Below are 56,090 nucleotides of genomic sequence, written 5' to 3'. Positions count from 1 at the left end.
GCTGAACATGATCCGCAGCATCGTGTGGGCGTCGGTGGCCGTGCCCACGGTGGAGCGGGCGTTGGCGCCCATCCGCTCCTGGTCGACGATGATGGCCGCGCTCAGGTTGTGCAGCGCGTCCACGTCGGGGCGGGCCAGGCTCGGCATGAACGACTGGATGAACGACGTGTACGTCTCGTCGATCAGCCGGCGCGACTCCGCGGCGATCGTGTCGAAGACGAGTGACGACTTGCCGGAGCCGGACACCCCGGTGAAGACGGTGAGGCGGCGCTTGGGGAGGTCGAGGGAGACGCCCTTGAGGTTGTTCTCCCGCGCGCCGCGGACCTGGATGAGGTCGTGGCTGTCGGCGGCGGTGTGATCGCGGTGAACGGCGCTGGCCTGGCTGGAAACCACGGAACCCTTCCATCTTCGGATTTGTTGCCATAGGGGAAAGCCGGGACAGCGTACAGCGCCGCCCCGACATTTCTGGGTTCCGTACAGCGTACCGTACGTCATACGGTACGGTTATGACTCCTTCAGCTGCGCTCCGATCAGGGCGAGGTTGTGGATGGCGGCCAGTCCGTACTGGGCGGCGCCGTTGGTGCTGACGAAGGCCGCCTCGTGCACCGGGGACAGCACGTGCGGCCCGTCCACCAGGTTCAGGCGCCAGTCCTTCTCCCGCTGCATCGGGTTGCTGTTGAGCTGGTCACCCTCGTCCAGGGAGAACTTGCGCCACGCCCAGGCGGCCAGGCCGGCGTCGCCCGTGCGGGCGGCCGCGTACGCGGTGAGCCTGCTGTGCGCCTGGATCAGCGAGATCCCGCTCAGCCGCTCCCCCACCTCCGCCTCCTGCTGCTCGGGCGGCGCCAGGTAGAGGCGGCAGTACTGCAGCCACGCCTGCTCGAACCCGGGCACGTCCAGGTCCAGCCCGATCAGCTCGGCGCACATCTCCGGCAGCCCGAACAGCGACGACAGGTGCGAGACGGAGATCTTGTCCCGGGAGGTGTCGAACCGCCCGGTCGCCAGGTCCAGCCGGGCCTCGCCGGTCAGGAAGCCGTTCGGCAGCGCGCCGATGTCGGCCATCGTGCCCAGCAACCGGTCTCTGGCCCGCTCGTCGCCGTAGCGCTCCCACCGGGTCAGCCACGCGGCCGCGAGCGATCCCCAGTCGGTGCCGAGGCCGACCGACAGCGCCGACGGGTCCGGCGTGTAGACGTCCTCGCGCACCTTGCGCTGGGGGTCGATGACGGTGAACGTCTCCTCGGGGACGCTCAGCTCGTCCATCAGGTCGCCCGTGCGCTCGTCGGCGGTCAGGTAGTAGTAGAAGCGGCGGTAGGCGGCGTTGGAGATGCGCAGCTGCTTGCAGCTGCACCCCCAGTGCTGCACGTTGTGCCTGCTGCCCAGGCCCTTCCAGCGGCCCGCGTGATAGACGTCGACCTCGCCGGTGTGGCGGGTCATCGACTCGGCGAAGCGGAAGACGTCCGGCCGGCCCGTGCGCAGGTACTGCAGCCACAGCCACAGGTCGGGCGAGAGCTCGGAGTTGTCCCAGGCGTAGCCGCCCACGTCGTAGCGCCAGGTGTGGCGGTCCGGGTCGTAGGTGTGCATGACGTCGCCGTAGTCCCAGAACCCGTACCACCTGCGCTGCTCGCGCTCGCGCACGTACAGGTCGAACAGGAAGTCCAGCCGGTCCTCGATCTCGGCGTGGGCCGGCGTCGAGCGGTCGGGCAGCTCCCAGACGCCGAAGACGCCCGCCTCGCGCATCCGCTCCGGGGACGCGGCCAGCAGCCCCGGCTGGTTCATCGCGGTCGCGTGCCGGGACAGGTCCTGCGCGGACGGCGTGGCCTCGTAGGCGCGCAGGGTCAGCTCGTGCGTGCGCGCCACGCCGTGGGCGTCGCCGAAGCCGGGCTCGTAGTCCTCGTAGGTGACCTCCAGGCCCTCGAGCTGCTCGGCGAAGGTGTCCTGGCCCATGCCGTCGTGGTAGAAGCGCAGGTCCATGGCGGGCGCGGACGGCGACCACAGCCAGGCGGTCACGGTGGCCAGGTCGGTGGCCGCGTTCCTGACGTCGAGGCGGGTGGGGTGCAGGCGCCAGAAGTCGCGCAGCCCGAAGCCGAGGCCGCCGCCGGCGCCGCCGACGTAGCCGTAGCCGGCCGAGCGGGTGCCGGAGGGGATCGTCACCCAGGAGTGGCCCTCGGCGGTGCGCTTGCGCAGCGTGAAGCCGTCGGCGGAGCCCTGGTCGAGGGTGTAGTCGTTCCAGGTGGGGATGAGGTGCAACCGGCCCGCGACCTCGGGGGCGATCTCGCCGACCGGCCGGCCCTCGACCTGCGCCCGCCGTACGGACTCGCCGGGGTCGCGGCGCAGGCCGGTCAGCCCGCGCACGGCCTCGGTGAGGAAGCCGCCGCTGCCGGCCAGGCGCACGTGCCGGTCGTGCGGCTCGTCCCGCATGACCACGTCGGCGCTCAGCCCGAGCCCGGCCAGGAAGTCGCGCTCGGGGTCGCCGTCCCAGACGAACGTGTGCATGATCCGCACCTGCTCGGCGCCCGCGTGGAAGTACAGGCGCACGGTGAACGGCAGCCAGTCGCCGTGCCGGCCCTCCAGCCGGACGACCGCGCGCACGGGCCCGTCCTGCTCGACCGTGACCGTCTCGACCTGCCCCGTGGCCCGCGAACGGGCCACCGCGCCGCCGTCGTCCGGCGTGGGCCCGCTCTGGCGGAGGCTGACCAGGCGCACGTCCCTGGCGATCTCGCGGCTCCCGCGCGAGATCGAGCGGGCCAGCGTGCCGCCGGACTCCTCGATCGTCCAGGTGACCACGCCGGTGCTCACGGTCAGCACGCCGTCCCGGCGGGCCACGGTGACGGGGGTGGCGGCCGCGGCGGGCTCGCGTCCGGCCTCGATCCGGTACGACAGCTCCGCGGGCCGCGCGCCGATCGCGTGGGCCGACCACTTGACCGAGCCGTCGGGCCAGGTGGCGGTCACCCAGCTCTGCACGGGCACCTCGCGGCCCTCCGGGTCGGCCAGCGCGAACGGCGCATCCCGCTCGACCGCGCCGCGCGGCCATGGAACCCCCCAGGTCACCCCCTGCTCCCCCGGTCGGTCCAGCCAGCGAAGTGCCGTCATCGGATCTCCTTCAGTCGTTCGGCGACGATCGCGGCCACCTCGTCGGCGCCGCGGAAGCTGAAGTGGGTGTCGTCGGCCACCCCGTCGGGGTAGAGCGGGTGCTCCCCCGGCTTGAAGTGCGTGAACAGGCTCCTGGAGCCGTCGGGGCCGAGCCGTTCGTACAGCTCGGTGGTGGCGGCGGTCAGGTCGATCAGCGGCACGCCCTCGGCGGCGGCCAGCGCCCGCACCAGGTCGGGGTGGTCGCCGTGCGTGGGCACCAGCCGGTCCCCGTCGAACCGGCGCCGCTGCACCGGCGTGCACAGCACCGCCGACGCCCCCGCCCCGCGCGCCTCCTCGACGAAGGCGCGCAGGTTGTCCTGGTATGGGATCGCGGGATCCTTCTGGTCGTTGTGCCCGAACTGGATCACGACCACGTCTCCGGGCACGACCTCGCGCAGCAGCGCCGCCCACAGCCCTTCGGCGCGGTGGCTAGCAGTGGTGGCGCCGCCCTTGGCGAAGTTGCGCACGGGCTCGCCCGCGTACGCGCCGAGCTGAGCCCCCCACCCGGACATGGGCGCCTCCCAGGCCGGGCACGCGGCGACCGTCGAGTCACCGGCCAGGAGGATGGCGCGACTCACTCCTTGACGCCCCCGATCAGAACACCCTTCGCGAAGTGCTTCTGCAGGAACGGGTAGAAGAGCAGGATCGGCAGCGTCGCGATCACCACGACCGCGAACTTCAGGCCCTGCTCCGGCGGCACGAACGTCCTGTCCATGTTCGCCAGCGCGTCGGCCTGGTCAGCGCTGGTCAGCTGGCGCACCAGGATCTGCAGCGTCCATTTGCTGGGGTCGCTGATGTACAGCAGCGGCGACATGTAGTCGTTCCAGATGCTCACCGCGTAGAACAGCGCGAAGGTCGCGATGATCGGCTTCGACAGCGGCAGAACGATCTTGAAGAAGACGCCCATCTCGTTGCAGCCGTCGATGCGCGCCGCCTCCTCCAGCGCCTGCGGCAGCTCCTGGAAGAAGCTCTTCACGATGATCAGATAGAACGGGTTGATCGCCAGCGGCAGGATCAGCGCCCAGTAGCTGTCCAGCAGCCCCATGTCGCGCACCACCAGGTAGGTGGGGATCATGCCGCCGGAGAAGACCAGCGTGAAGATCACCAGGTTGAGCACCAGCGTCCGGCCCGGCAGGTACCGCTTGGCCAGCGGATACGCCATGGTGAACGTCAGCACCAGCTGCACCACCGTGCCGACCGCCGTCACGACGATGGTCGTGAGCAGGGCGCGGACGAAGGTGGGGGTGGAGAAGATGAACGTGTACGTGTCCGTGATGAACTTCTCCGGCCACAGGAAGAACGGCCGCGCGGCGATCTCCGACTCGCTCGCGAAGGACCCCGCCAGCACGTACAGCAGCGGCAGCACCGTGACCAGCGCCAGGCCGACGAGCACGGCGACGTTGATCACGTCGAACACTCGGCTGGCCACGGTGCTGTACTCGGTGTTCAGCTTCTTGTGCTTCATGCTGTTCATATCCAGGGCCCCCTAGAGCAGTCCACGCTGGCCGAGGCGCTTGGCCAGCCAGTTGGAGCCGAAGATCAGGATGCAGCCGACGACGCCCTTGAACAGGCCGACGGCGGTGGAGTAGCTGATGGCGCCCTGGGTGATACCGGTGTAGTAGACGTAGGTGTCGAACACGTCCGCCACAGAGCGGTTCAGCGAGGTGGTCATGAGCCAGATCTGCTCGAAGCCCGTGTCGAGCAGGTTGCCCGAGGTGAGGATGGCCATGACGACGATCGTCGGGCGGATCGCGGGCAGCGTGACGTGCCAGAGCTGGCGGAAGCGGCTGGCGCCGTCCATGCGTGCCGCCTCGTACAACTGCGGGTCCACACCGGCCAGCGCGGCCAGGTAGATGATCGTGCCCCAGCCGGTCAGCTTCCACATCTGCTGCAGGATGATCAGCGGCCGGAACCACTCCTCCTGCGCCACATAGTCGATCTTCGCGGTGTCGCCGAGTATGTCGCGGATCCATCCGGAGAGCACCCCGTAATCCGCGGAGAACAGCAGATACGTCAGCGACGCGACGATCGTCCAGGACAGGAAGTGCGGGATGTACATCACCGACTGGACCCAACGCTTGAGCACGTTGATCCGCAGCTCGTTCAGCAGCAGCGCAACGATGATCGGCGCGGGGAAGATGAAGACCACGGTCAGGAGCGCCAGGAACAGCGTGTTGAACATCAGCCGGCCGAAGTCCGGCCCGGTGAACAGATCCTGGAAGTGCTGGAAGCCCACCCAGGGGCTGCCGGAGTAGCCGAGGAACGGCAGGAAGTCCTGGAAGGCGATGGTGATGCCGTACATCGGCAGGTACTTGAAGACTGCGAAGTAGACGACGCCCGGAAGGAGCATCAGGTAGAGCCAGCGATAGCGCGCCAGGGCGGCGCCCAATCCCGGCCTCCGGCGTCGGCCGGGCTTGCTCGCCGCCCTCGCGGGAGGCGGCGCCAGGTCGGTGGCCACAGCGGCCTCCTTTCATGTGAGGGGCCCGGGCACGGCGGCCCGGGTCCCTCAGGCGGATCAGTTGGTGCCGAGCTTGGAGACCAGGTCGTTGATCTCGGTGGCGACCTGCGTGCCGCCGGCGTCGTACCAGCGCTTGATCTCGCCCTTCAGCTGCTCTTCGGTCATCTCACCGGAGAGGTACTTGATCCGGGCGTCGGGGATGATGTCGTCGAGCTGTGCGCCCTTGGCGACCTTGGTGGGTGAGACCACGGCCAGCGCCGGGTTGAACACGGCCGTCTTGAGGTCCTCGTTCATCAGGTCGAAGCCCAGCTTGATGATGTCCTTGTACGGCTGGCCGGACGGCGTGCGCGCGTAGGCGAGGCCGCCGTACGTCGTGTCGCCCTTGAAGCCGAGCTGGGTGAAGGCCTGGTCGACGTTGTCCTGGACGACCCTGACCGCGGGGTCGGTCTCGTTGATCAGCGCGGCGGTGTCACCGTCGGCCTTGAAGTTGCGCCCCTCGATGCCGTTCTGGACCAGGACCTGGCCCTCCTTCGACCCCAGCTTGTCCAGGATCTTCAGCACGTTGTCGAGGTCCTGGTCGGTCCGCACGCTCTGCTTGGAGATCGCGATGGCGTCGTTGTAGCCGGTGAACGGCAGGGAGAACTTCTTGCCGTCGGCGCGCTTGAGGTTGCCGACCATGGCGACCTTGTCGCCGTAGTCCTTGTCGCCGTCGTCCCTGAACTTGTCGAGCAGCGCCCTGGAGCGGACGTTCACGTCGATGATGATGCCGCCCTTGCCCTGGAAGAACGGATCGTCCCACTTGGCCGTGTCGTAGCTGGCGAAGTCCGGGTTGACCAGGCCCTCGTCGATCATCTTCTTCAGGAACTTGTTGGCCTCGAGGAACTCGGGGGTGTCGAAGCCGGGGACCAGCTTGCCGTCGCGCTCGCCCCACTCGTTCGGGGCGCCGAACCAGGTCTCGAGCGTGTCATAGGGGCTGGAGCTGGCGTACTTGCCCGGCCACTTCGGGATGATCAGGCCGTAGGTGTCCTTCTTGCCGTTGCCGTCGGGGTCCTTCTCGGCGAACGCCTTGGCGATGGTGTAGAGGTCGTCGACGGTCTCGGGCAGCTTCAGGTCGAGCTTCTCCAGCCAGTCCTTGCGGATCATGACCGCCGAACGCAGCATGGGCCGCATCCGGGGGATGGAGTAGGACTTGCCGTTGATGGAGGCGTTGAGCACGCGGCGCTCGTCCGTCGGCTTCAGGTTCGGGTACTTGTCCAGCTTGTCAGTCAAGTCCCAGAACGCCCCGGCCTGTGCGGCCTTGACGAACGCCGGACCGTGCGGGTCCACGACGATGAGCTGCGGCACGTTGCCCGAAGCCAGCGTGACGTTGACCTTGTCGGCATACTCGGCGTTGGGAACCCAGTTGATCTTGAGCTTCTTGCCGAGGAACTTCTCGACCGCCTGCTGCATCTCGCCCTTCGGGTCGGGCGCGGCGCCGAACAGCTTGGTCATGATGGTCAGCGTGTTCGGATCGCTGGCGGGCGCGTCACTGCCTGAGCAGGCCGAGGCGGTGAGTGCAGCCGTGAGCGTTAACACACCGGCCAGAAGCCGGCGACGACGGGATGCGCTCATGAGTTCCCTTTCGAATGCAGATGCGCCTCGTTCTCCGCGAAGAAGCGCTGGCAGAGCCACGTGTTGAGATAGATCCACGCGCCGAAGCTGATCACCGGCGCGAGGATGGGCGCCGCCGAGGTCGCGTAGGCGATGGCTGATAGCGCTAGCAGCAACAGCACGGACGAGGCCGGGCGCAGGAGCGCTAGCTGCGCCGCCTTGGGCCAGTAGGCCCGTAGCGGCAGATCGTAGTGCGCGTACAGCGGTCCCACGTACGCCCCCACACCGGCGAGTGCGATGAGCGCCACGAAGGTCGCGATCCGCAACGCTCCCATGCTGGGCCCGAGAGCGGAGAGGTAAAGATAGTTGCCGACCAGGACGGTGGCCAGCGCCGCCACGGGCAGGACCAGCAGCGAGGCCCGAACGAACTCCCGTCGGTAGACGGTCCAGAATTCGACCCAGCCATGAAACGATTCATTACGAGTCCGCCGCCGAGCCAGCGTGTACGCGGCGACAGTGGCGGGCCCGAGCCCGCCGATCACGCCTCCAGCGAGCGTGAAGACGATCCACATCAGGTTGAGCTGGACCGCCCAGATGAGCTCTGAGCAGGCAGCTTGAAGCCTGATAGACATGGCGGGATGGTTCATCCGGCACCACCTCTCGTGGCATGTGCACGGATTCGGGGGTGGGGTTGTTGCACCGCGATTCCTGCCCCGTTACAAGCCAGTGAACGGCGGTTGGTGCGAAATTAGTGTTGAATCGACTCAAAGTCAATGACGAGATACCCGGAGATTTGCGTACTCTCCGATCAGCGGGGCCATCTGCCGGAACCCGACCTTGCCTCCGGCCAGGGCGGGACCGCCGATCGAGCCGTCGTCCGCCCAGCGGAACGAGACCAAATCGTTGACCGAGAACGTGACCGTCCCGGCCCTGACCTCGAGGCGCATCGCGTACGGGCCCTCGGCGTCCAGCACCGCGGGCAGCGGGTCGGGACCCTGCGCGACCAGGTGGAACCCGTGGCTCTTGCGCAGGTTGCAGGTGTGCAGGGCGCGTTCGGAGGCCCACATCCGGCGGAAATAGGAGACGTGGTAGGCGTCGATGTCGCCGTGGTGGTACTGGTCGTACGGGCCGGTGCGGGTGGCCAGGCCCGGGTCGAACAGGTCCTCGCCGTTCCTGCCGCGGGCATGGAAGAACATGATGGCCAGGCCGGGTTCGCGGACGGGCCAGAAGTCCCATTCGATCCGCACGTCGGCGGGGAACTCCTCGGGACACCAGAGCACCAGGTTGGCCGCCTGGCCGTCCGAGGGCGGCCTGAGGCTCTCCAGGCGCAGGCGTCCCTGGGGGAAGGAGGTGGCGCCGTCCCCCTCCAGGCGGAATCCTGCCAGGTCATCGGGGGTGGCCAGGGGGTTGCGGTAGAGCTCGGTCAAGGGGGCTCCTTCATGGGGTCGCTCGGCTCGCCGGGAACGTGCGCACGCCGAACGGAGCCGGCGGGCGCACGGCCGCCGGCGATGAAACGGTTCATGGACGCGCCGGGGTCAGGAGCGCCGATCGAACGCGCTCGACTCCCGGATCACCAGGTCGGGCTGGAAGATGACCTGCCGGTGCCGGTGCTGCTCCGGGTCGGCGACCTCTTCGAGCAGCAGGTCGATCGCCGTACGTCCGAGCAGCTCACGGGGCTGCCGGATCGAGGACAGCGGCACCGCGGCGGCCGCGGCGAAGTCGATGTCGTCGTACCCGATGATGGCCAGATCCTCGGGCACGCGCAGTCCGTGCGTGGCCATCGCCTGTAAGAAGCCCAGCGCCATCATGTCGTTCGCGCAGAACGCCGCCGTCGGCCGCTCGTCGGCGGGCAGCGCCGCGACGCGCTCCCCGACGGCCCGGCCCTCCGCGACGGTCAGCGTGGGGGCGGTGGAGGTCAGCAGCTCGACCGCGCCGTCGGCCGCGGCGACGGCGCTGCTGATGCCCGCGTGCCGGTCGGCCACCTGTCTTATGGACGTCGGCCCGCCGACGAACATGATCCGCCGGTGCCCCCGCTCGATCAGGTGGGCGCCGGCGATCTGGCCGCCGAGCCGGTCGTCGACCGCCACCGAGCACTGCAGGCCGGTCGCGGGGCTGTCGACCAGCACCACGGGCGTGCCGCGGGCGGCCAGCTCCTCCAGCCAGGGGCTCTCCATCTCCACCGGGGTGATCAGTATGCCCATGACGCGCTGCTGTTCGAGCTGGTCGAGGTGGCGGCGCTCGCGGCCGGGGTCGCCGGCGCTGTTGCAGAGCACCACCATCGAGTCGTGGTCGTCGGCCACCGACTCGGCGCCCTGGGCCACGTCCACGAAGAACGGGTTGGAGACGTCGAGCACGACGAGGCCGACCGTGCGGCTACGGCCCACCCGCAGGTGGCGGGCCACCTCATTGCGGACGAAGCCCAGTTTCTTGATCGCTTCGAAGACGCGTTCGCGTGTGGCGGGGGACACGATCTCCGGGCGGTTGAGCACATTGCTCACCGTGCCCACCGAGACGCGCGCCAGCTGCGCGACCTCCTTGATGTTCCTGGTCGCCATCGATCCTCACGAGGCCGTGCTGCTTGAAATGCATAATCCGCTACTTGGCGGTGGTCCGCTGAACGCGGCCCACCGAAGGTGCTGCGGCGGGCCGCTTTGAAGCGGTCCACCGTGGATGCGCCCTACCGCTACCTGCGGCGATCCGCTGGACGCGGTACGCCGTGAGCGCAGGGACAACGGATGGACCGCCGATGACGGTCCTCCGCGAACTCTCGCATCATAGCGGCATTCAAGATTCTTTTGAATCGTCTCAAACTCTCAAACCGGTCACGGGGCCGCGTGAAGGGATGAGGTCAGGACGGATCGACGATGTGGATGCGGGTGGCGCGGAAGGACGCCGGGGTGTCCCGGAGCACCGCCAGCCGAGGGTCGGGCACCACCAGGAACGGCTCGGTCTCCAGAGCCAGCAGGGGCGCGAGCCGCCGGTCGGCGCGCAGGGCGTCCATGGCCCGGCGGTCGCCGCCCAGCACCACCCCGTCCAGCTCCCCCAGGTACGGCGTCAGCACCCGTACCGCCGTCTCCACCGCGTCGTCGTACGCCTGCGCCGCCTGGTTGCGCCGCCGCCGGGCGAAGCGCTGCTGCGACCACCCGCCCGCCGCCGTACGCCCCTGCACCAGCCGCGACCCCACCTTGGAGGCCACCAGCGACGCCCCGGAGAAGACCCCCGCCGCGTAGCCCCCGAGCCGCACCAGGAACACCCCCACCTGCCGCGCGGCCTGGGCGTGCGTGACGAACCGGGTGACGTGCGGCGGCCCCGGCGGCGTCATGGGCGGGAACGGCACGTGCAGCTCGGCCAGGGCCCCGTCGTCGGCGAGCAGCCGCACGACCCGTTCGTCGCCGGTCGCCGTGAAGGGCCCGTGACGCCCCGCGAACCCGTCGATCCACGGATGCAGGCGCTCCGGCGGCACCGTGACCCACCGGCCGCCACCCCTCGCCGGACGCGCGCTCATGCCCCGAAGGCTAACCGAATCACATTCCCCACGGACAAGCCGCCGCTCCCCGGAGGGAAAACGAAATGTCGGTAAATTCTGCTGGTTGGGCCTTCAGCCACGCCCGTGACTGCACCACCATCTGTACGTGTCCTCCCTGCTCACCAGCCCCATGGTGGATCTCGACACCGGGGCAGTAATCGCCCACCCGGCCGTCGTCGACTCCGCGGGTACGCTCAAGGCGGCCCCCCTGCCGATGGTGCTGGAGCTGCCTGTCAGGGTCGTCATGGCGGGCGCGGGCGCCCTGGCGCCCCTGCACGAGGCGCTCCGAAGAGCCGGCAGGCATCCCCGCGAGGCGATCCTGCTGCTCACTGGACCGTGCCAGGAACAGGACCGGCCGGTGCTCAAGGTCGGGCTCGACGGCCTGCGCACGATCGGCTACCTGCTCGGCTTCGCCGACGTCGGCACGAGCGGCGCGGCCTTGGACCTGGTCGCCGACACGAGCCCGTACCTGCTGGCCCTCGACCCCGAGATGGTCACCCGCATCCCCGGGGACCATCGCGCGACCGCGGTGGCGCGGTCGGTGGTGACGCTGGCCCGCGGCATCGGCGCCCATGTGCTCGCTCCCGGCGTCGAACGCGAGCCGCAGGTCGCGGTGGCCCGCGGCCTCGGCGTGCGGCTGGCGCACGGCCCGCTGCTGGCCCCGGGCCCCGACGGCAAGGTACGGGTGCCGCTCCCGGTCACCGACGAGCCGGTCTCCGTCATGCTCGGGCCGCGCGTCCAGGAGCTGCTCATCCCGGCGGTGACGCTGCCCGCGGAGGCCAAGGCGGAGGATGCGGTCAAGGCGTTCGGGCACGAGCCGACGATCACCAGCGTGATCCTGGTGGACGAGTTCCAGCGGCCCAAGGGCAGCCTCGACCGCAGCCGGTTCCTGCTGTCGTTCGCGGCCCGGTACGGGCACGCGCTGCACGGTTCGAAGCCGGCGCAGCGGCTGGCCGACCCTCCCCGCACGGTGCCGCGGACCACCCCGGCGATCGCGGCCATGCAGGCGGCGGGCCGGGACTCGGCCCGCGTCTATGACGACCTGGTGGTCACCGACGAGATGAACCGCTGCCTCGGCATCGTCCGCGTCTCCGACCTCATCAGGCAGGTCGCCGCAATCAGGAGTTGACGAACGACTCGCGTGGGGGTCCTGGGCGCGGGCGCGCGACCGGGATAGGAAGTAGCCATGCGGATGGACAGGAGAACCCTGCTCGGCGCGGGGATGCTGGCGGGGCTGGCAAGCGCGTGCACGACCAGTACGCCTGCGGTGAAGCCGAAGTTCGACCCCGGCGACTGGGCGTCCGTGCGGGCCCAGTTCGCGCTGGACCCGGCCTACGGGCAGTTCGCGGCGTTCGTGCTGGCGCCGGCCCCGGCCCCGGTCCGCGAGACGATCGCCGAGCACCGCGACGCGCTGGACGCCGACCCCGAGTACACGCCGCCCGGCGCGCAGTCGCCCGACCAGACGGTACGCGAGGCCGCGGCCCGCTATCTGGGCGCCAGGGCGGAGGAGGTCGCGCTGACCGACAGCACCACCATGGGCCTGGCCCTGCTCTACTCCGGCCTCAGGCTGCGCCCTGGCCAGGACGTGCTGACCACCGAGCACGACTTCCTCGCCACCCACGAGGGGCTGCGGCTGCTGGCCGAGCGCACGGGCGCGAAGGTGCGCAAGGTCAGGCTGTACGACGACCCCGCCCGCGCCGACGCCGGCCGGATGGTGGCGGCGATCAAGGCCGGGCTCGGCCCGCGTACCAGGGTGGTCGCGGTCACCTGGGTGCATTCCAGCACCGGCGTGCGCCTGCCCGTCCGCGCCATCGCCGACATGCTCGCCGAGGCGAACAAGGGCCGCGACGAGCACGACCGGGCGCTGCTGTGCGTGGACGGCGTGCACGGGTTCGGCGCGATGGCCGACGGCCCCGGCGACCTGGGCTGCGACTTCCTGGCCAGCGGCACGCACAAGTGGCTGTTCGGGCCGCGCGGCACCGGCATCGTGTGGGGCAGGGCCTGGGACGCGGTCTCCCCGATCATCGCCAGCTTCAGCGGAGCGTCGTTCCAGGCGTGGCAGGGCGGCGCTTCCCCGGGGGCGAGCACGGCGGAGCTGGTCACGCCGGGCGGTTTCAAGGCGTTCGAGCACCGGTGGGCGATGCCGCAGGCGTTCGGGTTCATGACGGCGATCGGCAAGGACCGGGTGCGGCGGCGCACGCAGGAGCTGGCCACCAGGCTCAAGGACGGCCTGGCCGCGATCCCGCAGGTCACGCTGGCCACGCCGCGGGCGCCCGAGCTGTCGGCGGGCCTCGTGTGCTGCTCGATCGAGGGGATGGCGCCGCTGGAGGCCGTCGACCGGCTGCACGCGAGCAAGGTGATCGCGAGCGTGACGCCGTACGACCCGCCGCTGCTGCGCTTCGGCACCAGCATCGTGACCACCCCCGAGCAGGTGGACCAGGCGGTCAAGGCGGTGGCCGGGCTCCGCTGAGCCCGGGTGTCAGAGCCAGCCCTGGGCCTTGGCGCGCTGCACCGCCTCGATGCGGTTGCGGGCGTGCGTCTTCTGGATGGCCGAGGACAGGTAGTTGCGCACGGTCCCCTCCGACAGGTGCAGCTTGCCGGCGATGTCGCCGATCGTGGAGCCGTCCACCGCCGCCTCCAGCACGTCCCGCTCCCGCGCCGACAGCGGGTTCGGCCCGGCGCTGAGGGCCGCCGCGGCGAGCCCGGGGTCGATCACCCGCTCCCCCGCGTGCACCCGCCGGATGGCCGCGGCCAGCTCCCTGGCCGGGCTGTCCTTCACCAGGAACGCCGAGGCCCCGGCCTCCATGGCGGTACGCAGGTAGCCGGGCCGCCCGAACGTGGTCAGGATCATCACCCGGCAGCCGGGCACCTGCCGCGTGATGCTCGCGCAGGCCGCGAGCCCGTCCATGCCGGGCATCTCGATGTCCAGCAGCGCGATGTCGGGCCGGACCTCGGCGGCGACCGCGACCGCCTCCTCCCCGTCGGCGGCCTCGCCGGCCACCTCGATGTCGGGCTCCAGGCTCAGCAGGGATGCCAGCGCGCCGCGTACCATGCCCTGGTCCTCCGCCAGCATCACGCGGATCACGCGCAGGCCTCCTTCCCGACCGGCACCAGCACCCGCAGGTGATGGCCGCCGCCCCTGGCGGGGCCCGCCTCCACCGTGCCGCCCGCACCCGCCACCCGCTCGTTGAGCCCGCTCAGCCCGCTGCCCATCGCGTACGGCCCGTCGCCGCCCGTTCCGTTGTCCATGATCTCCAGGGTGGCGTGTCCGGCGTCGAACGTCACCCTGATCTCGCACCGGGTGGCCCGCGCGTGGCGCACGACGTTGGTGACGCCCTCGCGTACGGACCAGCCGAACAGCCCGTCGAGCAGCTCGGGCAGCGGCGTCCCCGAGACCCGCACCTCGGCCGCCACACCCGCCGCGCGTAACACGGTCCTGGCGTTGTCGAGCTCCTCGGGCAGGCTGCGCTGGCGGTAGCCGGTGACTGCCTCCCGCACCTCCGTCAGGGCCTTCCTGGCGACGGTCTCGATGTCGGTGATCTCCCTGTGCGCCTGCGGCGAGTCCTCGGACAGCCGTCCGGCCAGCTCGCTCTTGAGCACGATCAGCGACAGGCTGTGCCCGAGCAGGTCGTGCAGGTCGCGGGCGATGCGCAGCCGCTCCTCCGTGGCCGCCAGCCGGGCCACCTCGTCCTGGGCCAGGCGCAGCTTGACGGTCAGCGCCCTGGTGTTGCGCACGCTGATGAACAGCACGCCGAGCGTCAGCACCTGCAGGCCCAGGACGATGATCGTGTCGGCGTCGTCGTGGTTGATCAGGCCGGCCCCGACGACGACGGCCAGCTGGGCCACCACGGCCACGACGGCCCACAGCGGCGGCAGCGTGAACCCGTACAGCACGACGGTGTAGACCGGCAGGCTCAGCCAGGGGCCGCCGAAGGCGGTGGCGCCCACCACACCGAGCACGCTGGTCACCAGGAGCAGCGGATAGGTCAGGCGGCTGTGGTCGAACATGCCCTTGTTGATCAGCACCGTCGCGAGGAAGGACGCGACGAACGTGACGAGCAGCACCGCCGCCCACACCGCCCGGGCTCCCGTCAGGTTTCCCCCCACGATGTCGCTGACGGGGAAGACCAGGTAGACCAGGCCCACGGAGATGCCGATGAGCCGCCGCTTGCGCGACGGCTTGCCATCCGCGTCCCCGAAGGTGATCCTCTCGGCGAAGCTCATGCTCGTACGGTAGCCCGCCGGTAGAGGAAGGCCGCCGCGCCCCCCAGCGCGACCGCCCATCCGGCGACGACCAGCACGTCCGTCATGGGCAGTCCCTGGCCGGCGACGATGCTCTGGCCCAGCCTGGCGTAGTGGAACGACGGGGTGACGTCCGCGACCGTGCGCAGGGTGTCGCCGAGCACCTCGGGCGGGAACCACAGCCCGCCGGCGATCGCCAGCGCGAACATGCAGATCATCGCGGCCGGCTGGGCGGCGTCGGCCGAGAGCACGGACCCGATGGCCAGGCCCAGCGCGACGAACGGCAGCACGCCGAGCCAGAGCGCGAGCAGCAGCTCCACCCAGGTGCCGAGCGACAGCGACACGTGCTGCTGCACCACGGCGGCCAGGCTCACCAGCACCAGCGAGGGCAGCACGAGCACCATGGTGGCGCCGAGCTTGGTCACGATGATCGCCCAGCTCGGCAGCGGGGTGATCTGGAGCTGGCGCAGCCAGCCGGACTGCCGCTCGGTGGCCCACGGCACGGCCGAGCTCATCATGGACGAGGCCAGCGCCCCGTAGGCGGCCATCGACACCATCAGGATGACGCTGTACCTCACGCCGCCCGCGTCGGTCTGGTTGCCGTAGATGTTGGCGTTGATGAGGTAGAGCAGGACGGGGAAGGCGACCACGAAGATCAGGTAGCGCCGGTTGCGCAGCATCCGCACGGCCTCGGTCTTGGCGTAGTAGAGCATCAGGACTCCCTGGTCAGGGCGAGGAAGGCGGATTCGAGGTCGGCGCTGGAGAGCTTCAGCCCGCTCACGTCGAGGGTGGTGCCCCGGTAGAGCGCGGCGAGGGTGGCGTCGGTGTCGGAGGTGTGCAGGGTGACGACGCCGCCGGCGACCTCCACGGCGGTCACCCCGGGGAGCCGGTCGAGCCCGGCCGCGGGCTGCTCGCCGAGGGCGAAGCTGACGGTGTGGCCGCCGGCCCCGGCTTTGATCTCGGCGGCGGTGCCGTCGGCGGCCAGCCGGCCCTTGGCGATGACGATCACCCGGTCGGAGTGCTCGTCGGCCTCCTCCAGGTAGTGGGTGGCGAACAGCACGGTCCTGCCGTCGGAGGCGTAGTCGTGCATGCTGGCCCAGAAGCGCAGCCGCGATTCCACGTCCATGGCCGCGGTCGGCTCGTCGAGCAGCAGGATCTTGGGCGCCCCCGCGATGGCCAGGGCGAACCTGACGCGCTGCGACTGGCCGCCGGACAGCTTGTTCGCCCGCCGGCCCGCGAGCTCGGTCAGGTCGGCCAGCTTGAGGATCTCGTCCAGGGCGAGGGGGTTCGGGTAGAGGCGGCGTACCAGGTCGATGAGCTCTTTGACGGACAGCTCGGGGATGAGCGCGCCGTTCTGGAGCATGGCGCCCATCTGGCCGGCCCGGACGGCCTCGTCGGGGGTGCGCCCGTGCACGGCGACCGTGCCCGCGGTGGGCTTGAGCAGGCCGAGCAGGAGGTTGATGGAGGTGGACTTGCCGGCGCCGTTGGGGCCGAGCAGGGCCACGGTGTTGCCTGGCTCGATCGCGAGGGAGAGGTCGTCGACGGCGAGCACGTCCCCGTAGTGCTTGCTGACGTGGTCGAACACGATGGCGTTCATGAAAAGAACGCTATGGCCGCGGCTTCCGGCCGGTTAGTGCGTTACCTCCGGCGTTGGCCGTGACATTTGTCAGGCCAACGCCGGGGCCGGACGTCACACGCGGCAGGCGTAGATGTCGGTGATCAGGATCGCCCGCGCGCCGATGTCCCACAGCTGGTCCATCACCAGCTGGTGGCCCTGGCGGCGGACCATGACGCGCACGGCCACCCAGCCCTCGCGGTGCAGCGGGGAGACCGTGGGGCCCTCCATGCCGGGTGTGAGGGCGATGGCCTCCTCGATGCGCTCGGCCCGGATGTCGTAGTCCATCATCACGAAGTCGCGGGCGTGCACGACTCCCTGGATACGGCGGACGAGCTGCTGGACGGCGGGCGTGTCGGGCGAGCTCTGCTGCTTGATCAGCACCGCCTCCGAGCGCATGATCGGCTCGCCGAACACCTCCAGGCCGACGTTGCGCAGCGTGGTGCCCGTCTCGACGACATCGGCCACCGCGTCGGCCACGCCGAGCCGGATGGCGGTCTCGACGGCGCCGTCGAGCTTGATCACGCGGGCGTCGACGCCCTCGTCGGAGAGGTATTTGTCGAGCAGGCCCGCGTAGGAGGTGGCGATGCGGCGGCCGTTGAGGTCGGCGGCCGAGGTCATCGCGCCGGCCGCGGCGGCCAGGCGGAAGGTGGAGCCGCCGAAGCCGAGCGGCATGATCTCCTCGACCGGCGCGCCGGAGTCGACCAGCATGTCACGGCCGGTGATGCCGACGTCGAGCGTGCCTTCGCCGACGTAGACGGCGATGTCGCGGGGTCGCAGGAAGAACAGCTCGCAGCCGTTGGCCTCGTCGACGACGACGAGCTCCTTGCTGTCCCTGCGGGGCCGGTAACCGGCCTCCTTGAGCATGTTCTGGGCCGCCTCGCTGAGCGAGCCCTTGTTGGGTACTGCCAGACGCAGCATGTTCGGGTCCTCGATCTGTCTCGCTGTTGCTTCTCCAGGGCTTGGTGGCGGGCGCCGGGCGCCCTAGAGATGCTTGTAGACCTGGTCGAGGCCGATGCCCTTGGCGATCATGAGCACCTGCACGTGGTAGAGGAGCTGGGAGATCTCCTCGGCGGCCCTGTCGTCTGACTCGTGCTCGGCGGCCATCCAGCTCTCGGCGGCCTCCTCGACGACCTTCTTGCCGATGGCATGGACGCCGGCGTCGAGGGCGGCCACGGTGCCCGAGCCCTCGGGCCGGGTCCTGGCCTTCTCGGACAGCTCGGCGAACAGCTCTTCGAAGGTCTTCATGGTCTCTCTCGTCGGTCGGCTGACGTGCTCGTCAAGCCTAGTCTGCGTGAGAGGGTGACGCCGCCCCGCGTCCGCCACGCGAGACGGCCTCACCAATGGGCCACCGGGGCGTTCTCAGCCGAGTGCCTTCCTGGCCCTCGCGATCCGCTCCATGGCGTGCGCGGACTCGCCGCCCTCGTGCCCGTTGTACGGGTAGACCTTGATGTCCTTCTCCCCGGCGTAGTGGTTGTAGGCGGCGAACACCGTGGACGGCGGCGTGATCCCGTCCTGCAGCCCGACCGAGAAGAGGGCGGGCGTGGCGGCGCGGGCGGCGAAGTTGACGCCGTCGAAGTAGGCCAGGGTCTCGAAGACGGGCTCGACCTTCTCCTTGAACGCCCGGCAGTAGGCGGCGATCTCGGCGTACGGATGTTCGCCGGTGATCTCCGTGGCGTGCCGGATGTGGCACATGAACGGCACGTCCAGGAAGGCGCAGGCGAGGCCGGGCACCAGCGCCGAAGCGGCCAGCGCGATCGCCCCGCCCTGGCTGGCGCCGCCGACCGCGACCGTGCCCACCCGGGGGTGCGCCCTGGCGGCCTCGACCGCGCGCACCGCGTCGGTGTAGAGCCGCCGGTAGTAGTAGGCGTCCGGGTCGTGGATGCCGCTGGTCATGACGCCGGGCGTGGTGGGGCCGGAGCCGGGATAGGGGTCGGCGGTGTCGCCGCGCCGCCACCCGCCGGCCCCCTGGCCCCGGCTGTCCATGGCGAAGACGGCGTAGCCGAGGCTGGGCCAGAGCAGCCAGTCGATCGGCAGCCCGCGTCCGCCGCCGTAGCCCTGGTACTCGACCACGCACGGCACCGGCCCGGCGGCCTGGCGCGGGACGAGCAGCCAGCCCTTGATCGGATGGCCGCCGAAGCCGGCGAAAGTGACGTCGAACACCTCGGCGGTGGTCAGCGGGGAGGCCACGGGGGTGAACTCGGGGGCGAGGTCGTGGGTGCGGGCCTCGGCGAGCGTGCGCTCCCAGAAGGCGTCGAAGTCGGCGGGCTCGGCGCGTTCGGGGAGATACTCGCGTAGCCGGGCGAGTGGCATGTCTACGAACATCGGCACTCCTGGAGGACACATCGGGGTGCCCTCACCGTAACGGTGATCGCGCCGGCGCGATCATCCGGTCGCGGGAGGGCGAGCGTTCGGCGCCAGGAGAGCCGCGGTTATCGCTGATACGGTTCAGTGAAAGTTTCAGAGAGGAGCACGGGGTGAAGAGGCCAACGATCGCCGACATCGCCAGACGGGCCGGCGTGTCCAAGGGGGCTGTCTCCTACGCGCTGAACGGCCAGCCCGGTGTCTCCGCCGAGACCAGGGCGCGCATCCAGGCGATCGCCCAGGAGATCGGCTGGCGGCCCAACGTGGCCGCGCGCTCGCTCAGCGGCGCCAGGGCCGACGCCATCGGCCTGGTCCTGTGCCGACCGGCGCGCTTCCTCGGCGTGGAGCCGTTCTTCATGGAGCTGATCAGCGGCATCGAGGGCGAGCTGGCGGCCAGCTCGTGCGCGCTGATGCTGCAGGTGGTGGCCGACCACGAGGCCGAGATCGCGGTCTACCGGCGCTGGTGGGGCGAGGGCCGGGTGGACGGCGCGATCCTGGTCGACCTGCACGCCGACGACCCCAGGATCCCGGTGGTCGAGCGGCTGGGCATGCCGGCGGTGGTGACCGGCCACCCGTCGGGCACCGGCTCGCTGCCCTCGGTGTGGTCGGACGAGGTGGCCGTGCTGCGCGAGGTGGTCGAGTATCTCGCGGCGCTCGGCCACCGGCACATCGCCAGGGTGGCCGGGCTGCCGGAGCTGCTGCACACCAGGATCAGGGACGAGGCGTTCGCGGAGCTCTGCGCCGAGTCGGGCGTCGGCGAGCATCCGGTCGTCCACACCGACTACACGGGCGAGCAGGGCGCCCGCGCGACCAGGCGGCTGCTCAGCTCCCGGGCCAGGCCCACCGCGATCGTCTACGACAACGACATCATGGCGGTGGCGGGGCTGTCGGTCGCCCAGGAGATGCGCCTGGACGTCCCCGCCGAGCTGTCGATCGTGGGCTGGGACGACTCGCCGCTCTCTCAGGTGGTGCGGCCGTCGCTGACCGCGGTGACCAGGGACATCCCCGCCTGCGGCGCGCACGCCGCGCAGACCCTGCTCCGGCTGATCGGCAGCGGGGAGACGGGGAGCCTGGAGGGGCCGCCGGCGCGCCTGCTGCCCCGGGGCAGCACGGCCCCCGCGGGCCGTGACCGAACCGTTTCACGGGCGATGTAGCCACAGGTCAGCGGCTCCATAAGGGGAAACATTTCAGCAATCTCCAAGGCTGGCTATTGTAACTTACCCGTTTAAGTGGTGAGATCCCTACACCATTGAATTTGGGCGCCAGTCGTGGGGATGCCCTCGCACATCCGCACGCCCTTCGCAGGGGAGTCCCGGCGCCCATCCGACCGATAGATCGGACAGCCCCATGCGACGAACGATGGCAGCGTGCAGCGCGGTCCTGCTGACGGTCCTGAGCGCGGCCTGCGCCACGAGTGGCCAGACGCAGACCAAGCAGGCAGACCAGAACGCCCCCGCGACCCTGTCCTTCTGGTCCACGGGCGGAGACGACGAGACCGCGACCTTCCAGAAGGCGGCCGACCTCTACCACCAGAAGCATCCGAACGTGACGGTCAAGGTGCAGACCCTGTCGTGGAGCGACGCGTACGCCAAGTTGCTGGCCGCGGCCACCAGTCGCAACGGGCCCGACATCATCTCCGGCGGCATGACCTGGACCATCCAGTTCGGCACCAGGGGCGCCATGGTGGACCTGCGCAAGTACGGCGCCGACTCGCTCAAGGCGCAGGCGCTGCCCGCCCAGTGGGAGTCGGCCATCTCCCCTGACGGCTCGGTGTACGGCGTGCCGCTGGACATGTCGACGCTGGCCCTCTACTACCGCACCGATCTGCTGGAGAAGGCCAAGGTCGAGCCGCCCAAGACCTGGGAGGAGCTGACCGCGGCCATCGACAAGCTCAAGGCCGCCGGCGTGAAGAAGCCCTACAGCCAGGACTGGGGCAACCTGGACTGGATCGGCTACTTCAACTACCTCTACCAGGCGGGCGGCTCGTTCTACACCGCCGACTGCAAGCCCTCGCTCAACACCCCGGAAGCCGAGAAGGCGCTGACGTACTGGGCCGACCTGTACAAGAAGCACGGCGCGCCGACCGCCACCGTGGAGGGCTCCGACGCGCTGGACACCGGCACCGCGCTGGTGGTGGCGGGCAACTGGATCGCCAAGGGCATCGACATCAACAAGCCGAAGCTGAAGGGCAAGTGGGCGATGTCCACGATCCCCGCGGGGCCCGCCGGGCCGACCGCGTTCATCGGCGGCCGGGCGATCGGCGTGACCTCCTTCAGCAAGTACGTCGAGACGGGCGCGGACTTCGTCACGTTCATGTACAGCGACGAGGCCATCGCCGCGATCTCGGACGAGGCCAGGAAGCGGAACATCTCCTACATCTCACCGCGGGCCGACAAGATCGTGAACGGCTCGGTGTTCGCGCCCGAGCAGGCTCAGGTGTTCGAGGCGTCGATCAAGACGGGCAAGGCCGCGCCGGGCTGCCCGGGCTGGGACGAGAGCGCGCCGGACGTGACCAAGCAGCTCCAGTCGGTCATCCTGGGCAAGTCGGATGCCAAGACCGCGCTGGCGGAGGCCGCCAAGGTCATGGAGCGCAACGCCGGTTAGCCGCTCGCCGGGACCGGCCTGTCCCGGTCCCGGTCCGGCCCCCCGATGACCTAGGAGTCTGACATGGCCTCCCCCATCCCCCTGCGCAGCAGGCTGCGCCGCTACGGCACCTCGTACGCGATGCTGCTGCCCTTTCTCGCGCTGTTCGCGGGCTTTCTGATCTGGCCGCTGGCCAACTCTCTCTATCTGAGCTTCACGAAGTTCGACGGGATCAACCCCGCCGCGTTCACCGGCCTGGAGAACTTCCAGCAGCTGGCCTCGGACGCCAGGTTCCGCCACGCGCTGGGCAACACGGCCTTGTACGTGGTCGCGTCGGTCGTGCTCGGCACGCTGCTGTCGCTGGGCCTCGCGCTGGCCTTCAGCGGCACGAACTGGCTGCACCGGATCATGCGCACGGTGTTCTTCCTGCCGTCGGTGACCTCCTCCATCGCGCTCATGCTGATGTGGAAGTGGGTCCTCTACCCCAGCGACGTGGGCCTGGCCAACACCATCGTGGGCTGGTTCGGCGGCAAGGCCGTGGCCTGGCTGGCCACGCCGGGGCTGACGATCCCCATCCTGGTGGTGATGTCGGTGTGGGGCGGCATGGGCTACGGCATGGTGCTGTACGTGGCCGGCCTCGGCTCGATCCCCGAGGAGTACTACGAGGCTGCCAAGATCGACGGCGCCTCGACCTGGCACCGCTTCCGCCACATCACGCTGCCGCTGCTGCGTCCCGTCACCACGTACGTGGTGGTGACCGGCCTGATCGGCGCCTTCCAGGTGTTCGAGGCCGTCTACATCGTCTTCTCGTCGGGCGCCAACACCATCGGCGGCGTGCTCGACTCGGGCCTGATGATCGTCCCCTACCTCTACGACCAGGGATTCACCCACTTCAGGCTGGGCTACGCCTCGGCGATCGCCTGGGTGCTCTTCCTGATCATCTTCGTGCTGAGCCTCGTCAACCTGCGCGTGGGCCGCGCCATGAAGGAGCTGTGATGGCCGTCGCCCCGATGGACACGATCGCCCCCGCGCCGCAGCCGTCCCGGCACGCGGCCCCGGCGGGCGGCAACCGGCGCGCGAAGATCAACGGGCATCTGCTGCGCCTGCCGTTCTACCTGCTGGCGCTGACGATGATCGCGCCGTTCTACTGGCTGCTCATCACGGTGTTCAAGCCGCCGAGGGAGCTGGCCAGGACGCCGCCGTCGTTCGTGCCGCAGTCCCCCACGGTCGCCAACTTCTACGACACGGAGTGGAGCCCCAAGGGGATCAACCCCGGCCACCTGGCGGGCATCTTCCAGCGCTACCAGGTGGACATGGGGTTCTGGCGGTTCATGCTCAACAGCCTCGTCATCACCACCGCCATCACCGTCGGGTCGCTGCTGATCTGCTCGCTGGCCGCGTACGTGATCTCCAAGCACGACATCAAGGGCCGCCGGACGATCTTCCTGCTGATCATCGCCTCGATGATGGTGCCCTGGCAGACGACGCTGATCCCCAACTACGTGATCATGCGGAACCTGGGCTGGCTGGACAACTACGCCGCCTACATCGTGCCGGCGCTGGCCAAGGCGTTCGTGCTGTTCTTCCTGGTGCAGTTCCTGCAGTCGCTGCCGAACGAGCTGATCCAGGCGGCCAGGGTGGACGGCGCCGGGGAGTGGCGGATCTGGTGGAAGATCGTGCTGCCGCTGCTGCGGCCGGCGCTCGCCGCGATGTCGATCTTCATCGTGCTCGCGGAGTGGAACAACTTCCTCTGGCCGCTCATCATCGTCCAGAGCGACGAGATGGCGAACATACCCGTCGCACTGGCCAGGCTCAACTCCTACTATGTGGGCCCCGATCACCAAGGCGCGATCATGGCGGGCGGGCTGCTCGCGTCGGTCCCGACGATCGTCTTCTTCGTGATCTTCCAGAAGTACTTCACCCGCGGCATCGCCCTCAGCGGCCTCAAGGGCTGACCCGGTGCGCCTGGAGCAGTTCCAGGAGGTCCCGGTCCACCGGGAACCCGTCGAGTTGCTCGAAGCGCGCACCGGGCCGCCGGTGCCCGATCACCCCGAACGGCCCCTGGAACTCCCACAACGCGTATCCCCAGCCGAACGAGGCGAACACGCCGAGCACGTCGGACAGCCAGCGCAGCGCGACGTCGTTCGGCGTGTGGTCGTAGCAGCCGAACTCGCCCACGTGGACGGGCACACCCTGCCCCGCCACCTCGCGCCACGGGGCGTAGAAGTCGCGCAGCGCGGCCCGGTCCCAGCGTCGTCCCTGGTAGTCGCAGGGGTAGGTGGGCTCGGCCAGGCCCTGTGAGCCGGGCCACCACTCGGCCCGGTAGTGGCTGACGCTCATCGGCGCGTAGCCGCGGGTGCTGTGGACCACTCCGAGGTCGGCCAGCTCCGGCATGGCCAGGTGGCCGCCGCCCAGCCCGTCGAGCACGATCGGCCGGTCCGGGTCGGCCCGCCGGATCTCCGCCACCACGCGGCGGATCACCGTCTCGTGCGCCGCCCTGGTGAACCCCCGCTCCCCCACGGAGGGCGGCTCGTTGACGAGGTCGAACGAGAGCTCGTCGCCGGGTACGCCCCGGTAGCGGCGGGCGAAACCGGTCCAGATGGCGGCGAAGCCATCCTGCGCCTCGCGGTCGGCCCAGAGGTTGTGGTGCTCGCTCTCCCAGCCGGTGATCACGTAGCCGGGGGCGCGGTGGAGGTTGAGCGAGAGGTGCAGGCCGCGCTCGCGGCAGGCGTCGAGGTAGGTGTCCAGCACCTCGAGCACGCGCTCGTCGGGGTGGGCGTAGTCGAGCCCGTCGGTCCAGAAGCGGTAGTCGCACGGCATGCGGACGAAGTCGAAGCCCCACGCGGCGATCGCGTCCAGCACCCGCTCATCGACGGGCGCGGGCTTCACCCCGGGGTCCTTCCAGAACATCCACTGCAGGTTGAACCCGTATCGCCTCATGCTTCCACCACCACATCGTTGACGCAGCGCAGCACCGGCACGCGGACGAGGGCCTGCGCGTCCAGGCCCGCCGTGCTGATCAGGAACTCGGCCCGCTCGCCCGGCAGCAGCGTGACGAGCTGGTCGTCGGCCTCGGCGGCCGGGTCCAGCCGGTCGGGGAAGACGGCCAGGTCGCGCAGGAGCGTGCGCGCGGTGACCGTCAGCCGGAGCCCGCCGGGGACGGCCTCGGCCGCGGTGTCGTAGCGCGGCTCGGGCAGGCGCAGGTCCCGATCGGGCGCGAAGAACCACAGCGCCCGCGCCACCGCCGGCTCGCCACCGCCCGGCGCGGCGATCCCGGCGGCGATCGGCTCGCCCGCCCGGTCGTCCGGCTCGATCATCACGGCGGCGATCGGCTCGCCCGCCTGCTCGTCCGGCTCGGTGATCGCGGCGATGATCAGCTCGCTCGCCGGGTCGCCCGGCTCGGCGACGGGCGCGGCCAGCGGCAGGGTGACGACCGCCCGGGGCGGCACGTCCAGCGCGAGGTCCTGCGCCGCGAGCACGCTGCCGTCGAAGCCGTGCCGTACGGCCCGCGCCGACGCCCGCCACGGCCGCGCGCTGTCGTTGACGGCGACCAGCGCCATCCCGCCAGCGCGCGGCTGCACCGTCAGCAGCCGATCGGCGTACGCCCTGCGCAGCGCGTGGAACAGCGGCTTCCTCCGCCCGTCCCCGTCCACGGCCGACCACGACGTGACCGGCCAGCAGTCGTTGAGCTGCCACACCACGCTGCCCGCGCAGTGCGGCCACAGGGCCCTGAAGTGCTCCACCCCGAGCTGGATGGCACGCGCCTGGTTGACCTGGGTGAGGTAGTGCCAGTCGTCGAAGGTCCCCGGGACCGGGAAGTGCGGCTTGAGCCCGGCGGCCAGCTTGAGGTTGCCGTCGACGGCCTTCTGGTGGTGCAACAGGCCCCGGGAGTCGGGCAGCAGCGGCTCGTCGCTGATCGCCCGGCGGATCGTGGCGTACGCGGCGGGCCCCTGGAAGCCGAACTCGGCGGCCATGCGGGGCCGGTAGTCGCGGTAGACGGTGTAGTCGCGTTCGTTCCACACGTCCCAGATGTGCATGGTGCCGCGGGCCGGGTCGTTGGGCGGCAGGTCCATGGAGCCCGAGTAGGGGCTGCCCGGCCAGTACGGGCGGGTCGGGTCCAGCTCGGCCACGACGCGCGGCAGCGTCTCCAGGTAGAAGCCGCCTCCCCAGCTACGTCCCTGGAGCGGCTCCTGCCAGCCCCAGTCGGCGTAGCCCTCGATGTTCTCGTTGTTGCCGCACCACAGGACCAGGCTCGGGTGCGCGCTCAGCCTGGCCACCTGCTCGCGCGCCTCCGCCTCCACCTCGGCCCCGATCGGGTCCTCCTCGGGGTAGGCGGCGCAGGCGAACGGGAAGTCCTGCCAGACCATCAGCCCGAGCCGGTCGCACAGGTCGTAGAAGTCCTCGCTCTCGTACAGGCCGCCGCCCCACACGCGGACGAGGTTGACGTTCGTCTCGCAGGCCTGGGCGAGCCGGGCGGCGTAGCGGTCGCGGCCCACCCTGGTGGGGAAGCAGTCGTCGGGGATCCAGTTGACCCCTCTGACGAACACCTCGACCCCGTTGACGGCCAGGGTGAACGCGCCGTCCTCGGTACGCAGGCGCACCTCGCGCAGCCCGATCCGGCGGCGCCACACGTCCTCGCCGGCCGTCACCTCGAGCTCGTAGAGCGGCTGCTCGCCGTACCCTCGCGGCCACCACAGCTCCGGGTCGGGCACCTCCAGCGTGAGCACGGCCTCGTCGCCGTCCTCGGGGATCACGGCGCGGGCCGTCACCCCCTTGATCGCCGCGCTCACCTCGGCGGCGCCCGTCTTCTCCACCCGGACATGCACGTCCACCCTGGCCGTCCCGTCCTCGACGGTCACCAGCGGCCGGACCTCGGCGATCCTGGCCCCGCTCCACTCGTGCAGCCCGATCGGCCGCCAGATGCCCGCCGTGATCAGCGTCGGGCCCCAGTCCCAGCCGAAGTTGCAGGCCATCTTCCTGATGAAGTTGTAGGGCTGGGTGTAGGCGCCCGGCCGGTGGCCGAGCTCCTCCCGCAGCCGCTCGGCGTATTCGAGCGCCGACCCGAACGTGACCGTCAGCCGGTTGCTCCCGGTCCGCAGCGCGTGGCGCACGTCGAACCGGTACGAGCGGTGCATGTTCGCGGACTCGCCCACCCGCACGCCGTTGAGCTCGACGGCCGCCACGGTGTCGAGCCCCTGGCACACGAGGTCGACGTGCTCGTGCCCGGTGCCGTCCCACGAGAACTCCGTCTCGAAACGCCAGTCGGTGCGCCCGATCCAGGCCAGGTGGGTCTCGTTGTCGTCGAGGTAGGGATCGGGGATCAGCCCCGCGTCGAGCAGGTCGGTGTGCACGCAACCTGGGACGGTGGCCGGGGCCCGCACGTCGCCGCTCGCGGAGCGGACGGTCCAGGCTTCATGAAGGGGGCGGAACGGGCTCATCAACCCTCCGGGCTCGAGCAGCGGGAATGGCAATCGCATCACTAAACCCGTTTAGTTTCAATGTTTCCGACCATTAACTGAACGGGTTCACGTACGGGCGCGGTGCTGCCCCTGCTGACCATGCGCGGGTCGGCCTGCCGCGCGTCGGTCACCTCGCGGCCCTGCACCAGATCGAGCAGGGCGCGGGCGGCGTGGGCGCCGCAGGCGGCGATGTCCCTGCTGACCGCCGTCAGGTGCGGCCGGGCCAGCAGGCACAGGGCGGAGTCGTCCCAGGCCACGACGGACAGCTCGCCGGGCACCGAGATCCCGGCCTCGCGGGCGGCGGCGGTGCCCGCGACCGCCATCACGTCGTTGTCGTACACGATGGCGGTGGGCCGGTCCGGCCCGCGCAGGAGGTCGAGCGTGGCGCGCTCGCCGCTCTCGCCGCTGTAGTCGGCGTACACGGTGACGCTCTCGACGCCCAGCCGGGCGGCGGTGGCCCGCATGGCGGAGGTCCTGACGCCGGTGTGCATGAGCTCCTCGGGGCCGGCGACCCTGGCGATCCTGCGGTGCCCCAGCCCGGCCAGGTGCTCGATCACGGCGGCGAGCGCGCCGCCGTCGTCGATCCACACGGCGGGCAGCCGCCCGGTCCCGCCGGGGCCGCCGATGACCACGGCGGGCAGTCGCAGCTCCTCCAGCACGGCGATCCTGGCGTCCTCGACCCGCAGGTCCACGACGAACACCCCGGCGACCCGGTGCTGCGCCCACCATTTGCGGTAGATCGCGATCTCGGCCTCGTGGTCCTCGGTCATCTGCAGCAGCAGCCCCACGGACGCGGCCGACAGCGTGGCCTCGATGCCGGAGATCAGCTGCATGAAGAACGGCTCCAGCCCCAGCGTGCGCGCCGGGCGGTCCACGACCAGGCCCAGCACGTCCGGCCGCCCGTCGAACAGGGCCCGCGCCAGGCTGTTGGGCTGCCAGCCCAGCTCGGCGGCGATGGCCTGGATGCGGCGGCGCGTCTCGCTGGAGACGCCGGGACGGCCGTTCAGCGCGAACGACACGGCCCCTTTCGAGACGCCGGCCCTGCGCGCGATGTCGTCGATCGTGGGTCGCTTCATCGGCCGCCCCTTGGATTTACCGGTTCATATATGTCGCCAAGCGCGACTCTACGGCAAATGACACCGCCCGCCGTACCCCTTGCGGGGTCCGGCGGGCGGGTGGGAGATGAAGCTGCGGGTCAGCGCTCGAAGCGACGGCCCGAGTTGCGGCTGTAGCCGCCGCCGTTGCCGCGCTCGTCCGAACGGCCACCGCCCGAGCGGTAGCCGTCGCGCGGGCCGCGCTCGTCCGAACGGCCACCACCGGAGCGGTAACCGTCGCGCGGGCCGCGCTCGTCGGAGCGGGGGCCACGATCGCGGTCGGCCGAGAACGGGCGGCTGCGGTCGGAGGCGTAGCGTCCGCCGCGGTCGTCCGAACGGTAGCCGCCGCCACCGCGCTGGCCTCGGTCGTCCTGGCGGAACGGCCGATCGTCCGAGCGGTAGCCGCCGCGCGGCCCGCTGTCACGGCGCCGGTCGTCCCCGAAGGTGCGCGGCTCCTGCGAGCGCCCGAACGGCCGCTCACCCTCGGCGTGCGGCCGGGAACGACGGTCCTCACCGGAGCTGAAGGGCCGCTCGCCGTCCTGGTGACGGCGCGGGCGACGGTCCTCACCGGAGTTGAAGGAACGCTCGCCGTCCTGGTGACGGCGCGGACGGCGGTCCTCACCCGAACCGAACGAACGCTCGCCGTCCTCGTGACGCCGGGGGCGGCGGTCGCCGTCGAAGTCGCGGCGGGGGCGGCGGCCGTTGCGGCGCTCGCCCTGACCGCCGCCGCCCTCACGGCGGGGGCGCAGGGGCTTGCGCACGTCCGGCTCCCAGACCGGGATGGCCTCGCCGCTCGGCATGCGGGCGCCGGTCACCTCGGCCACCCGCGGGTGACCGGGCGTGGCCTTCAGGCGGAACGGGTGGATGCCGGCCCGCCGGGTGAGCGCGTCGGTGGAGCGGCGCTCGCTGGGCAGCACCAGCGTGACCACGGTGCCCTTCTCACCGGCGCGGGCGGTGCGGCCGCCCCGGTGCAGGTAGCTCTTGTGGTCCTGGGGCGGGTCCACGTGCAGCACCAGGCTGATGTTGTCGACGTGGATGCCGCGCGCCGCGACGTCGGTGCAGACGAGCACGTTGATGGCGCCCTCGCGGAACTCGGCGAGGATGCGGGTGCGCTGGTTCTGGCGCTTGCCGCCGTGCAGGCCGCCCGACTTGACGCCGACCCTGGCCAACTGCTTGCAGAGCCGGTCGACGCCGTGCTGGGTGCGGACGAAGATGATCGTACGGCCCTCACGGTTGGCGATCTCGGCGACGACGTCGAACTTCTCGTCGCGCGTGACCTGCATCACGTGGTGCTCCATGGTGTCGACCGGCGAGGTCGCGGGGGCCACGGAGTGGGTGATCGGGTTCTTGAGGAAGCGCTGCACCAGCTTGTCGACGTCGCCGTCGAGCGTGGCCGAGAACAGCAGCCGCTGCCCGTCGGCCGGGGTCTGCGCGAGCAGGTCGGTGACGACGGGGAAGAAGCCGAGGTCGCACATGTGGTCGGCCTCGTCCAGGACGCTGACCTCGACATCGGCGAGCGAGCACTCACCCTGCCGGATGAGGTCGCCGAGCCGGCCGGGCGTGGCGATGACGATGTCGACGCCGCGCCGCAGCGCCTCGATCTGCTTGCCCATGGACATGCCGCCCACGACGACCTTCATGCGCAGGCCCAGGCCGCGGCCGAGCGGCTCCAGCGCGTCGTGCACCTGGAGCGCGAGCTCACGGGTGGGCACGAGGATCATCGCGCGGGGGTGGCCGGGGGCCGGCCGCACGCCCGCGAGGCGGGCCATGGTGGGCAGACCGAACGCGAGCGTCTTGCCGGAGCCGGTCTGGCCACGGCCGAGCACGTCGTTGCCGGCGAGCACGTCGGGAATGGTCGCGCTCTGGATGGGGAACGGGCTGTCGATGCCCTGCTTGGCCAGCCCGGTGATGAGCGGCTTGGGCAGGCCGAGCAGCTCGAACTCCGACGGCCTCGGGTCGGCGTCTCTGCCAGAGGCCGAGGCCGTCTGGCCGGAAGGGGCCGGCGAGTCGGAGCCCGCCGCACCGGCGGTCTCGTCGAACGCGGGCATGACAGCGTCAAGCATGGTCACGAAAGTCGTGCCTTTCAGTCGAAGTGGCACGTCACTTCTGCGAAAGGACGAGCCGGGACGTGCGGCGCACGCCGCACAGGGGTTCTGGTCACCCGCCGTACGGGCGGGTCAAATCATTTAAGGGGGGAACACACCGGGCACCGGCCGCAGGCGATGCAGACGCGCGATGAGACGTCAGGTGCGTTTGGTACCAACGCCGGGATGCTATCTGAAATTCCCCGGACGGGCCCGGACCTTCCGCAACCCTCTATGGCACGCTGAAACGGCTGACGAGTCAACATCAGCCGTTTCAACAGAAAAGATCAGACATTGAATCCTAGCATACGGAGCTGATCGCGCCCTTCGTCGGTGATCTTGTCCGGGCCCCACGGCGGCAGCCAGACCCAGTTGATCTTGACGTCGGACACCATGCCGTCGAGCGCCGAGTGGGCCTGGTCCTCGATGACGTCGGTCAGCGGGCAGGCCGCGCTGGTCAGCGTCATGTCGATGGTGGCCACGGGCCGCAGGCCGTCGGCGGGGTCGAGGTTGAGCCCGTAGATGAGGCCCAGGTCGACCACGTTGATGCCGAGCTCGGGGTCCACGACGTCCTTGAGCGCCTCCATGACCTCTTCGACGGTGGTCTCGCCGTCGAAGTCGGTCGGAGTCTCCACCGGCTTACTCATCGGGCACTCCTCACTACCGCATCCTTGTAGGCCATCCACGAAAGCAACGCGCATTTGACGCGCGCCGGGAACTTGGCCACGCCCGCGAACGCGACCGCGTCGCCGAGCACCTCTTCGTCCGCCTCGACCTGTCCCCTGCCCTGCATGAGCCTGGTGAACTCGTCGACCACGGAGAGCGTCTCCTCGACCGTCGAGCCGGTGGCGAGCTCGTGCAGCACCGAGGCGGCGGCCTGGCTGATCGAACAGCCCTGTCCGTCGTAGGAGACGTCCAGGACCTTGCCCCCGTCGCCCACCTTCACCCTGAGCGTGATCTCGTCGCCGCACGTGGGGTTCACGTGGTGAACCTCGGCGTCGTACGGCTCACGCAGCCCCCGCCCCTGCGGGTGTTTGTAGTGCTCCAGGATCAGCTCCTGGTACATCGACTCGCCGATCATGGCTATGCGAACACCTTCTGAACGTGATGGAGGCCGCGGACCAGAGCGTCGATCTCGCCCGTGGTGTTGTACAGGTAGAACGACGCCCGCGTGGTCGCCGGTATTCCAAAGCGTAGGTGCAGGGGACGCGCGCAGTGGTGACCGACGCGTACGGCGACGCCGAACTGGTCGTCGAGGATCTGGCCGACGTCGTGCGGGTGGATGCCCGCCAGCGTGAACGACACCGTGCCGCCCCGCTGCTCCAGCGAGTCGGGCCCGATGAGGCGCAGGGTGGGCACCTCGCGCAGGGCGTCGAGCGCGTAGGCCGTCAGCGTGCGCTCGTGCGCCTCGATGGCCTCCATGCCGACCTCGGTGAGGTAGTCGACGGCCGCGCCCAGCCCGATGGCCTCGACGATCGGCGGCGTGCCGGCCTCGAACTTGTGCGGCACCGGCGCGTACGTCGAGTGGTCCATCCAGACCGCCTCGATCATCTCGCCGCCGCCCAGGAACGGGGGCATGGCGTCGAGCAACTCGGCCTTGCCCCACAGGACGCCGATGCCCGACGGGCCGACCATCTTGTGGCCGGTGAAGGCCACGAAGTCGGCGCCCAGCTCGGTGACATCGACCGGGTGGTGCGGCACGGACTGCGACGCGTCCAGCATGATCAGCGCGCCGACCTCGTGCGCCCGCCTGGCCACCTCGGCGACCGGGTTGACGGTGCCGAGCACGTTGGACTGGTGGGCGATCGAGACGATCTTCGTCCGCTCGGTGATCACGGACGGGTCGTAGTCGAGCCGTCCCTCGTCGGTGACGCCGAACCACTTCAGCCTCGCGCCGGTGCGCTGCGCGAGCAGCTGCCACGGCACGATGTTGGAGTGGTGCTCCATCTCGGAGATGACGATCTCGTCGCCGGCCCCGAGCGTGAAGCGCGGATCGGTGTTGATGGGGTTGCCGAAGGCGTACGCGACGAGGTTGAGCGCCTCGGAGGCGTTCTTGGTGAAGATCACCTCGTCGCGCGACGGCGCCCCGACGAACGCGGCGACTCTGTCGCGGGCGCCCTCGTAGGCGTCGGTCGATTCGGCGCCGAGCACGTGCATGGCCCGTCCGACGTTGCTGTAGTGCAGCGCGAAGTGGTCACGCATGGTCTCGATGACCTGGTTGGGCTTCTGTGAGGAGTTGCCCGAGTCGAGATAGACGAGCGGGCGCCCGTCGGGCAGCTCGCGGGAGAAGACCGGGAAATCCTTCCTGATCTTCTCCACGTCAAAGCTGAGCTGTGTCATGCAGATGCCTTCGTGTACTGCTCGTAGCCCTCGGCCTCGAGCTTCTCGGCCAGCTCGGGGCCGCCCTCCTCGACGATCCGGCCGCCCGCGAAGACGTGGACGAAGTCCGGCTTCACGTAGCGCAGGATGCGGGTGTAGTGCGTGATCAGCAGCACGCCGGTCTCGCCGGAGGCGCGGAAGCGGTTGATGCCCTCCGACACCACGCGCAGCGCGTCGACGTCGAGGCCGGAGTCGGTCTCGTCGAGCACCGCGATCTTCGGCTTGAGCAGCTCGAGCTGGAGGATCTCGTGGCGCTTCTTCTCACCGCCGGAGAAGCCCTCGTTGAGGTTGCGCTGGGCGAAGGCGGCGTCGATGGACAGCGCGTCCATGCCGTTCTTGAGGTCCTTGGCGAACTCGCGCAGCTTCGGCGCCTCGCCGCGGACCGCGGTGACGGCCGAGCGCAGGAAGTTCGAGACCGACACGCCGGGGACCTCGACCGGGTACTGCATGGCCAGGAACAGGCCCGCGCGGGCCCGCTCGTCGACCGACAGCTCCAGCAGGTCCACGTCGTCGAGCAGCACCTGGCCGCCGGTGATCGTGTATTTCGGGTGGCCGGCGATCGCGTAGGCGAGCGTCGACTTGCCCGAGCCGTTGGGGCCCATGATGGCGTGGGTCTCGCCGGAGTTGACGGTCAGGTTGACGCCGCGCAGGATTTCCTTGTCCTCGACGGCGACGTGGAGGTCGCGGATCTCAAGGGTGGACATTGTTGTTATGACTCCTTCGAGAGCGAGACGAGCACGTCGTCGCCGTCGATCTTGACTGTGTAGACGTTCACGGGCTGGGTGGCGGGCGGGCCGGTGGGCTTGCCGGAGCGCACGTCGAAGCACGAGCCGTGCAGCCAGCACTCCAGGGTGCCGTCGTAGACCTCGCCCTCGCTGAGCTTCACCTCGGCGTGGGAGCAGACGTCACGCAGGGCGAACACCTCGCCGCCCCTGCGCACGAGCGCCACCGGCGTCTCGTCGACCTCCACCCCGATGACTCCCCCGTCGGGGATGTCGTCGAGCTTGCAGACCTTCTCGAACGAACTCATCTCGCGAGCTCCGCCTCCAGCGCGCTCAGCACGCGCTCGCGGATCTCCTCGACCTCGATCTTCTCGACGAGCTGGCCGAGGAAGCCCCTGATGACCAGGCGGCGGGCCTCGTCGTAGGGGATGCCGCGGGCCTGGAGGTAGAAGATGTGCTCGTCGTCGAGCCGGCCGGAGGCGGAGGCGTGCCCCGCCCCGGCGACCTCGCCGGTGAGGATCTCCAGGTTGGGCACCGAGTCGGCGCGGGCGCCGTCGGTCAGGATGAGGTTGCGGTTGAGCTCGTAGGTGTCGGTGCCCTCGGCCTCGACCCTGATGATCACGTCGCCGATCCAGACGGCGTGCGCGTCCTCGCCCTGCAGGGCGCCGCGGTAGTCGACGTTGCTCTTGCAGTTGGGCTGCGAGTGGTCGACCAGCAGGCGGTGCTCCAGGTGCTGCCCGGCGTCCACGAAGTAGACGCCCGACATGTCGGCGTCGCCGCCGGGAGCGGTGTAGGACACGTTGGGCGACAGGCGTACGAGGTCGCCGCCGAGCGTCACCACGAAGCTGCGGAACGTCGCGTCCTTGGCCAGCTGAGCGTGGTGGTGGGAGACGTGGACCGCGTCGTCCTCCCAGTCCTGCAGGCTGACGACCCTGAGCGAGGCCCCGTCGCCGACGACGAACTCGATGTTGTCGGCGTAGACCGCGCTGCCCTTGTGGTCGAGCACGACCACGGCCTCGGCCAGCGGCTCCACCTTGACCACGATGTGGCCGTACGCGGCGCCGTCACCGGAGCCGGTGAGCGTGAGCACGGTCGGCTTGGAGGTGACGGCCTCGCGCGGCACCGTGATGACGGTGGCCTTCTCGAAGCTGTTCCACGCCTGGGCGCTGACCCGGTCGGTGGGCACGAAGGCCTTGCCGACCCGGGCGTCGTCGCGGCCGACCGTCTCGACCGTGACCTCGGGCGCCGCGTCGACGTCCACCCGGACGTGACCGACGGCCTCGGCCTTGCCGCTGTGCAGGCCCTTGAGGCGGGAGAGCGGCGTGAAGCGCCACGCCTCCTCGCGCCCGGTCGGGACCTCGAAGTCGCCCAGCTCGTAGGACGCCTTCTCGTGCAAGGTCGACAAGGGCTTCTCGTTCAGGCCCATCAGCCGACGGCTCCTTCCATCTGCAGCTCGATCAGCCGGTTGAGCTCGAGCGCGTATTCCATGGGCAGCTCACGCGCGATCGGCTCCACGAAGCCGCGCACGATCATCGCCATCGCCTCGTCCTCGTCGAGCCCGCGGCTCATGAGGTAGAACAGCTGGTCCTCGCTGACCTTGGAGACCGTGGCCTCGTGGCCCATCTTGACGTCGTCCTCGCGGACGTCGACGTAGGGGTAGGTGTCGGAGCGGCTGATCTGGTCGACCAGCAGGGCGTCGCACTTGACGGTGCTGGCGCTGCCGTGGGCGCCCTCCTCGATCTGCACGAGACCGCGGTAGGAGGTCCGGCCACCGCCGCGCGCCACCGACTTGGAGATGACGCTGGAGCTGGTGTTGGGCGCCAGGTGCACCATCTTGGAGCCGGCGTCCTGGTGCTGGCCCTCGCCCGCGAACGCGACGCTCAGCGTCTCGCCCTTGGCGTGCTCGCCCATCAGGTAGACGGCCGGGTACTTCATCGTGACCTTGGAGCCGATGTTGCCGTCGATCCACTCCATGGTCGCGCCCTCGTAGGCCACGGCGCGCTTGGTGACCAGGTTGTAGACGTTGTTCGACCAGTTCTGGATGGTCGTGTAACGGCAGCGGGCGTTCTTCTTCACGATGATCTCGACGACCGCGCTGTGCAGCGAGTCGGAGGAGTAGATCGGCGCGGTGCAGCCCTCGACGTAATGGACGTAGCTGTTCTCGTCCACGATGATCAGGGTCCGCTCGAACTGGCCCATGTTCTCGGTGTTGATCCGGAAGTAGGCCTGCAGCGGGATCTCGACCTCGATGTTCGGCGGCACGTAGATGAACGAGCCACCGGACCACACGGCGCTGTTGAGGGCGGCGAACTTGTTGTCGCCCACCGGGATGACCGAGCCGAAGTATTCCTGGAAGATCTCCGGGTGCTCCTTCAGGCCCGTGTCGGTGTCGAGGAAGATGACGCCCTTCTCCTCGAGGTCCTCACGGATCTTGTGGTAGACGACCTCGGACTCGTACTGGGCGGCGACACCGGCGATGAGGCGCTGCTTCTCCGCCTCGGGGATGCCGAGCTTGTCGTAGGTGTTCTTGATGTCGGCGGGCAGCTCGTCCCAGGAAGCAGCCTGCTTCTCGGTGGAGCGCACGAAGTACTTGATGTTGTCGAAGTCGATGCCGGTGAGGTCAGAGCCCCAGGTGGGCAGCGGCTTGCGGTCGAACAGGCGGAGGCCCTTCAGGCGAAGGTCGAGCATCCACTCCGGCTCGTTCTTCAGAGCGGAGATGTTGCGGACGACCTCCTCGGACAGGCCGCGCTTGGCCGCCGCCCCGGCGGCATCCGGGTCGGCCCAGCCGAACTTGTAATTCCCGAGGCCTTCCAGCTCCGGGCGGTCGGTGACAGTCACCTTCCGGTCTCCTTGCTCTTGTCTCTATGTGCGGATTCACCCAGCGACTGTGGGCTCACATGTGTCGTGCAGACCCCGTCGCCGTGGGCGATCGTGGCCAGGCGCTGCACCGGGGTGCCGAGCAGTTGCGCGAACGCCTCCGTCTCGGCCTCGCAGAGCTGCGGGAACTCCGCAGCCGCGTGGGCCACCGGGCAGTGGTGCTGGCAGAGCTGGTCGCCGCCCGACTTGGCCTTGCTGGCCGAGGCGGCATACCCCTCCGCCGACAGCGCCTGCGCCAGCACTTGTACGCGCTGGTCCGCCGGCACCGTCCGCATGACCGGCTCCAGCCGCTTGAGCAGGCTCGAGACCTGCAAGCGGGCGAAGTCGGCCACCGCTTCCTCTCCCATGCGCTCGGCCAGGAAGCGCAGCGCGCTCCCGGCGAGGTCGTCATAGGCGTGCTCGAAAGCACTGCGCCCCGCGTCGGTGATCGCGAACAGCTTGGCGGGGCGTCCGCGCCCGCGCTGCCCCCGCGGCCCGACCGTGCGAGGCTCTATCATCCCGTCAGCCAGCAGCGCGTCCAGGTGACGGCGGACGGCGGCGGAGGTGAGCCCCAGCCGCTCGCCCAGCGCGGCGGCCGCGACGGGACCATGCTCAAGGATCAGCCGGGCGACGCGGGCACGCGTGCTCCGCTCGCTTCCTGGCTCGATCCCCGACATGTTTTTCACAACATCAGTGTGCCGTAATTCCTTCCCGGTTCACAAACGGATCTGAGCAGCCCGGGAATGGAATTTCTCACGCAGGGTAGCCTTACCTAACTCTTCCGCAGGAAGGCGAAGGTCAAGCTTGAGCAAAGGATGAGGCCCAGCATCACGCAGGCCATCGGCACGGCGCTGGTGGCGCCCGCGAGACCGACCAGCGGGGCCGCGGCCGCGCCGAGCGCGAACTGCAGCACGCCGAGCAGGGCCGAGGCGCTGCCGGCGATCTGCGCGGGCTGACTGGCCAGGGCCAGCGCGCCGGTGGCCGGCATGACCAGACCCTGGCCGAGCATGATGACGAACAGCCCGCCCACGATGCCCCACAGGCCGAGCCCGGTGAGCGCGGCGGTCAGCAGCAGCGAGGCACCGGTCAGGGCGACGGCGAGCCCGGTGATCACGAGGGTCACCGGCGGCACCCGTCCCGACAGCCGGCCGCCGAGCTGGGCCATGGCGGTCAGGCCGAAGGCGTTGAGCCCGAAGATGAGCGAGTACTGCTGCGGCGTGGCGCCGTACACCTCCTGGAGCACGAACGGCGAGCCGGAGATGTAGCCGAACATGGCCGCGAACGCCAGGCTCGCGGTCAGCGCGGTGCCCATGAACGTCCGGTCGCGCAGGAGCCTGCCGAACGTGCCGACCGTGTGCTTGAGGCCGCCGCTCTCGCGCTCGGCCGCGGGCAGCGTCTCGCGCACGCCCCCCAGGACGGCCAGCAGCAGCACGATCCCGGCGACGCTGAGCGCCACGAACACGCCGCGCCACGAGGTGAACTCCAGCAGCTGCGCGCCGGCGATGGGCGCCAGGATCGGCGCCAGGCCGCTGACCAGCATGAGCGTGGCGAAGATGCGGGCGATGGCGGCGCCGTCGTACAGGTCGCGGACGACCGCCCGCACGATCACCAGGGCCGCGCCGCCCAGCACGCCCTGCAGCAGGCGGAAGGCGATGAGCATGGGCACCGACGGCGCGAACGCGCACAGCAGCGAGGCGACCATGAAGCCGGCCACGCCCACGATCAGAGGTGTCCTGCGGCCGCGCACGTCGCTGACCGGACCGGCGATCACCTGGCCGATGGACACGCCGATGAGGCAGGCGGTGAGGGTGAGCTGGACCTGCGCCGGCGCGCTGAGCATCTCGGAGGTGATGGCGGGCAGCGCCGGAAGGTACATGTCGATGGACAGGGGCCCGATCGCCGACAAGGCGCCCAGGATCACCAACAGCAGCCCGCGGCTGCTCCCCCTCCGCTCGATCCCGATGGTGGACGTGGACGTGGCTTCGGCCGCCACGGACATGCGTGATCCCCTCTCCCTCGCAGGCCTTTGGCCCACGAGGGCCGAGAGATCAAACCAGGATCCGGTCCTCCGAATTCCCGGTCATCAGATATTTCACACGATTTCGTGAAGCTGGATGACGGAGAACGCCGCGCCCTGGGGATCGGTGAGCATCGAGAACCGGCCGGGCGGCGCCTCCATCCCCCGCACCAGCACGCTCGCGCCGGCTCCCTCGGCCGCGGCCGTCGTGGCTTCGAGGTCGGCGACCGCGAAGTACGTCATCCAGAACGACGGCGTCGCCGCCGGGTAGTCGGAGAACATCTCGACCATGCCCGCGACGGCCCGCTCCCCCATCTGCCACTCGGTGTACTTGATCCCGTCCATCTCCTGCAGCCGCGGCATCCAGCCGAAGACGGCCGGGTAGAAGCTCTCGGCGGCCGACGGGTCACGCGTGACCAGCTCGTTCCAGCAGAACGAGACGGGCTCGTTGACCAATTGCGCGCCGGGGTGGTTGCCCGCCTGCCAGGCGGCCGCGTACGAGCCGTCAGGGGCCTGGAAGACCGTCATGACGCCTTCGTCGAAGACCGCCATCGGCTCCATGGTGACGGCGCCGCCGGCGTTCCTGACGCGCTCGGCGAGCGCGGCGGCGTCGTCGGTGGCGACGAACATGTTCCAGAACGAGGGCGACCCCGCGCCCATGACCGGCCCCAGCCCCGCGACCTGCCTGCCCTGGTAAAGGAACATCCCGTAGCCACCGGCCTCGGGGTCGTCGATCATGTCGGCCTGCCAGCCGAAGACCTCACTGTAAAACCGGGCGGAAGCTTCGACGTCGGTGCTGGACAGGTCCACCCAGCACGGGACTCCCGGGTCGTACCCACTGCGTTGCGCCATTGCGCCCTCCTGCTACATGGAGCTCGTCGTCAGACTTTCACCTCTGTTGGCGCCTTTCTGGGAAATGGCCGGGTCAAGACATGTCCAAATCCGGCCAACCCCACCTGCGGCTCGAACCGCCTGCCCCAGTCCCTAAACTCGTGGCCATGGAGTCCCCAGCCGTCGAGATCATCGGCCTGGTCAAACGCTACGGCGGCATCACGGCCGTGGACGGCCTCACGCTGCGCGCCGAGCGGGGCGCGGTGACCGCCGTGCTCGGGCCCAACGGCGCGGGCAAGACGTCCACGGTGGAGATCTGCGAGGGGTTCCGCAGGGCCGACGCGGGCACCGTCCGCGTGCTCGGCCTGACGCCCACGCTGCCCGAGCTGCGGCCGCGGGTGGGGGTCATGCTGCAGTCGGGCGGTGTGCCGCCCGCCATGCGCTGCGCCGAATGGCTGCGCCTGGTCTCGCGCTTCTACGCCCGTCCCCTCGACGCGGGGGCGCTGCTGACGCGGCTGGGGCTGGCCGATCACGTACGCACCCCCTACCGGCGGTTGTCGGGCGGGCAGCAGCAGCGGCTTTCGCTGGCCGCGGCCGTCGTCGGGCGGCCCGAGCTGGTCTTCCTCGACGAGCCGACGGCCGGGCTCGACCCTCAGGCCCGGCACGCCTGCTGGGAGCTGGTGGGCGAGCTGCGCGGGGCGGGCGTGTCGGTGGTGCTGACCACGCACCACATGGACGAGGCCGAGCGGCTGGCGGACCAGGTCGTGATCATCGACAAGGGCCGGGTGGTGGCCGAGGGCAGCCCGGCCTCGCTGACGGGCGCCGAGCGGCAGCTGCGCTTCCGGGCCCGGCCGGGGCTGGCGCTGGAGGAGCTGCTCAACGCGCTCCCCACGGGCAGCGCGGCCAAGGAGTCGCCCGCCGGGCACTACATCATCGAGGGTCAGGTGGGTCCCGAGCTACTGGCCACGGTGACCGCCTGGTGCGCGGCCGAGGGCGTCACGGCCGACGATCTGCGCATCGAGCGCCGCACGCTGGAGGACGTCTTCCTGGAGCTGACGGGCAGGGAGCTGCGATGACCGGATCGGAGCGCGCGCCCGCCGGGCAGATCGCGCTGGACTTCACGCCCGCGCCCGGGGCGGCGCCGTTCCCGCGCATGGTCCTCGCCCAGGCGGGCGCGGAGATCCGGGCGATGCTCCGCAACGGCGAGCAGCTGCTGCTCACCCTGATCATCCCGGTGCTGCTGCTGACCGGGTTCTCGCTGGCGCCGCTGATCGACATCGGCGGCGGCAGGCGCATCGACTTCCTGGCGCCCGGCGTGCTGGCGCTGGCCGTCATGTCCACGGCCTTCACCGGCCAGGCCATCGCGACCGGCTTCGAGCGCCGCTACGGCGTGCTGAAGCGGCTGGGCGCGACCCCGCTGTCCAGGGCCGGGCTCATGCTCGCCAAGACGTCCGCCGTGGTGGCCGTGGAGGTCATCCAGGCCGTGGTGATCGTGTGCGTCGGCCTGGCGCTGGGGTGGCGGCCGCACGGGTCGTTCCTGAGCGCGGCACTGCTCATCGTGCTGGGCACGGCGGCGTTCAGCGGGCTGGGGCTGCTCATGGCCGGCACCCTGCGCGCGGAGGCCACCCTGGCCGCCGCCAACCTCGTCTACCTGCTGCTGCTGGGGGCCGGCGGGGTGATCTTCCCGCTGTCGAAGTTCCCCGAGGGCATGCGCCAGGTCCTGGAGCTGCTGCCCATCTCGGCCCTGACCGGCGGCCTGCGCGCGGTCCTCTCTCAGGGCGCCGCGCTGCCCCTCGGCCCGCTGGCCGTGCTGACCGTGTGGGCGGTGCTGTCGCTGGGGCTGGTCTCGCGTACGTTCCGCTGGGAGTAGCTCGGCTCACCCGGTACGGGGCAGCTCGCCGTGCAGGGTGCCGTAGCGGTGCCTGGTGAGCGCGGCCGCGGCCGTCAGCGGGATCGCGGCGGCGGCCGCCAGGCCGAACAGCAGGGCGTAGCGGCCGTGCTCGGCCAGCGGGCCGGCCGCCCATGACGCGACCGCGCTGCCCACGAAGAGCGCGCAGGCGAAGAAGGCGATCGTCGTCCCCCTGGCCTCGGGCACCACCGACGTCGCCCACGTCTGCAGCGAGGAGTGCAGGAAGGACCAGCCGCCGCCGAGCAGCAGCGCCGTGACCGCCACGGTGGCCATGTCCACGTGCACGGCGACGATGGCGAACCCGGCGCAGAGCTGCGCCCCGCCCACCGTCATCAGCGCGGGAGTGGGCCAGCGCCCCGACAGCCGCCTGACGAGCTTCGTGAACAACCACAGGCCCAGCCCGTACGCGGTGATGGCGAGCCCGGCCACGGCGGCGGCGTACCCCGCGTGCTCCAGGGCGGTGGCCAGGAACGGCATGGCGCCGAGCATGATCGCGCCCTCGACGAACGCGAGCCCGAACACCAGCAGCGCCCAGCCGTGCCCGAGCACCGCGCCCAGGTACCGGCCGACACCGAACCCCCGGCCGTGCGGGAGGGAGCGGGACGGCTCCGGCAGCGAGCGCAGCGCGAGCGCGCAGGCCAGGGCGCAGGCGGCGGGCACGGTGAACGCCACCCGCCAGTCCACCAGGCCCGCGAGCACCCCGCTCAGCCCGGTGGCCAGGGCCGTGCCGAGGGCGGCGGCGCCCATCAGATCGGTCAGCGCGCGTTGCCGGGTCGACGGCTCCACGGTGTCGCCCACGTACGTCAGCCCGGTCGGGATCACCGCGCCGAAGCAGGCGCCCGTCACGATCCTGGCCACCACCAGCGCTCCCAGGACCGGCATCAGCGCCGAGGCCAGCCCAGCCAGCGCCGCGCCGAACAGCGTCCCGCGCATCACCCGCACCCGGCCGAACCGGTCGGACAGCAGCCCCCACAGCGGCTGGGTGAGCCCGTAGGCGAGGTAGTAGCCGCTGGCGGCCGCGACGGCGGCGGACAGCGGGACCTTCAGGTCCACCGCGATCAGCACGAGCATGGGGCTCACGGCGAAGCGGTCGAAGCTGCTGACGAACGAGGCCGCGGACAGGGCCAGCGGCGGCCGGGCGAGACTCGTGGGGGACTTCATACGATCAATGATCCAAGAGCCATCCAGAACACCCTATGTCGGGTCATGTCGCAGGCCACGAGTACGCTCTGACCGTCATCCCCTGAAGCCCGTGAGGAGTCCTGTGACCGCGTTCGCCCTCGACGATCCCTTCGATCGCGGCTCCGGCCTGCCCAGGCCGGGAAACCTGCTGCGCACGGCCGCCGACTCGATCCCGCCGTCCGGGCTCGTGCTGCTGGCCATCGTCTCGGTGCAGCTGGGCGCCGGGTTCGCGAAGGAGCTGTTCGCGGCGCTGCCGCCGAGCGCGGTGGTGTTCCTGCGGATCACGGCCGGGGCGCTGATCATGGGGGCGCTCGTCCGGCCCCGGCTGAAGGGCCTGTCCTGGCGCGACTGGGCGGTGGGGATCGGGTTCGGGGTGACGCTCGCCCTCATGAACCTGACGTTCTACGAGGCTTTGTCGCGGCTGCCGATGGGGATCGCGGTGGCCATCGAGTTCCTGGGGCCGCTGGGGGTGGCCGTGGCGGCCTCGCGGCGCAGGATCGACCTGCTGTGGATCGGCCTGGCCGGCGCGGGTGTGGTGCTGCTGGCGCCATGGGGGCAGTCGGCGTCGGTGAGCTGGCTCGGCATCGGGTTCGCGATGCTGGCGGCCGTCGGCTGGGCCGGGTACATCCTGCTGTCGGCGGCGGCCGGGCAGCGATTCCCCGGGACGAGCGGGCTGTCGTTCGCGATGATCGTCTCAGCCCTGGTGGTCGCCCCCGTCGGCATCGCGACGGGCGGGGCGGAGCTGCTGCAGCCGGAGTTGCTGCTGATCGGGCTCGGCGTGGGGCTGCTGTCGTCGGTGATCCCGTACTCGCTCGAACTCCAGGCGCTGCGGCGGATGCCCAAGCACGTGTTCGGCATCCTCATGAGCCTGGAGCCGGCCGTGGCGGCGCTGATCGGCGTGATGCTGCTGAACGAGGTCCTGCACGCGCAGCAGTGGGCGGCGATCGTCTGCATCGTGGCCGCCAGCCTGGGCTCGACCCGGCGGCGCAAGGTCTGACGCGGGAGCTGTGGCGGGCCGCCGCGCGCCCGTGGGATGGGGTCTCGGGCGCGCGGCGGAGGGCTCGGCTTTGGTGGGCGGGGTAGGCCGAGCCCATGGAAGGTCAGCGGAGTGCGGGTGTCCGCGTGACCAGGCATGCGCCACCCACCGGAATCGGTGGTGGCCGGTCCGCTTGGGACCTGGACGACGGGGCCGCCGGCGGACGCTTGGGGCGTCGCTCTTTCGACCCGAGATGAGAGTACCGCCATCCCGGTCCGCGCGATCCCCGAATGTCAGAACTTAGTGGGCGAAAAACGGACGAGTCCACCCACCAGCGGCTTCTCAGTGCTCGGCCCAGATCCCCCGCACGTGGCCGATGTGCTCCTTCATGAGGTGTTCGACGGCCTGGCGGTCGCCGCTCTTGAGCGCGTCGAGCAGCGCCAGATGCTCCCTGGCCGACTCGCCCAGCACGTCGCGCTCCCGGAGCTGGGACAGGCCGTAGAGCCTGGCCCTGTTGCGCAGGTCGCGCACCACCTCGACCAGGTGGGCGTTGCCCGCCAGGGTCAGCAGCTCGACGTGGAAGCGCAGGTCGGCGTCCACGTATGCGAGCAGGTCACCGCGTTCGGCGGCCGAGACGATCTCCTCGGCGACGGGCCTGAGCCGCTCGAGCTCCGCCTCCCGCGCGCCGCCGGCCAGCCGCGCGACGGTGGGCACCTCGATCAGCTGGCGGATCTCGGTGAGCTCGTCGAGGTCGCGGTCGGACAGCTCGGTCACCCGGAAGCCCTTGTTGCGCACCGCCTCGACCAGGCCCTCCTTGGCGAGGTCGAGCATGGCCTCGCGCACCGGCGTGGCCGAGACGCCGAACTGGGCGGCCAGCACCGGCGCGGAGTAGACCACTCCCGGCCGCATCTCGCCGGTGATCAGCGCGGCACGCAGCGCGTGCGCGACCTGCTCGCGCAGGCTCTGCCGCTCCCCCACCATCGGCAGGTCGAGCCGGTCCTCGGCAGCCATCCGCATCCCTTTCTATCTCCACGCCTCGTACGCGGCGGCCGCGACCACGAGGTCCTCCCAGGCCATGCCCGTGCTCTTGAACACGCGCGGCCCCGTGCCGGCGACCACCCGACCCGCGACGAGGTCGGCGAGGTTGCCCGCGAGATGACCAGCGGTGATCGTGCCCTCGCGGATCGGGATGAGCAGATCGCCCGCCTCCTCCAGGGCGGCCGCCCTGGCCTCGACGACCACGGTGGCGCGGGCGATGAGGTCGCCGTCGAGCTCGCGGGCGCCGGGCTCGTGCGACCCGACCGCGACGACGGTGCCGCCGTCGCGGGCGAGCTTACCCGGGAACAGCGGTTCTCTCGCTGTCGTGCAGCACGCGACGACGTCGGCCCCGGCCAGTGCCTCCGCCGCGTCGGACTGCCGCAGGGCGCGGGCGGTCAGGCCGAGCGCGCGGCAGCGGCCGGCGAGCGCCTCCGCGCGGTCCTGGTCGCGCCCGACCACGGTCACGTCCTCGATGGGCCGCACCTCCCGCAGCGCGAGCACGTGCCCCCACGCCTGCGGGCCGCTCCCGAACAGCACCAGCCGCCGGGCGTCCCCGTCCGCCAGGTGGCTGACGGCGAGCGCCGAGACGGCGGGGGTGCGCAGGGAGGTGAGCGCGATCCCGTCCAGGGCCGCGAGCGGGGTGAGGGTGTCGCCGTCGAACAGCAGGTACGTCCCCTGGATCCGGGGAAGCTCGCGATCGGGGTTGCCTGGCGCGATGGTGACGGCCTTCACCCCCGCGTACCGTCCGGCCGCGGCGGGCATGAGCAGGAGCTGCCCGGCCGGCAGGTCCACGATCGGCCGTTGTGGCGTGGCCTCGGGGTCGAGGCCGGCGCGCAGGGCGTCCTCCAGGATCCGTACGGCGCGCCCCATCGGCACCAGCCGCTCCACCGTGGCGGCGTCGAGATATGGCAGTCCGGTCATCGCAGCGTGAACCCCACACCCATCGGATCGTCGGAATCGAGCTCGAAGACGTGCCGCCCGGTCCGGTAGGCCATGCCTTCGATCTCCGGGACGACCCCCTCGTCGCGTACCTCGGCCACGCGCGCCAGGAAGGTGCTCCCGACGACGCCGTCGTGGATCAGGGGCGCGCGCAGCCCCGAGTCGTGCAGCAGCGCCATCCGCGCCGCCGTGCCCGACCCGCAGGGCGAGCGGTCCACCTCCCCGTCGGCGAACACCGTCACGTTCCGCTGGTGCGCGGCCCCGTCCCGGTCCGGCAGCTCGTCGTAGAAGATCACGCCGTAGACGCCGGACAGCCGGTCGTCGGACGGGTGCCGGGCGGCCGGATGGTCCGCCAGGTCGGCCTTGATGCGGCGGGCGTGGCCGATGAGCGCCGTCAGGTTCGCGGGCTCCACGGACAGGCCCACCGCCGCGGCGGGCAGCGACGCGTAGATCGCGCCGCCGTACGAGACGTCGACCTTGGTCCTGGCGGCGGCCACGTCCCGCGCCACCACGAACGACGGCACGCTGACGAACGTCACCCCGGTCACCTTGCCCCCGGAGCAGCGCACCCGCGCCGTGACGCGCCCCGACGGCACGTCGACGACCACGTCGGTCTCCCCGTCGGGGTCGGCGGCCACCAGCCCCTCGTGCACGGCGTAGGCGCCGAGCGCGATGGTGCCGTGGCCGCACGCGGTGGAGAACCCGTCCTTGTGCCAGAACAGCGCCCCGAACGCGGCCCCCGGGTCGTCCGGCGGGACGAGGAAGCAGCCGTACATGTCGGCGTGGCCGCGCGGCTCCTGGCACAGCAGCCGCCGCACGTCGTCGAAGCGGGGGTCGGCGGCGGCAGCGGAGCGGCGCGAGAGCACGTCCGCCCCGGGGACCTCGGGCACGCCGCCGGTCACGATCCGGAACGGCTCCCCGCCCGTGTGGTAGTCGGTCGTCGTGATCGTGGTCCCGGCCAGGCCGGAACCGCGATCGTCACGCTCGCTCACAGCTCGAACCCGGCGGGGAACGGGTCGCGCGGGTCCAGGAAGTATTGGGCGGTGCCGGTGACCCAGGCGCGGCCGGTGATCGAGGGCACGACGGCCGGCCCGCCGCCCACGGTGGTCTCCTCCAGCAGCCGCCCGATGAACCGGGTCCCGATGAACGACTCGTTCACGAAGTCCCGGCCGAGCGGCAGCTCCCCTCTGGCGTGCAGTTGCGCCATCCGCGCGCTGGTGCCGGTGCCGCACGGCGAGCGGTCGAACCAGCCCGGGTGGATGGCCATGGCGTGCCGCGAGTGGTGGGCGTCCGAGCCGGGGGCGGCGAAGTAGACGTGGTGACAGCCGCGGATGCGGTCGTCCTCGCGGTGGACGGGCTCGTCGGCCGCGTTGATCGCCTCCATGGTGGCCAGGCCGGCGGCGATGATCTCGTTCTTGGCCCTGCGGTCGAAGGGCAGGCCGTAGGAGTCGAGGTCGACGACGGCGTAGAAGTTGCCGCCGTACGCGAGGTCGTACGGGATCTCCCCGAACCCGGGCACCTTCACGACGGCGTCGAGCCGGTCGCTGTAGGAGGGCACGTTGCGCAGCGTCACCGCCATGGCCTGGCCGTCCTCGACGGCCACGTCCACCTCGACGAGCCCGGCGGGCACCTCCAGGCGCACGGTGGTGACCGGCTCCACGACCTCGACCATGCCCGTCTCGACGAGCACGGTGGCCACGCCGATGGTGCCGTGCCCGCACATCGGCAGCAGCCCCGACACCTCGATGAACAGCACGCCGTAGTCCGCGTCCGGCCTGGTGGGCGGCTGCAGGATGGCGCCGCTCATGGCGGAGTGGCCGCGCGGCTCGGTCATCAGCAGGGTGCGGATGTGGTCGAGGTTGTCACGGAAGTAGACGCGCCGCTCGGCCATGCTCGCGCCCGGGATCACGCCTATCCCGCCGGTGATGACGCGGGTGGGCATGCCCTCGGTGTGGGAGTCGACGGCGTGGAAAACGCGTTTTGTCCTCATCGCAGCCCTTCTGCCAGTGCCTTCTCGGTCGCCGCTCGCACGATAGCGGCCTGCTCGTCCGTCAGCGGCTGCCTGGGCTGCCTGCACGGCCCGCCATGGCGGCCCGCGAGGTCCATGGACAGCTTGATGGCCTGGACGAACTCCGTCTTGGAGTCCCAGCGCAGCAGGGGGTGCAGGGTCCGGTAAAGAGGCAGCGCGGTCTCCAGGTCGCCGGCGACGGCGGCGCGGTAGAGCGCGGCGTTGGAGACGGGCAGCGCGTTGGGGTAGCCGGCGATCCAGCCGACGGCCCCGGCCACGGCGAGCTCGAGCAGCACGTCGTCGGAGCCGATCAGCAGGTCCAGCTCGGGGGCCAGCTCGGCCAGCTCGTACGCGCGCCGCACGTCGCCGCTGAACTCCTTGATCGCCACGATCAGGCCCTCCTCGTGCAGCCTGGCCAGCAGCGCGGGAGTCAGGTCCACCTTGGTGTCGTACGGGTTGTTGTAGGCCACGACGGGCAGGCCCACCTTGGCAACCTCGCGGTAGTGCTCGATGACGGCCCGTTCGTCGGCGCGGTAGGAGTTGGGCGGCAGCAGGAGCAGCGAACCGCAGCCGGCCTCGGCCGCCTGCTCGGCCCACCGGCGCGACTCCGCGGCGCCGTACGCGCCCACTCCGGCCATCACCCGGCGCCCGCCCACGGCCTGGACGGCGGTCTCGACCACCTTGGCCCGCTCCTCCGCGGTGAGCGTCTGGTACTCGCCCAGCGAACCGTTGACCGCGACGCCGTCGCAGTCGTTCTCGACCAGCCAGCGGCAGTGGTCGGCGTAGCCGTCGTAGTCGACGGAGAGGTCGTCGCGCAGGGGCAGCGCGGTGGCCACCATGATGCCGTGCCAGGCTTTGGTGCGGTTGTCCATCGGAAAGTCCTCCATGTCAGGGTCAGTGGGTGGGGGGAACGTCGGGAAGATCGGAATCGTCGGGGAGTTCGGCCAGGGCGCCGAGGGTGACGGGCTGGGCGATGGGGCGGCGGGGCGGCCGCTGCGGCTCCCCGGCCAGGCAGGAGACGGCGTAGCCGCAGATGCGGCCCTGGCACCAGCCCATGCCGGGCCTGGCCAGCAGCTTGATCGAGCGCGCGTCGGTGGCGCCGAGGTCCTGGGCCTCGCGTACGCGGGCCAGCGGCACCTCCTCGCAGCGGCACACCAGCGTGTCGTCGCGCAGCCAGCCCTGCCAGCCGGGTTTGACGGGGTACGCCCGCTGCAGCGCCTCCCCGAAGGCCCGCCCGCGCTCCCGGCGCCGCAGCAGCAGCCCCGAATCGGCCACCGACGAGCGCGCGTCGGCCACCACGGCGCGGCCGGCGATGCGGCCCTCCGTCTCGGACAGGAGCCAGCCGCCCACGCCCGTGGGCTCCCCGGCGGCCCAGACCCCGGAGACGGAGGTGCGCTGGGCGGCGTCCACGTCGAGCACGGGGCTGCCGTCCACATCGTTCCGGGTGGCGCAGCCGAGCTGGGTGGCCAGTTCGATCTGCGGCACGAACCCGTACCCGACGGCCACCGTGTCGCACGCGACGACGCGGGTGGAGAGAACGTTCCACTCCTGGTCGAGGCGGGCCACGGTGACGGCCTCCACCTCGCGCTCCCCGTGCGCCGCGACCACCGCCTGGCGCGTCCGGTACGGCACGCGGTGCCTGGCCAGGCTCGCGGCGTACCCGGCGGCCTCCCCGGCCTTGCCCAGGGCCAGCAGCGGATGCCTGGCCAGCCCGAGCCCGCCGTTCGCCTCCAGTACCCCGAGCACCCGCGCCCCCGCCGCGGCCAGCCCGGTGGCCACGGGCAGCAGGAACGGGCCGGTGCCGGAGACGACGATCCGCCTGCCCGCCACGACGCCGTTGCCCTTGAGCAGCGCCTGCGCGCCGCCGGCGGTCAGGACGCCGGGCAGGTCCCACCCGGGGAACGGCAGCGGCCGGTCGTGCGCGCCGGTCGCGATCAGCAGCCGCCGCGCCCGCAGGACGACCTGCCGCTCCGTGGAGTCCGCGCCACGCGTGACGCAGTGCACGGCCAGGTCCCCGTCCGGCTCGCGGGTGACGCTCCACACCTGGTGCCGCAGCAGCACCTCGGCGCGGGCGTCCAGGGCCCGCGCCTGCCGCAGGAACCGGTCCAGGCCGGGCGCGGGCTTGGGGTCGGCGGCGTGGCGGAAGTACTGGCCGCCGAGCCGTACGGAGGAATCCAGGAGCGCCACCCGCAGTCCGGCCAGCGCCGCCGTGAGCGCGCCGGCCACCCCCGCGGGCCCGCCGCCGATCACCACCAGGTCGTACGTCATGACGTCGTCACCTCGTCGCCGGGCGCGGCCTCCACCAGGCAGGCCCGCTCAGGGGCCCGCCCGTTGACCGAGATCAGGCAGTCGAAGCAGACCCCGATCCCGCAGAACAGCCCGCGGGGCCGCCCGCCGAAGCGGGTGCTGCGCCACGACCGCACCCCGGCCGCGTGCAGCGCCGCCCCGATCGTCTGCCCGGGCACGACGGGTACCGGACGCCCGTCGATCGTGATGTGGAACGTCAAGAGGACTCCTCCGCGAAGCGATCCGGCCGGAAGGGCCGCAGGTCCAGGTCGGTCGGGGAGCCGGTGAGCACCTGCGCGAGCAGGTGGCCGGTCGCCGGGGCGAGCCCGATGCCCGCCCCCTCGTGCCCGCAGGCGTGATAGAGCCCGGGAACACGCGGGTCGGCGCCGATGACGGGCAGGTGATCGGGGCAGTACGGCCGGAACCCGCAGTACGACCTGATGGCCCGCACCTCGCGCAGCGCGGGGAACAGCGCCACGGCCTGCTCGGCCAGGCGGGCGAGCACCGGCACCGACGTCGTCCGGTCGAACCCGACCCGCTCCCTGCTGGCCCCGATGAGCACGGTGCCCGCGGGCGTGCCCTCCACGACCGCCGACGTCTCCAGGGCCTCCGAGTCGCTGGCCACGTTCGTGACGTAGGCGGCGGTGTAGACCTTGTGCCTGATCAGCGGCTCCGGCAGCGGCTCGGTGACGAGGATGAACCCGCGCCTGGGCAGGATCGGCAGGTCGACCCCCGCCAGCGCGGCCACCTCGCCGCCCCAGGTGCCCGCCGCGTTGATCACCGCGTCGCCGAGCACGTCACCCTGGGAGGTGCGCACACCCGCGATGCGGTCCCCTTTCCGCACGAACCCGGTCACCGCCGCCCCGAGGCGCAGCCGCAGCGTTCCGTGGCCGAAGCTCTCCGCGCCGTGCCTGAGCAGGCGCGCGGCGGCCAGCATGGGCTGCACCTGGGCGTCCTCGGGGTAGTACACCCCGCCGGCCAGACCCTCGGCCAGGTGCGGCTCGTAGTCGCGCAGGGATTCGCCGGGCACCAGGGTGTGCTCCACGTCCTGCTTGGCGGCCAGCTCGGCGAGCTGCCGCCGGACCTCGGGGGTCTCGGCGACCACCAGGCCACCCTTGGGCTCGAACTCGAAGCCGCCGAGGTCCGCGAGCGAGCGCCAGAGCCGGTTGGACAGCAGAGCGAGCTCCAGCTCGGGGCCCGGCTCCTTGTCGGACACCAGCACGTTGCCCTCGCCGGAGCCGGTCGTGCCGCCCGCCACGGGGCCACGGTCGACCACGGTCACGTCGAGACCGGCGCGCGCGGCATAGTAGGCGCATGCGGCGCCCACGACTCCGGCGCCGACCACGATGACGTCGGACATCCATCACCTCCCAGGTCTGTAATATGTCACATACCTCGCTCTCTTGAGAAGGCCTTTTCCACTGGACGGACGACACCGCCGCCCCCTGCCCCCGCCGCTACCCACCGACGGCATATCACCACCTCACCGCACCCGGCCAAGCTCCCTTCGCGGAGGGGTGGCCGAAGGGCCGTCGCGGGGTCGGGGCGGGTGACCGGTGGGGGGACCGGGTGGGTGGGCCCGTACCATCGATGGCGTGAAGCTACCCACGGACCACCCCAACCGCCACGTGCGCCGCCTGTTCTCCTTCTGGGCGCCCACGACGCAGTCGATGCGGGCCTGGGCGATGGCGTCCGTGGTGGTCAACGCGGGCATCGCGGTGACGGGCGCGGGCGTGCGCGTCACCGGTTCCGGGCTGGGCTGCCCGACCTGGCCCAAGTGCACGCCGGACAGCTTCATCCCGGTCGCGCACCCCGAGGTGTCGATGCTCAACATGCTCGTCGAGTTCGGCAACCGGCTGCTGACGTTCCTGGTGCTGGCGGTGGGCGTGGCGTGCGTGCTGTCGGCGTTCCGGCTGGCGCCGCGCAGGCGCTCGCTGATGACGCTGGCGCTGCTGCAGCCGGCGGGCGTCCTGGCCCAGGCGCTGTGGGGCGGCCTGGTGGTCAGCACGATGCTCAACCCGTTCACGGTGGGCATGCACTTCCTCATCTCCATCGGCCTGATCGCCGCCTGCTGGATGCTGTACGCCCGGGCGGGCGAGGGCGACGGCCCGGCGCTACGGGTGACCCACCGCGACATCCGCAGGCTCGGCTACGCGCTGCTCGCGGCCGTGTTCGCGCTGCTGGTGGTCGGGGTCGGGGTGAGCGGCACGGGCCCGCACTCGGGCGACGAGATGGCCTCCCGCTTCGACCTCGACATCGAGGCGGTGGCCCGGCTGCACGCCGACGTCGCGTACATCGTGGTGGGGCTGACGTTCGCGCTGCTGTTCGCCCTGCACGTGAGCAAGGCACCGCGGCCCGCCCGTCGGGCGGCGCTGGCGCTGCTGGCCGTGGAGCTGGGTCAGGGTGTGATCGGCTACACGCAGTACTTCCTGGCCGTGCCCGCCGCGCTGGTGCTGCTGCACGTGCTCGGCTCCACGCTGGTCTGGATCGCCGCGCTCAGGGTGGTCACCTCGCTGCGCACCCGCTCCCCGCAGACCGCCCCCGCCGACCACTCCCCCACCGAAGCCGCCGGAGCACCCGCCGCCGTCTGAGCGGATATGCCAGGGTATGAGGGGATCGGTCCGCCACTCCCCCACCCCCTGGAGGGTGAGATTTGTTACTGAAAGTCCGCCCCACTCGGAAGGCCCTGCGGCGCGCGTACCAGGGTCTGGTGCTGGTCAGCGTGCTCTCCCTGGCACCCATGACGTGGGCCTGGCTCGGCAGCTCGGCGCACCGGGTGACGGCCGTGGGCGACGCCTGGCTCGGGCGGGTGCCGGCGGCGCAGGCCGCGCTGGTGCTGGGCGCGGGCCTGTACGGCACGCAGCCCACCCCGATGCTGGCCCACCGGCTCGACATCGCCGCCGAGCTCTACCGGGCCGGCAAGGTACGGGCCCTGCTGCTGTCGGGCGACAACAGCCGCAAGGAGTACGACGAGCCGACGGCCATGCGCGACTACCTGCTCCGCAGGGGCGTGCCGGAGCGGGTGATGGTGCTGGACTACGCGGGGTTCGACACGTGGGACTCGTGCGTGCGGGCGCGCAAGGTGTTCGGGGCGCGGCAGGTGACGGTCGTGACGCAGGAGTTCCACCTGCCCAGGGCCGTGACGCTGTGCCGGACGGCCGGGCTGGAGGCGTTCGGGGTGGGTGACGACTCGACCAGGGAGTTCGCCGCGCCCACGTACGCCTACGCCACCCGCGAGCTGCTCGCCACCGCCAAGGCGTTCGCCGACGCGATGGTGCTCCACTCCGACCCGGTCTATCCGGGCCCGCGCGAGGTCTCCCTGACGAACATCCTGGCTCAGCCCGGCGCGCCGGGGGCGTAGCCGGGCGGCGGGGTGCCCCGCGCGGCCGACCTGGCGTGCGCCGTCGGCACCGGGAAGTCCGCCCGGGCCGTGCTCATGCACTCCAGCAGCGCCCGCTGCTCCTCGTGGAAGCCCTGCTCGTCGACCATGTGGCGGGCCGCCCGCTCGTGCAGCAGGCCCAGCTCGGTGGCGGCCAGCTGGTAGTCGCGCATGGCGCGCAGCCCGCGCTTGCCGCCGTGGGCCTTGGCCCACTGCCTGGCCTGGCGCCGCCGGGGGAACGTCGACAGCATGTAGATGTCGGCCTGGGTGACCAGCTTGGTCGGCTCGTACGGCGGCAGGTAACGCTGGATGAGGGCCACGATGCGCCGCCGGTCCTTGAACACCACGCCGATGAGCACGATCAGCACGGCCAGCAGCGCCAGGTAGGCCACCACGAGCCCGGGGAAGCCGCCGTAGGAGGCCAGGCCGTTCCACAGGCCGTGCAGGATCATCGCGCCCGACCAGCCCGCCAGGATGTAGAAGACCCGCTCGGGGCCTTCGCGCCGGGCGGCGTAGGCGACGGCGACGCCGATCATGGAGCTGAACAGCGGATGGGCCAGCGGCGACAGGATGCCGCGCAGCACCACGGTGACCGCGAGCCCCTTGACGCCGGAGTTGGACAGCGCGGCGAGGTAGTAGCTGACGTTCTCGCTCATGGCGAAGCCGAGCCCGACCATGCTGGCGTAGATGATGCCGTCGGTGGGGCCGTCGAGTTCGGCCCTGCGGAACCTGAGCAGCCCGAGCAGCACCAGCCCCTTCATCGTCTCCTCCACCACGGGCGCGCCAAAGGTGGCCGCGACGTTGCGGGCGCCGGCCTCCGACAGCTTGGCGGTGTCGATGATGTAGTGCAGGTTGAGGTAGTTGATCAGGCCGGCGACCAGCACTGCGACGCCCGCGCCCCACGCGAAGGCGAAGATCAGGTTGCTGCGCGGCTCCGGCTCCATCCGGTCGAGCGCCAGCACGGCCGCCAGCAGCAGCGGCACCGGCGCGAGCGCCAGCGCGAGCGCGATGAAGAACTGCACCGGAGCGCCGTTGAGCACGTCGAAGGAGAACGAGACCAGAGCGCAGACTCCGGTGAGGACAAGCCCGATGATCAACGCGAACGACGGGCGGTCCTTCAACACCCAGCGTGGATCACGGGTCGCCATACGGTGACTTTAACGGATCAGAGGGCCGGGGTCCGTGCCGGTCAAGACAGCGTCACCGTCCGGACACGCGGCCGCACGCCGTCAGGCCAGCAGCGGGTCGATGGCCACGGCCAGGAACAGCAGCGCCAGGTAGGCGTTGGACCAGTGGAAGAAGCGCATGGGGCGCAGGTCGACGCCGGTCTTGCCGGCGTTGAGCCGGGCCAGCAGGCGGTGGACCTCCCACAGGCACATGGCGCCGAGGACGGCGGCCACGATCGGGTAGAACAGCGTGGTGCCGGCCACCGGCCACAGCGCCAGCGAGCACAGCACCGTCGCCCACGTGTAGGCGATCGACTCCAGGATCACGCGCCGCTCGGTGGCCACGACGGGCAGCATGGGCACCTTGGCCGCCGCGTAGTCCTCCTTGTAGCGCATGGCCAGCGTCCAGGTGTGCGGCGGCGTCCAGAAGAACACCACCCCGAACAGCACCAGCGGCGCCCAGTCGAGCCGCTCGGTGATGCCGGCCCAGCCGATCATCACCGGCATGCACCCCGCGATGCCGCCCCACACGATGTTCTGGGCCGTGCGGCGCTTCAGGATCATCGAGTAGACCAGCACGTAGAACAGGATCGCCCCGGTGGACAGCATGGCGGCCAGCCAGTTGGTGGTCACCCAGAGGCCCACCAGGGACAGCACGCCGAGCACGATGCCGAAGACCAGCGCGCCCCGCGGCGACACCTGGTGCCTGGCCAGCGGCCTGCGGCGGGTGCGGCGCATCTTCTGGTCGATGTCGCGATCCACGTAGCAGTTGAGCGCGTTGGCGCTGCCCGCCGATAGGGTGCCGAACACCATGACCGAGATCGACGTCCACAACGGCGGCAGGCCGCCCGCGGCCAGGAACATCACCGGCAGCGTCGTGATCAGCAGCAGCTCGATGATCCGCGGCTTGGTGAGCGCGATGTAGGCCTTGACGATCATGCCGATCGAGCGCGGCCCCTCCACCTGCGGAGATCGGGCCGTCGCCTGCCTGTTGGTCAGCACCGTCAAGGCGCTTCCAGCCTGTGCGGAGTCAACGCGTAACCTCTGATTAGAGCGGATCCATGGGTGGGCGCCGTGACGCCTCTGCGAACAAACAAACTGTAGTCGCAGGGGCGGCCGGTCCGGCCAATGGGGGGCTTGCGCCGCACATGGACACGTGCGGGTGGGATGGGAATCGTTCGCCAGCTCCACTCGGTTAGGGTCCCGTGTGGGCGGGATAGCCAATCAATGACTACTAGATTCCGGAGATCGAGCACTTGAGCACCGAACTCGTGCCAGCCCTCGAATGGACCGACCTGGACAAGCAGGCGGTCGACGTCGTTCGAGCCCTGGCGATGGACGCAGTGGAGAAGGCGGGCTCGGGTCACCCCGGCACCGCCATGAGCCTGGCTCCCGCCGCATACCTGCTGTTCCAGCGTGTGATGCGTCACGACCCGACCGATCCCAAGTGGGCCGGGCGCGACCGTTTCGTGCTGTCGTGCGGCCACTCGAGCCTGACGCTCTACATCCAGCTCTACCTGTCCGGCTACGGCCTCACGCTCGACGACCTGCGCCGGCTGCGCCAGTGGGACAGCCTCACGCCCGGTCACCCCGAGTACGGCCACACCGCGGGCGTCGAGACCACCACGGGCCCGCTCGGCCAGGGCCTGGGCAACGCGGTCGGCATGGCGATGGCGGCCCGCCGCGAGCGCGGCCTGTTCGACCCCGACACCGAGGCCGGCGGCTCGCCGTTCGACCACCACATCTGGTGCGTGGTCAGCGACGGCGACATCGAGGAGGGCATCAGCCACGAGGCCAGCTCCATCGCCGGCCACCAGAAGCTGGGCAACCTCATCGTCGTGTGGGACGACAACCAGATCTCCATCGAGGACGACACGCTGATCGCCAAGTCCGAGGACGTGGTCAAGCGTTACGAGGCCTACGGCTGGCACACCCAGAGCGTCGACTGGACCGAGACCGGCGAGTACGCCGAGGACGTCCAGGCGCTCTACGACGCGCTGCAGGCGGCGAAGGCGGAGACCGACCGGCCGTCGTTCATCCGGCTGCGCACGATCATCGGCTGGCCGGCCCCCAACAAGAAGAACACCGGCAAGATCCACGGCTCGGCCCTGGGCGAGGCGGAGGTCGCCGCCACCAAGGAAGTCCTCGGCATGGACCCGGCCAAGACGTTCGACGTCCCGGCCGCGGTGCTGGAACACGCCCGCGGCGTCGCCCAGCGCGGCCGCGCCGAGCACGCCGAGTGGGAGAAGGGCTACGCCGAG

General features: G+C 70.9%; 54 protein-coding genes (2 of these 54 cut by a window edge). 12 read left to right on the top strand and 42 right to left on the bottom strand.

Annotated features, from left to right (window positions below; translation table 11 throughout):
- The 10 genes from ACIHFD_RS42535 to ACIHFD_RS42490 all read right to left on the bottom strand — a co-directional run.
- Window positions 1-393: the beginning of an ATP-binding cassette domain-containing protein gene (locus tag ACIHFD_RS42535; protein ID WP_397371753.1), read on the bottom strand. Its footprint begins 1,905 nt before the window's first position; the window shows 393 of its 2,298 coding nt (coding positions 1-393); it begins with the start codon at window positions 391-393; the stop codon falls past the left edge of the window.
- Window positions 394-504: 111 nt separating this feature from the next.
- Window positions 505-3,087 carry a Tat pathway signal sequence domain protein gene (locus tag ACIHFD_RS42530; protein ID WP_397371752.1) on the bottom strand — a complete coding sequence of 861 codons (2,583 nt, stop codon included), beginning with the start codon at window positions 3,085-3,087 and terminating at the stop codon, window positions 505-507.
- On the bottom strand, window positions 3,084-3,704 hold the full coding sequence (locus ACIHFD_RS42525) for a rhamnogalacturonan acetylesterase (protein WP_397371751.1): 621 nt from the start codon (window positions 3,702-3,704) through the stop codon (window positions 3,084-3,086). Before ACIHFD_RS42525 ends, ACIHFD_RS42530 begins: the two co-directional genes overlap by 4 nt.
- Window positions 3,701-4,600, bottom strand: coding sequence for a carbohydrate ABC transporter permease (locus ACIHFD_RS42520; RefSeq protein WP_350735155.1), 900 nt, complete (start codon window positions 4,598-4,600; stop codon window positions 3,701-3,703). Before ACIHFD_RS42520 ends, ACIHFD_RS42525 begins: the two co-directional genes overlap by 4 nt.
- A gap of 12 nt (window positions 4,601-4,612) precedes the next feature.
- On the bottom strand, window positions 4,613-5,584 hold the full coding sequence (locus tag ACIHFD_RS42515) for an ABC transporter permease (RefSeq protein WP_397371750.1): 972 nt from the start codon (window positions 5,582-5,584) through the stop codon (window positions 4,613-4,615).
- A gap of 57 nt (window positions 5,585-5,641) precedes the next feature.
- Entirely contained in the window at window positions 5,642-7,075 is a 1,434-nt protein-coding gene (locus ACIHFD_RS42510; protein WP_397371749.1) for an extracellular solute-binding protein, read from the bottom strand.
- A 116-nt stretch (window positions 7,076-7,191) separates the two neighbouring features.
- Window positions 7,192-7,821, bottom strand: a complete 630-nt coding sequence (locus ACIHFD_RS42505) for a YesL family protein (protein WP_397371748.1) — start codon at window positions 7,819-7,821, stop codon at window positions 7,192-7,194.
- A 123-nt stretch (window positions 7,822-7,944) separates the two neighbouring features.
- On the bottom strand, window positions 7,945-8,601 hold the full coding sequence (locus ACIHFD_RS42500; RefSeq protein WP_355200675.1) for a DUF1961 family protein: 657 nt from the start codon (window positions 8,599-8,601) through the stop codon (window positions 7,945-7,947).
- A 108-nt stretch (window positions 8,602-8,709) separates the two neighbouring features.
- Window positions 8,710-9,729 (bottom strand): LacI family DNA-binding transcriptional regulator, encoded by a 1,020-nt coding sequence (locus ACIHFD_RS42495; protein WP_350735145.1) that lies wholly within the window; start codon window positions 9,727-9,729, stop codon window positions 8,710-8,712.
- A 293-nt stretch (window positions 9,730-10,022) separates the two neighbouring features.
- Entirely contained in the window at window positions 10,023-10,679 is a 657-nt protein-coding gene (locus ACIHFD_RS42490; RefSeq protein ID WP_397371747.1) for an acVLRF1 family peptidyl-tRNA hydrolase, read from the bottom strand.
- Window positions 10,680-10,806: 127 nt separating this feature from the next.
- Here ACIHFD_RS42490 and ACIHFD_RS42485 point away from each other — a divergent pair, with 127 nt between their 5' ends.
- The gene (locus ACIHFD_RS42485; protein WP_397371746.1) at window positions 10,807-11,829 is read left to right on the top strand and encodes an EAL domain-containing protein; all 1,023 of its coding nucleotides are present in this window, start codon (window positions 10,807-10,809) and stop codon (window positions 11,827-11,829) included.
- A 63-nt stretch (window positions 11,830-11,892) separates the two neighbouring features.
- The gene (locus ACIHFD_RS42480) at window positions 11,893-13,170 is read left to right on the top strand and encodes an aminotransferase class V-fold PLP-dependent enzyme (protein ID WP_397371745.1); all 1,278 of its coding nucleotides are present in this window, start codon (window positions 11,893-11,895) and stop codon (window positions 13,168-13,170) included.
- 9 nt (window positions 13,171-13,179) lie between these two features.
- Here the strand turns inward: ACIHFD_RS42480 and ACIHFD_RS42475 are convergent, their stop codons facing one another.
- The 7 genes from ACIHFD_RS42475 to ACIHFD_RS42445 all read right to left on the bottom strand — a co-directional run bounded on the left by ACIHFD_RS42475 (window position 13,180) and on the right by ACIHFD_RS42445 (window position 18,882).
- Entirely contained in the window at window positions 13,180-13,785 is a 606-nt protein-coding gene (locus ACIHFD_RS42475) for a response regulator (protein ID WP_397371744.1), read from the bottom strand.
- The gene (locus ACIHFD_RS42470) at window positions 13,782-14,924 is read right to left on the bottom strand and encodes a sensor histidine kinase (protein ID WP_397371743.1); all 1,143 of its coding nucleotides are present in this window, start codon (window positions 14,922-14,924) and stop codon (window positions 13,782-13,784) included. Before ACIHFD_RS42470 ends, ACIHFD_RS42475 begins: the two co-directional genes overlap by 4 nt.
- On the bottom strand, window positions 14,921-15,655 hold the full coding sequence (locus ACIHFD_RS42465; protein WP_397371742.1) for an ABC transporter permease: 735 nt from the start codon (window positions 15,653-15,655) through the stop codon (window positions 14,921-14,923). The genes ACIHFD_RS42470 and ACIHFD_RS42465 overlap by 4 nt, the downstream gene beginning before the upstream one ends.
- Complete coding sequence (locus ACIHFD_RS42460) at window positions 15,655-16,539, bottom strand: ABC transporter ATP-binding protein (RefSeq protein ID WP_397371741.1); 885 nt, start codon at window positions 16,537-16,539, stop codon at window positions 15,655-15,657. The genes ACIHFD_RS42465 and ACIHFD_RS42460 overlap by 1 nt, the downstream gene beginning before the upstream one ends.
- Before the next feature lie 93 nt (window positions 16,540-16,632).
- Entirely contained in the window at window positions 16,633-17,478 is an 846-nt protein-coding gene (gene hisG / locus ACIHFD_RS42455) for an ATP phosphoribosyltransferase (RefSeq protein ID WP_397371740.1), read from the bottom strand.
- Window positions 17,479-17,541: 63 nt separating this feature from the next.
- Window positions 17,542-17,805 carry a phosphoribosyl-ATP diphosphatase gene (locus ACIHFD_RS42450; protein ID WP_192785690.1) on the bottom strand — a complete coding sequence of 88 codons (264 nt, stop codon included), beginning with the start codon at window positions 17,803-17,805 and terminating at the stop codon, window positions 17,542-17,544.
- Between the two features lie 114 nt (window positions 17,806-17,919).
- Window positions 17,920-18,882 (bottom strand): acetylxylan esterase, encoded by a 963-nt coding sequence (locus tag ACIHFD_RS42445; protein ID WP_363969988.1) that lies wholly within the window; start codon window positions 18,880-18,882, stop codon window positions 17,920-17,922.
- A 152-nt stretch (window positions 18,883-19,034) separates the two neighbouring features.
- Between ACIHFD_RS42445 and ACIHFD_RS42440 the strand changes: the two genes are divergently transcribed.
- From ACIHFD_RS42440 to ACIHFD_RS42425, 4 genes are all read left to right on the top strand, one after another.
- A complete protein-coding gene (locus ACIHFD_RS42440) occupies window positions 19,035-20,075 on the top strand; it encodes a LacI family DNA-binding transcriptional regulator (protein ID WP_397371739.1) in 1,041 nt (346 codons plus the stop codon).
- A 205-nt stretch (window positions 20,076-20,280) separates the two neighbouring features.
- Entirely contained in the window at window positions 20,281-21,525 is a 1,245-nt protein-coding gene (locus tag ACIHFD_RS42435; RefSeq protein ID WP_397371738.1) for an extracellular solute-binding protein, read from the top strand.
- 63 nt (window positions 21,526-21,588) lie between these two features.
- Entirely contained in the window at window positions 21,589-22,500 is a 912-nt protein-coding gene (locus tag ACIHFD_RS42430) for a carbohydrate ABC transporter permease (protein WP_397371737.1), read from the top strand.
- Window positions 22,500-23,459: a carbohydrate ABC transporter permease gene (locus ACIHFD_RS42425; protein ID WP_355200654.1), complete on the top strand. Its 960-nt coding sequence runs from the start codon at window positions 22,500-22,502 to the stop codon at window positions 23,457-23,459. Before ACIHFD_RS42430 ends, ACIHFD_RS42425 begins: the two co-directional genes overlap by 1 nt.
- Here the strand turns inward: ACIHFD_RS42425 and ACIHFD_RS42420 are convergent.
- The 14 genes from ACIHFD_RS42420 to ACIHFD_RS42355 form a co-directional block, all read right to left on the bottom strand.
- Window positions 23,449-24,444: a glycoside hydrolase family 5 protein gene (locus ACIHFD_RS42420; RefSeq protein ID WP_397371736.1), complete on the bottom strand. Its 996-nt coding sequence runs from the start codon at window positions 24,442-24,444 to the stop codon at window positions 23,449-23,451. The genes ACIHFD_RS42425 and ACIHFD_RS42420 overlap by 11 nt on opposite strands.
- On the bottom strand, window positions 24,441-26,942 hold the full coding sequence (locus ACIHFD_RS42415) for a glycoside hydrolase family 2 protein (RefSeq protein ID WP_397371735.1): 2,502 nt from the start codon (window positions 26,940-26,942) through the stop codon (window positions 24,441-24,443). The genes ACIHFD_RS42420 and ACIHFD_RS42415 overlap by 4 nt, the downstream gene beginning before the upstream one ends.
- Window positions 26,943-26,983: 41 nt before the next feature.
- On the bottom strand, window positions 26,984-28,039 hold the full coding sequence (locus tag ACIHFD_RS42410; RefSeq protein WP_397371734.1) for a LacI family DNA-binding transcriptional regulator: 1,056 nt from the start codon (window positions 28,037-28,039) through the stop codon (window positions 26,984-26,986).
- Window positions 28,040-28,158: 119 nt separating this feature from the next.
- Window positions 28,159-30,120, bottom strand: a complete 1,962-nt coding sequence (locus ACIHFD_RS42405) for a DEAD/DEAH box helicase (protein WP_397371733.1) — start codon at window positions 30,118-30,120, stop codon at window positions 28,159-28,161.
- Between the two features lie 308 nt (window positions 30,121-30,428).
- Entirely contained in the window at window positions 30,429-30,788 is a 360-nt protein-coding gene (locus ACIHFD_RS42400; protein WP_397371732.1) for a metal-sulfur cluster assembly factor, read from the bottom strand.
- A complete protein-coding gene (gene sufU, locus ACIHFD_RS42395) occupies window positions 30,785-31,222 on the bottom strand; it encodes a Fe-S cluster assembly sulfur transfer protein SufU (RefSeq protein WP_350740058.1) in 438 nt (145 codons plus the stop codon). The genes ACIHFD_RS42400 and sufU overlap by 4 nt, the downstream gene beginning before the upstream one ends.
- Window positions 31,223-31,224: 2 nt before the next feature.
- Window positions 31,225-32,481 carry a cysteine desulfurase gene (locus ACIHFD_RS42390; protein ID WP_397371731.1) on the bottom strand — a complete coding sequence of 419 codons (1,257 nt, stop codon included), beginning with the start codon at window positions 32,479-32,481 and terminating at the stop codon, window positions 31,225-31,227.
- Window positions 32,478-33,224: a Fe-S cluster assembly ATPase SufC gene (gene sufC / locus ACIHFD_RS42385; RefSeq protein ID WP_397371730.1), complete on the bottom strand. Its 747-nt coding sequence runs from the start codon at window positions 33,222-33,224 to the stop codon at window positions 32,478-32,480. The genes ACIHFD_RS42390 and sufC overlap by 4 nt, the downstream gene beginning before the upstream one ends.
- A 5-nt stretch (window positions 33,225-33,229) precedes the next feature.
- Complete coding sequence (locus ACIHFD_RS42380; protein WP_397371729.1) at window positions 33,230-33,550, bottom strand: non-heme iron oxygenase ferredoxin subunit; 321 nt, start codon at window positions 33,548-33,550, stop codon at window positions 33,230-33,232.
- Entirely contained in the window at window positions 33,547-34,668 is a 1,122-nt protein-coding gene (gene sufD, locus ACIHFD_RS42375; RefSeq protein WP_397371728.1) for a Fe-S cluster assembly protein SufD, read from the bottom strand. The genes ACIHFD_RS42380 and sufD overlap by 4 nt, the downstream gene beginning before the upstream one ends.
- Entirely contained in the window at window positions 34,668-36,080 is a 1,413-nt protein-coding gene (gene sufB / locus ACIHFD_RS42370) for a Fe-S cluster assembly protein SufB (RefSeq protein ID WP_350740043.1), read from the bottom strand. The genes sufD and sufB overlap by 1 nt, the downstream gene beginning before the upstream one ends.
- Window positions 36,077-36,775 (bottom strand): helix-turn-helix transcriptional regulator, encoded by a 699-nt coding sequence (locus ACIHFD_RS42365; RefSeq protein WP_397371780.1) that lies wholly within the window; start codon window positions 36,773-36,775, stop codon window positions 36,077-36,079. The genes sufB and ACIHFD_RS42365 overlap by 4 nt, the downstream gene beginning before the upstream one ends.
- Before the next feature lie 95 nt (window positions 36,776-36,870).
- A complete protein-coding gene (locus ACIHFD_RS42360; RefSeq protein ID WP_397371727.1) occupies window positions 36,871-38,097 on the bottom strand; it encodes a multidrug effflux MFS transporter in 1,227 nt (408 codons plus the stop codon).
- Window positions 38,098-38,190: 93 nt separating this feature from the next.
- Window positions 38,191-38,967, bottom strand: coding sequence for a VOC family protein (locus tag ACIHFD_RS42355; RefSeq protein WP_397371726.1), 777 nt, complete (start codon window positions 38,965-38,967; stop codon window positions 38,191-38,193).
- 146 nt (window positions 38,968-39,113) lie between these two features.
- Between ACIHFD_RS42355 and ACIHFD_RS42350 the strand changes: the two genes are divergently transcribed.
- Window positions 39,114-40,022, top strand: coding sequence for an ABC transporter ATP-binding protein (locus ACIHFD_RS42350; protein ID WP_355200642.1), 909 nt, complete (start codon window positions 39,114-39,116; stop codon window positions 40,020-40,022).
- Complete coding sequence (locus tag ACIHFD_RS42345; protein WP_397371725.1) at window positions 40,019-40,816, top strand: ABC transporter permease; 798 nt, start codon at window positions 40,019-40,021, stop codon at window positions 40,814-40,816. Before ACIHFD_RS42350 ends, ACIHFD_RS42345 begins: the two co-directional genes overlap by 4 nt.
- 6 nt (window positions 40,817-40,822) lie before the next feature.
- On the opposite strand, the gene ACIHFD_RS42340 is transcribed toward ACIHFD_RS42345, so the two are convergent.
- Entirely contained in the window at window positions 40,823-42,016 is a 1,194-nt protein-coding gene (locus ACIHFD_RS42340; protein ID WP_397371724.1) for an MFS transporter, read from the bottom strand.
- A 103-nt stretch (window positions 42,017-42,119) separates the two neighbouring features.
- On the opposite strand from ACIHFD_RS42340, the gene ACIHFD_RS42335 reads away from it, so the two are divergent.
- On the top strand, window positions 42,120-43,034 hold the full coding sequence (locus tag ACIHFD_RS42335) for an EamA family transporter (protein WP_397371723.1): 915 nt from the start codon (window positions 42,120-42,122) through the stop codon (window positions 43,032-43,034).
- A 321-nt stretch (window positions 43,035-43,355) separates the two neighbouring features.
- Here ACIHFD_RS42335 and ACIHFD_RS42330 read toward each other — a convergent pair whose 3' ends face one another.
- Genes ACIHFD_RS42330 through ACIHFD_RS42295 form a run of 8 tightly spaced genes read right to left on the bottom strand, consistent with a single transcriptional unit; the run spans window position 43,356 to window position 50,644 of the window.
- Window positions 43,356-44,024 (bottom strand): GntR family transcriptional regulator, encoded by a 669-nt coding sequence (locus ACIHFD_RS42330; RefSeq protein ID WP_350740024.1) that lies wholly within the window; start codon window positions 44,022-44,024, stop codon window positions 43,356-43,358.
- A gap of 12 nt (window positions 44,025-44,036) precedes the next feature.
- Window positions 44,037-44,972 (bottom strand): ornithine cyclodeaminase family protein, encoded by a 936-nt coding sequence (locus ACIHFD_RS42325; RefSeq protein WP_397371722.1) that lies wholly within the window; start codon window positions 44,970-44,972, stop codon window positions 44,037-44,039.
- A complete protein-coding gene (locus ACIHFD_RS42320) occupies window positions 44,969-45,982 on the bottom strand; it encodes a proline racemase family protein (protein ID WP_397371721.1) in 1,014 nt (337 codons plus the stop codon). The genes ACIHFD_RS42325 and ACIHFD_RS42320 overlap by 4 nt, the downstream gene beginning before the upstream one ends.
- Window positions 45,979-46,980: a proline racemase family protein gene (locus ACIHFD_RS42315; RefSeq protein WP_364260228.1), complete on the bottom strand. Its 1,002-nt coding sequence runs from the start codon at window positions 46,978-46,980 to the stop codon at window positions 45,979-45,981. The genes ACIHFD_RS42320 and ACIHFD_RS42315 overlap by 4 nt, the downstream gene beginning before the upstream one ends.
- A complete protein-coding gene (locus ACIHFD_RS42310) occupies window positions 46,977-47,870 on the bottom strand; it encodes a dihydrodipicolinate synthase family protein (protein ID WP_350740013.1) in 894 nt (297 codons plus the stop codon). Before ACIHFD_RS42310 ends, ACIHFD_RS42315 begins: the two co-directional genes overlap by 4 nt.
- A 22-nt stretch (window positions 47,871-47,892) precedes the next feature.
- Window positions 47,893-49,266 carry an NAD(P)/FAD-dependent oxidoreductase gene (locus ACIHFD_RS42305; RefSeq protein ID WP_397371720.1) on the bottom strand — a complete coding sequence of 458 codons (1,374 nt, stop codon included), beginning with the start codon at window positions 49,264-49,266 and terminating at the stop codon, window positions 47,893-47,895.
- The gene (locus ACIHFD_RS42300; protein ID WP_185076981.1) at window positions 49,263-49,505 is read right to left on the bottom strand and encodes a (2Fe-2S)-binding protein; all 243 of its coding nucleotides are present in this window, start codon (window positions 49,503-49,505) and stop codon (window positions 49,263-49,265) included. Before ACIHFD_RS42300 ends, ACIHFD_RS42305 begins: the two co-directional genes overlap by 4 nt.
- On the bottom strand, window positions 49,502-50,644 hold the full coding sequence (locus ACIHFD_RS42295) for an FAD-binding oxidoreductase (protein ID WP_350740008.1): 1,143 nt from the start codon (window positions 50,642-50,644) through the stop codon (window positions 49,502-49,504). The genes ACIHFD_RS42300 and ACIHFD_RS42295 overlap by 4 nt, the downstream gene beginning before the upstream one ends.
- Window positions 50,645-50,879: 235 nt before the next feature.
- Between ACIHFD_RS42295 and ACIHFD_RS42290 the strand changes: the two genes are divergently transcribed.
- Window positions 50,880-51,875, top strand: coding sequence for a heme A synthase (locus ACIHFD_RS42290; RefSeq protein ID WP_397371719.1), 996 nt, complete (start codon window positions 50,880-50,882; stop codon window positions 51,873-51,875).
- A gap of 62 nt (window positions 51,876-51,937) precedes the next feature.
- Window positions 51,938-52,645 carry a vancomycin high temperature exclusion protein gene (locus tag ACIHFD_RS42285; RefSeq protein ID WP_397371718.1) on the top strand — a complete coding sequence of 236 codons (708 nt, stop codon included), beginning with the start codon at window positions 51,938-51,940 and terminating at the stop codon, window positions 52,643-52,645.
- On the opposite strand, the gene ACIHFD_RS42280 is transcribed toward ACIHFD_RS42285, so the two are convergent.
- Window positions 52,621-53,811: a PrsW family intramembrane metalloprotease gene (locus tag ACIHFD_RS42280; RefSeq protein ID WP_350739999.1), complete on the bottom strand. Its 1,191-nt coding sequence runs from the start codon at window positions 53,809-53,811 to the stop codon at window positions 52,621-52,623. The genes ACIHFD_RS42285 and ACIHFD_RS42280 overlap by 25 nt on opposite strands.
- 81 nt (window positions 53,812-53,892) lie before the next feature.
- A complete protein-coding gene (locus ACIHFD_RS42275) occupies window positions 53,893-54,837 on the bottom strand; it encodes a heme o synthase (protein WP_350739996.1) in 945 nt (314 codons plus the stop codon).
- Window positions 54,838-55,085: 248 nt separating this feature from the next.
- On the opposite strand from ACIHFD_RS42275, the gene tkt reads away from it, so the two are divergent.
- Window positions 55,086-56,090, top strand: the start of a protein-coding gene (gene tkt, locus ACIHFD_RS42270; RefSeq protein ID WP_364260248.1) for a transketolase. 1,104 nt of this gene lie beyond the right edge of the window; 1,005 of the gene's 2,109 nt are visible here — the first part of the coding sequence; the start codon lies at window positions 55,086-55,088; its stop codon lies beyond the right edge, outside the window.

It is taken from the genome of Nonomuraea sp. NPDC051941 (assembly GCF_044593615.1).
This window is presented reverse-complemented; position numbering and strand designations above follow the sequence as displayed.

Excerpts from the sequence above, each read along its gene's own strand:
- ACIHFD_RS42445 (WP_363969988.1), bottom strand. The coding sequence starts at position 18,882 with ATGTTCGTAGACATGCCACTCGCCCGGCTACGCGAGTATCTCCCCGAA.
- ACIHFD_RS42530 (WP_397371752.1), bottom strand. The coding sequence starts at position 3,087 with ATGACGGCACTTCGCTGGCTGGACCGACCGGGGGAGCAGGGGGTGACC.
- ACIHFD_RS42365 (WP_397371780.1), bottom strand. The coding sequence starts at position 36,775 with ATGTCGGGGATCGAGCCAGGAAGCGAGCGGAGCACGCGTGCCCGCGTC.
- ACIHFD_RS42280 (WP_350739999.1), bottom strand. The coding sequence starts at position 53,811 with ATGGCGACCCGTGATCCACGCTGGGTGTTGAAGGACCGCCCGTCGTTC.
- ACIHFD_RS42420 (WP_397371736.1), bottom strand. The coding sequence starts at position 24,444 with ATGAGGCGATACGGGTTCAACCTGCAGTGGATGTTCTGGAAGGACCCC.
- sufD (WP_397371728.1), bottom strand. The coding sequence starts at position 34,668 with ATGGGCCTGAACGAGAAGCCCTTGTCGACCTTGCACGAGAAGGCGTCC.
- ACIHFD_RS42350 (WP_355200642.1), top strand. The coding sequence starts at position 39,114 with ATGGAGTCCCCAGCCGTCGAGATCATCGGCCTGGTCAAACGCTACGGC.
- ACIHFD_RS42325 (WP_397371722.1), bottom strand. The coding sequence starts at position 44,972 with ATGACCGGACTGCCATATCTCGACGCCGCCACGGTGGAGCGGCTGGTG.
- ACIHFD_RS42295 (WP_350740008.1), bottom strand. The coding sequence starts at position 50,644 with ATGTCCGACGTCATCGTGGTCGGCGCCGGAGTCGTGGGCGCCGCATGC.
- ACIHFD_RS42425 (WP_355200654.1), top strand. The coding sequence starts at position 22,500 with ATGGCCGTCGCCCCGATGGACACGATCGCCCCCGCGCCGCAGCCGTCC.
- ACIHFD_RS42490 (WP_397371747.1), bottom strand. The coding sequence starts at position 10,679 with ATGAGCGCGCGTCCGGCGAGGGGTGGCGGCCGGTGGGTCACGGTGCCG.
- ACIHFD_RS42400 (WP_397371732.1), bottom strand. The coding sequence starts at position 30,788 with ATGAGTAAGCCGGTGGAGACTCCGACCGACTTCGACGGCGAGACCACC.
- ACIHFD_RS42415 (WP_397371735.1), bottom strand. The coding sequence starts at position 26,942 with ATGAGCCCGTTCCGCCCCCTTCATGAAGCCTGGACCGTCCGCTCCGCG.
- ACIHFD_RS42390 (WP_397371731.1), bottom strand. The coding sequence starts at position 32,481 with ATGACACAGCTCAGCTTTGACGTGGAGAAGATCAGGAAGGATTTCCCG.
- sufU (WP_350740058.1), bottom strand. The coding sequence starts at position 31,222 with ATGATCGGCGAGTCGATGTACCAGGAGCTGATCCTGGAGCACTACAAA.
- ACIHFD_RS42465 (WP_397371742.1), bottom strand. The coding sequence starts at position 15,655 with ATGCTCTACTACGCCAAGACCGAGGCCGTGCGGATGCTGCGCAACCGG.
- hisG (WP_397371740.1), bottom strand. The coding sequence starts at position 17,478 with ATGCTGCGTCTGGCAGTACCCAACAAGGGCTCGCTCAGCGAGGCGGCC.
- ACIHFD_RS42430 (WP_397371737.1), top strand. The coding sequence starts at position 21,589 with ATGGCCTCCCCCATCCCCCTGCGCAGCAGGCTGCGCCGCTACGGCACC.
- ACIHFD_RS42305 (WP_397371720.1), bottom strand. The coding sequence starts at position 49,266 with ATGACGTACGACCTGGTGGTGATCGGCGGCGGGCCCGCGGGGGTGGCC.
- ACIHFD_RS42450 (WP_192785690.1), bottom strand. The coding sequence starts at position 17,805 with ATGAAGACCTTCGAAGAGCTGTTCGCCGAGCTGTCCGAGAAGGCCAGG.
- sufC (WP_397371730.1), bottom strand. The coding sequence starts at position 33,224 with ATGTCCACCCTTGAGATCCGCGACCTCCACGTCGCCGTCGAGGACAAG.
- ACIHFD_RS42360 (WP_397371727.1), bottom strand. The coding sequence starts at position 38,097 with ATGTCCGTGGCGGCCGAAGCCACGTCCACGTCCACCATCGGGATCGAG.
- ACIHFD_RS42355 (WP_397371726.1), bottom strand. The coding sequence starts at position 38,967 with ATGGCGCAACGCAGTGGGTACGACCCGGGAGTCCCGTGCTGGGTGGAC.
- ACIHFD_RS42435 (WP_397371738.1), top strand. The coding sequence starts at position 20,281 with ATGGCAGCGTGCAGCGCGGTCCTGCTGACGGTCCTGAGCGCGGCCTGC.
- ACIHFD_RS42340 (WP_397371724.1), bottom strand. The coding sequence starts at position 42,016 with ATGAAGTCCCCCACGAGTCTCGCCCGGCCGCCGCTGGCCCTGTCCGCG.
- ACIHFD_RS42330 (WP_350740024.1), bottom strand. The coding sequence starts at position 44,024 with ATGGCTGCCGAGGACCGGCTCGACCTGCCGATGGTGGGGGAGCGGCAG.
- ACIHFD_RS42510 (WP_397371749.1), bottom strand. The coding sequence starts at position 7,075 with ATGACCAAGCTGTTCGGCGCCGCGCCCGACCCGAAGGGCGAGATGCAG.
- ACIHFD_RS42480 (WP_397371745.1), top strand. The coding sequence starts at position 11,893 with ATGGACAGGAGAACCCTGCTCGGCGCGGGGATGCTGGCGGGGCTGGCA.
- ACIHFD_RS42345 (WP_397371725.1), top strand. The coding sequence starts at position 40,019 with ATGACCGGATCGGAGCGCGCGCCCGCCGGGCAGATCGCGCTGGACTTC.
- ACIHFD_RS42315 (WP_364260228.1), bottom strand. The coding sequence starts at position 46,980 with ATGAGGACAAAACGCGTTTTCCACGCCGTCGACTCCCACACCGAGGGC.
- ACIHFD_RS42470 (WP_397371743.1), bottom strand. The coding sequence starts at position 14,924 with ATGAGCTTCGCCGAGAGGATCACCTTCGGGGACGCGGATGGCAAGCCG.
- ACIHFD_RS42495 (WP_350735145.1), bottom strand. The coding sequence starts at position 9,729 with ATGGCGACCAGGAACATCAAGGAGGTCGCGCAGCTGGCGCGCGTCTCG.
- ACIHFD_RS42310 (WP_350740013.1), bottom strand. The coding sequence starts at position 47,870 with ATGGACAACCGCACCAAAGCCTGGCACGGCATCATGGTGGCCACCGCG.
- ACIHFD_RS42410 (WP_397371734.1), bottom strand. The coding sequence starts at position 28,039 with ATGAAGCGACCCACGATCGACGACATCGCGCGCAGGGCCGGCGTCTCG.
- ACIHFD_RS42520 (WP_350735155.1), bottom strand. The coding sequence starts at position 4,600 with ATGAACAGCATGAAGCACAAGAAGCTGAACACCGAGTACAGCACCGTG.
- ACIHFD_RS42380 (WP_397371729.1), bottom strand. The coding sequence starts at position 33,550 with ATGAGTTCGTTCGAGAAGGTCTGCAAGCTCGACGACATCCCCGACGGG.
- ACIHFD_RS42460 (WP_397371741.1), bottom strand. The coding sequence starts at position 16,539 with ATGAACGCCATCGTGTTCGACCACGTCAGCAAGCACTACGGGGACGTG.
- ACIHFD_RS42405 (WP_397371733.1), bottom strand. The coding sequence starts at position 30,120 with ATGCTTGACGCTGTCATGCCCGCGTTCGACGAGACCGCCGGTGCGGCG.
- ACIHFD_RS42505 (WP_397371748.1), bottom strand. The coding sequence starts at position 7,821 with ATGAACCATCCCGCCATGTCTATCAGGCTTCAAGCTGCCTGCTCAGAG.